Genomic DNA, 57,671 nt, shown 5'->3' on the forward strand with positions numbered 1-57,671 from the left:
CTTATCTTCCGAGGACCCTTTATCCGATTTATCCTTCGATCGATCAGAATTGGAGTTTGTCCTGTCCTTCTTGTCATCTTTCGAGGACGGCTTATCCGGCTTCTCTTTTGATTGACCCGGATTGGATTTAGGTTTGTCCTTTTTCTTATCTTCCGAGGATCCTTTATCCGATTGATCATCCGACTCACCAGAATTGGAGTTTGGTTTGTCCTTCGATTGAGCAGAGTTGGAATTCGGCTCTTCTTTTTTCTTTTCTTCTGAAGAATTACCTTTTGAGTTATCTTTCTGATCCAACTTCTCAACTTTATCCTTTGTTAGGTTTGAAGAAGGAGGAGTATTGGTATCCCTACTCTTCTGATCCGTTGTCCCGCGTTGATCTCCAGAAGATTTCTGTTGAGAATCAGAAGAATGATCAACATTCTTCTTCTCTTTGGAGTTAACCGATTTGTTATCGGCAGTTGGAGATGGTCCTTCTCCATGAGATTCAATGTTTTTTAGGCTTGAAGAACTGTTATTCGCACTGGAATCACGTTTAGATTTTTCTTCAAAAAAAGATCGAATCATTTCTTTTTCTTCGGACATTAAATCTATGGAAGCAGCACCTTTTGTATCGGATTGTTCATTACTCAATTGCTTTGCTACCCACTCATTGACTGATTGGTTCGCTTCGAGCGCTTGTTCACGAAGGGAAGACGGGATATTATAAGCTGCCACTGATAAATCCTTTGCCCGAGCCGACAGTACCTGTTCCATGCTTTTGGCCAAGCTCGCTGTGGGATTACTTTTTAAGTAACTAATACCAATCAGCACTTGATTCCGTTGATTCATCCAACCATTTTCCCTGCTGATGGTAATCATCTCAAACGCTACTTCTGAAACATCTTTTTTCTTCCAACCTGTGAACATCTCCATTAATTTTTCAGCCTCCTCATTACGAGGAGTTATCTCTATGACTTGCAATCGATCGTTCAATTTTAACTCAAGACTCGGATTTATATCTATATTTACATATGCATAAGCCTGACTGCTGCCATAATTTATATAAAATGGCAGACTGGCAAGAACCAGCACCAAAGCTATGATGCCTATTTTCCATGGAACTATACTGGATAACCATCCTAACGGGCGAAGGTGTTTGTTGTTTGGGATCGCCTGAAAATGGACTTCCATACCAACTTCGGCTTCATGGAGCCGGAGCGCACGGTGAAAGCTTCCATCATGTGTCATCACGATGGTATATCCTTTTTTATGCTCCATGACAATGCCTTTTCTCACACCCCCACCCCTTTCAGGTAGTCGTTGAGATATATATAATCTCCGTCAAAGATGAGAACTAAGGCAATAATGAATTTTCGGTTTCGTTCAAGCGTTTTCTTACTAACATCCACTTCACGTACTAGTTCTTTCATAGGAAGGCGTCCTTTATAAAGAACTTGCTCCCTAAGCTCCTTATGGTGATAAACGATGCGTGCCGTTTGCACAGCTGAATCTCGTGCATCCTTATGCTTGGGCGAAGCATCCACTAAATCATCGAGAGACAAGTTATACTTCCTTAACTGCTCTTTGAATTCGTGAATTTCTTCACGTCTATACCAAGCCTCTTTCTCCATTTGATGACGTTCTCTAGCCGCTGCCACCTCAGAAGGATTCTCCATTTGCTCTTCCTCATGATTGAGTTCATCGAGAGAAACAGCCATTGGATATTTTCTTTCATTACGGATGTGATCAATTACTTTCCGTTTTATTACGAGACGGGCAAAAGAAAGAAAAGAACTGCCTTTATCACAGGAATACGCTTGGATGGCTTCGTTAAACGCCGATAAACCAATACTGAATTCATCGTCTTTGCCGGGATCTATATATCTTTTACATACTTCAGAAACACTTTTGGCAATAAAAGGTTGATACTGTTTGAGGATTTCGTTTCTAGCTTCCTCATCCCCCTGTTTAACCGATTCAATCTGTACATCAAGGGAGGTGTCTTTTTTGCGCAATAGACGTTTGATCAACCTTCACCACCTCCAGCCATTAATAGTTTCGAATTCAAAACAGAGTTTTTGGGTGTTTTTTAAAAAAATATTTCAATTGTGTTACAAAATAGGGTCAACCTATATTACCAAAAGTCGTTTATTCGTTTGCCATCCAAACATGTATTTTAAAGATATGTTATTAACCATGACTATTGTACTGAATATAGGGGCATGGGTCTACCACATCAGGTTTACAATTTATTAAATCTACATTTCAAAAAATATAACGAATGTACTATACACACTCCGACTTTCATTAAAATATGAATTGAAATGTATACCATTGTGTCTAAATTCCTATGATAAAAAACACAATTCGTCAGGTTTACATATAGCTGCAGTAGGTTAAACCTGTTGTGTAGAGCGCAAATAAAAAGGAGGGTTCAACAAATGAAAGCCGTATTATTAAATTGCAGTTTAGAAAAAGGCACAAAAGAAACCGATACAGAAAAACTCCTCCATGAATCCGCTCAAATATTTCAACGAGAAGAAATTGATGTGGAACGCATCCACTTAAGGGATTTCCATATTAACTTTGGAATTACAGACCAGTTAGATAACGAGGATGATTGGCCTTTTGTATTCGAGAAGATACTGGGAGCTGATATTCTACTTTTGGCTACACCGATCGCTATGGGTGACAAGAGCAGTCTTGCCTCCCTAATTCTGGAGAGACTTCAGGGATACCATCAACTTAAAAATCGAAAGGGACAAGGCATTTTCTACAATAAAGTTGGAGGAGCTATCGTCGCAGATGGCGGTGACGGAGGAGCTCGATTGGCAGCTCAATCCATCCACTACCGTCTGTCTATGCTTGGTTACACTTTACCGCCTCATGCAAGTGCCATCTGTAACGAAAAGCTGGAAGACCCTGCCCAAAGTGATTGGGACTGCATTGAGGAAGAAGTCGTAAGAATGACATATAACGTTATCCATTTTGCTGAACTGCTTCATTTCAATCCAATCCCTGTTATCGGAAATAAAGTAGATGACAAAAAAGTGCCGCCAAAGGGTTAATCTTTGGCAGCACTTTTTTCATAATAATAATCAATTGGTACAGCAAGCCCTACTCTTCCTTCTACGTCATCATGCAATGTCGCAAATACTACCGCAATGACTTCTCCTGCTTCATTAATGACTGGACTTCCCGAATTTCCTTTGTAAATCGGGGCATCCAGCATGAGTACAGGTCGATTCCAATCACTCAGATTCTTGTATCCAATTACAGAGCCCTGGTTTGCAATTCCCGTAAATCGCAGAGGATTTCCAATGAAGTAAACATGATCATTTTCTTCAAAGACCATTTCATCTGCCAGATTCAAATGAGGAAAGTCTTGACCATCTGCCTTAAGCACAGCTAAATCTACTTCTGGATATTGCTCCACAACTTCTGCCTCATACAGTCCTTTTTCAGGAAAAGCTACTGAGATTCGTTTTTCATCCTCAATGACATGATGGTTTGTAAGGATGGTCCCATCTTCCTTAATTGCAAAACCTGTTCCTTTGCTTTGTCCTGCTTCCACTACCACAACCGATTGCTTATATTCCTTAACCTGCTCATCAGTTGAAAGCTTGGCAGAGGTCATTAGAAAATCTACGGCCGGGATGGAAAACGTATTGGGCAGGACAGCTACAATATTTGTGATCATCATAATAGCAATTAACCAGAAGATCCATTTTGGAAAAGGACGACGGCTTTTTAATTCTTCTTTTCTTAAACGTTCTCTTTCGTACGCCTTTTGTCTTTCTTCCTGAACCAGTTCATATAACTCTTCATCGTCTATTTCTTCGTACAAATCTTCATCTATAATATCACGTTTATCGTCTTCTCGATCATTCACGAGCGGTCCCCCTTAGCCAGGAGAATTGAAACTACATGGCACTGACTTTTGATGACCCTTGCTGCATACGGTACATCTGGAAGTACTGTCCTCCAAGAGCGACCAGTTCTTCATGCGTTCCCTGCTCCACCATTGTACCATGATTTAATACAAATATTTGATCTGCCTGCTGAATTGTCGATAGACGATGCGCGATAACCAGTGTGGTTCGCCCTTTCTTCAAAACTTCTAATGCTTTCTGTATCATTTGCTCCGTTTCTGTATCAATATTCGCCGTAGCCTCATCCAGAATTAGAATCGCGGGGTCAAAAGCAAGGGCTCTGGCAAAAGAAATCAGTTGTCTTTCTCCCATAGAAAGGGAGCCACCTTTTTCCTTTACAGGCGCATCATATTGCTCGGGGAGTTTCTCAATAAAACGGTCCGCTCCAACCGCTTTTAATGATTCTATAGCCATTTCCCGGGAAATACGGTCATCGTTCATCGTTACATTCGACAAAATCGTTCCTGTAAAGATGAAAGGATCCTGCAGGACTATTCCCATATGGCTTCGGACTTGTTGACGTGACCATTCTGTGGTTGGGTGCCCATCAATGGTTACTTGACCGATTTGAGGATCATAGAACCGAAACAGTAAGTTCATGATGGAGCTTTTACCAGACCCTGTGTGGCCTACGAAAGCAGCCGTCTGACCAGGTTCAACTTGGAAATGGATATCCTTTAATACGAAATTATCATCTTCATAGGCAAACGAAACGTGATCAAAAGTGATCTGACCACGATACCGCGCTGTTTCGCTACTGCTTCTTTCTTCCCCATCCTCTTCCAGCAACTCAAATACACGACCGGCTGCTACACGGGCTTCTTCTAATTGAGGAAGCTGGTTCACCAGGTCCGTCACAGGCTGGAAAAGCCTGTTTAAATAGTCGACAAAGGCGTATAACACTCCTACAGTAACAATCCCTTCGGCTCCAAAAGACTGGGATCCAAAATACCATAGAAAACCTACGAAAGCGATATTACGCAGAACATTAACAAGATTAAAAGAAGTAAGCGCACTTAACCGAACCAGTTTCCTTTGATAACTGAAGTGACGCTCATTTAAACTCTCGAACTCTGCAGAAGTCTGCTTTTCCTGTCTGAATGCTTGAATAATGGACATTCCTTGAATCGCTTCATTAATATTGCCATTCATATCGCTTACCGTAGATCGCACGACGGTATTGTATTTACCGCCAAAATGCTTATACATCTTCATCCAGCCATAAATAATCGGAATGAGCAGCAAACACATAAGGGCCAACTTAACATCTAATAAAAAAAGTGCTACATAAATCCCTATCATATAGAAAAAACTGGTAACAAAGGTAGCCAGTACTTTTACGTACAGCTCCCGGATCGATTCGGTATCATTTGTCACTCGGGCCACAATTTTGCCAGCCGGCTGATTGATAAAATACCGTACGGGAAGCTTCTGAATATGCGTGAATAAATCATCCCTCATCCTGCGAATAATCCTGTTTGACGATCGTTGCAGGAGAAAGGTATGAGTGAACTGGAAAAAGGCTGCAATAAATAGCAATCCGACATATATCCCAAGCAGCCAGTAAATAGATGGAATTTCCGGCTTAAAGAATCGGTAAAGCTGCTGCAGCGATAATGATTCTGCATCAGCCGTGTATGTTTCATCCGCAGTCTCTATTCGTATCCTGTTATTCTGAATGGAACGATTGCCGTTAGCCGGGACTTCCTCTGGAATAAAGTAGTACGAGCGGCCCACTTGTAAAATCGTCGCCGTTCCACTAATTGCCTCACCCTCTTTTAGTCGGTCATCCCGCTTGTAAAGAAGCTCTTCGTAACGAACCGTATAATCATCAGCTGACTCCACCTGATGCCACTGATTTTCTATCCCTACGATGTGTTCGTCAATTAAGCGTTTGGCTATGAACGGGCCTGTGAGTTCCAGAGCAACAGCTATAACCAGACATATCAGACCAATGAAAATGTTCTTTTTGAAATATAACGCATATCGGAACAATTTGCGTTCGGTTGTGGAATTATTTCTTTTCATTCTTCCACCTCCCCTTCTAACTGCTGGCGCTCATATTGAGTTTGGTACCAGCCGCCTTGTCTAATCAGCTGGTCATGTGTTCCTTCTTCTGCAATGCGCCCTTCCTCAAGCACAATAATATGGTCTGCATGGGTTACGGCAGATAAACGGTGAGCAGCAATAAGAGTAGTTTTACCTTGCCTTTCCTTCCGTAAATGTTCAATAATATTAGCCTCGGTCTTTCCATCTACCGCAGACATCGCATCATCAAGAATTAATATCTCGGGGTTCATAATGAATGCCCGGGCAATTGAAACTCTCTGCTTCTGTCCGCCGGAAAGAGTGATGCCGCTTTCCCCGACTTTTGTATCCAGGCCAGCGGGCAGGTTTTTTATATCCTCCAGGAAATATGCCAGTCTTAATACCCGGTAGATCTCCTCATCCGTTGCTCCAGCCTTACCGAATTGAATGTTTTCTCGAACCGTTTTTGAAAAAAGGACCTGATCCTGAGGCACGTAACCAATCCAGGATCGTGTAGTGTCTAGAGCAAGTCGGTGAATATCAATTCCATTGATCAAAAGCTCTCCTTCAAGCCCTGGATATTCTCTAAGCAGCTGACGGAAGAAGGTGGTCTTCCCTGCCCCCGTTTTACCTACAATACCGATCGTCTGCCCGCGCTCGATTGCTACATTTACTTTCTTTAGTCCTTTGGTTTCCGATTGAGGGTATTGAAAGCTTACCTCTTTAAATACAATCTGGTCCGGTCGTTTCACAGTAGGTGGGTTGGAAGGATCCACAATATCCACTTGATAATCAAGCGTCTCATTAACCCGGTCCAGGGAAGCGTTTCCTCTCTGCAGAACATTAATCAATTCCCCGACCGCAAACATGGGCCAGATTAACATCCCCAGATAGACGTTGAAGGAAACCAACTCTCCAAGTGTCATAGCATTTTGAAACACAAGGGCAGCTCCATACCCAAGTCCTATCGTATAGGACAGTCCGACAAGAATTTGAATAGTAGGTTCAAATAAGGCCTCAATTTTTGCCACTTCCACATTTTTGTCATAGACATCTTCTGTCATCTGCTGAAAACGGTGGTCTTCATTTCGTTCTTGGACAAAAGCCCGGATCACCCGGACGCCCCGCACCGATTCCAGTACATTGTTATTCATCTCTCCAAAAGCCGTCTGAGCTTCCGTAAAACGCTCATGAATAACTTTTCCATATTTGTTCATCGCGACAGCCATAATTGGCAGCGGAAGAAGCGCAGCCAGTGTAAGCTTCCAGCTAATTGTAAATCCCATCATGGCAATGATCATGAACATAAAGACGGTGGAATCAATTAGGGTTAATATTCCGAACCCAGCGGTCATGGTGAGCGCCTTTAAATCGTTTGTGGCTCTTGCCATCAAGTCTCCGGTACGGTTTTTACCAAAAAAAGCAGGAGTCATCCTCAAAAAGTGATTCATTAGTCTTGAGCGCATGGTTCTTTCCATAATCATCGCCCCACTGAAAAGCGTATAGTCCCATAAATAGGACAATAAATAACTGGCAAAAATGATCCCGCCATAGAACAGGATAATTTCTCCTAACCGCTCCGGAGTAAGTGTGTTAAATTGGATTCCATCAATCGCCATACCTACCAGTTTCGGAGGAATTAAATCAATCGCACTAACGACGATCAGCGCTAAAATAGCAAACAAATATCGTTTCCAATAGGTTCTAAAAAACCATCGCAATTTTACGAGTACACCAAACATACTTGACACGTCCTTTCATTCTTTCCTCGCTAGCCGCTTTCTTTCCAATCTTCGTTCCATTCTTTTCTGATCACTGTGGTTTCCATTTCATAAGTACCTCCTTGAATTCTTTTATTTATGTTAAACAGGCTGTTCACCTGTATAACAGCAAAAAAGCATACGCCGGCTACGACGTATGCTTCACATATACATACTAAATAGGGGCACGTATTTACGCAGCCCATGTAATCCACTCATGATAAGGTCGTTTATTAAACGTCCCTGTTGGCCACGACAAGTATGAAATTTTTGATTTTCTGTGCATTAACGTTTTTCATTGTCGTGACCTCCTTTAGTGTAAATGATTATTAATTATATAATTTTCAAAAAATTAATTCAATGGTCTATTTGAAAAGTTTTGTAAAAACTTTTTTTATCGTGCTTTCAAGGAACGTTAACATCCTTTCCTAACAGCAGAACAAGTGCAAGAGCTGCCACAATAACAAAGACAAAAACGATGGACAAAGGGCGTGAAACATTTGCCCTTTTTACTGCTTCCCAGCGCACTGGGCGTATGCCGCTGATCGAAAATATGGTAACTGCCGCAAGCAGAATCGACATAATATTGACGACCACAAGTAAAAACGCTCCATACGCACTCATATAAGATCCATTGCCAAAAGACATGCCAAGAGCCACACTCGGCGGCAGCAAAGCAACAGCTACCATCACCCCGACAAGATTACCAGAGAGGCGGTTCAGGAAGGCCAGCGCCCCTGCAGCCCCGGAGGCCACACCAAGAAAAATATCCACTATTGTAACTTTCGTACGGTCCAAGTACTGATCCGTTCCCATTCCCATATCGGTAAAATACCCAAAAAGCACCGAGACGATTAGTACAATCGCTACCCCGTAGATAGAGGTGACCACTGATTTCCAAAGCAGCTTATAATCTCCCAAAATAGATGAAAACGCAATGGCGATGACTGGACCGATCATCGGAGCGATCACCATCGCCCCGATCACTACAGCCTCGCTGTCCTTCAAAAATCCAACCGTCGCTACAATAGCGGACAATATGATCATAAGCGAGTAATTCAAATTGATCTGACTGTTTTTTTCAACATAATTCAACAGTTCATGACGACTGGCTCTTAACAGAAGTGCCTGTTCTTTCTCAGACTCCTCATCTTCTTTTGCTTTTTTCGATTCTTTATGGAGGGTTTCTTTCGATAAATAAGTTTGAACAGGGATGAGCATCGTCTCAAAACCTTCTACTACGTTCGATACTTCTTCCAGATAGTCAAGAATCTCCTCTACGCCGCTCGTTTTCACAAGAATGCGGACTAAAGTCCGCTCTTCAGACTCACTGGATACCCAAAACGATTGATGGTCATGTTCCTTGAGCTTCTCATGAATGGAATCAAAATGATGATCCGGAATATAAACTTCTATTAATTGGAGATTCATATGCTGCCTCCTTCCATCCCGCAAACTGCTGCATTTTTTTAATAATGTGCCCTTTTTTCCGCATACTAATTACACGTTAGAAAAGGAGGGAAGACAATGGAGCATTCGACACTTCCGTTACAGCTGGATAACTATCTAAATACTTTAAAACAACAATTTAATGAGAGCCCGGATCTCGTTCAAAAAGTTTTCCATATAAAAGGTCAGGAAGTTGTTATTCATTTCATTTCCTATCAAATTAAAAAAGACCGGCTGGAAAGAGAATTGCTCGAATCCTTGACAAAGTCTGATAAACCTTGGTCCGTTCATGATCTTCAAAATAAAATCCCCCTCGCTTCTTCCCAGACCGTTTCTTCTATGGACCAGATTGCAGAGCATATTATTCACGGAAATGTTGTTGTCTATCTTCCGGGTGAAAAGGAAGCCGTAGCTTTTCTGCTTCCTCAGCAGCAAACCCGTGCGCTTGACCGTGCGGAAACGGAATCTCTAGTATTCGGCCCGCAGCTTGCGTTTACAGAGTCTCTTGTTACCAACTTAAATGTCATTCGCTGGCGTCTCGACACGGATGATTTAGTCGTTGAAAAGCTTATTGTGGGTGATCGAATAAAAAGTGAAGTAAGAGTTGTCTATCTTAAATCACTCGCCAATGAAGAAAATGTAGATACTATGCGCCAAAGAATTTCAGACTTAAAGGTATCTGAAGTAGAAGATACGAGTGTACTTGGGCAGTTAATTGAAGATTCCTCAAGCTCCATCTTTCCGCAGCTTATTAATACCGAGCTTCCCGACCGTTTCTGCAACTCGATCTCCAAAGGGAGGATAGGAGTGCTTGTAGATAAAAGTCCAACAGCTCTCATTGGTCCAATGACACTGTTTAGTTTTTTTGAATCTACTGAAGATTTATATATGCGCTGGAATATGGGAACCTTCATCAGACTCTTACGTTTTATCGCTATGGCTCTTTCCATTATTCTGACACCTATGTATGTAGCTGCCCTCACCTACCATTATGAAATCATTCCCACTTCTCTGCTTGTTTCACTAGGGCAGTCGCGCGCCATGGTGCCTTTTCCACCTGTTCTTGAGGCGCTGCTGCTTGAGATGCTGATTGAACTGTTACGTGAAGCCGGAGCCCGTCTTCCGACAAAAGTCGGTCAGACCATGGGTATTGTGGGGGGTATTGTATTAGGACAGGCAGCAGTTAAAGCCGGATTTACCAGTAACATTCTGATCATTATCATTGCGCTCAGCGCCCTTGCCTCCTTTACAGCTCCAAGTTATTTAATGGGAACAGCGATACGGATCATACGATTTCCCATGATTATCCTTGCGGGTGCCTGGGGATTAATAGGCATTACCTTTGCTCTCAGCTTCATCCTTATTCATTTATTAAAACAAAAGTCGCTTGGGAGACCTTATCTTGCTCCTATATATCCATTTCAATGGAAAGACATCAATGATTCTCTTATAAGGCTTCCTTTTCAAAAAAATGATACTCGACCATTGAATGTCATGCCTGAAGATACGTCACGCTATGACCAGCTTAAGGCGGCTGAGAAAAAAGATGTGGATCCTTCATGAATACCAATTTAATCATTAAACCGGATAAAGCCGTAGAAGCTTTTTATCTGTTTTTTATCGTGCATACGTTACAGATTGGCGCAGGACTTATGGGAGTCCCGCGTATCATATTTACAGAATCGGAAGCAGATTCGTGGATTGCTATCCTATTAGCTGGGATTTACCTCCATTTTGTAGCCTGGATTATGATCTTAATTTTAAGAAAGTATGATAATGCGGACATTATTGGGATTCAGTGCGATGTATTTGGCAGGTGGTTGGGGGCAGTCTTAGGGATGGTGTATGTTCTCTACCTTTTTTCCATTCTTTTAAGCGTCATAAAGAATTATATAGAGGTCGTTCAAGTGTTTATTTTTCCCGAAATCCCTTTATGGCTGATGAGTTCATTTTTACTTTCTCTTATGATTTATGCTGTTCTTGGCGGATTCCGAGTAGTCGTTGGGACGAGTTTTATTTTCTTCCTGTTAACCATATGGATGGTTTTTACGCTTGCGCAGCCGATTAGTTATATGGACTGGGATCATTTTACACCTGTATTTCATACTGGTTTTCTTGACCTTATGAAAGGGGCATACAAAACTGCCTATTCTGTATTGGGTCTCGAAATTTTGTTTTTTGTTTACCCCTATATTAAAAATAAACAAAAGATTTCTTTGCCGGTTCATGCTGGTTTAGCTTTAACAACCTTTTTAATCTTGCTTGTAACCGTTGTGTCCATCGGTTACTTCAGCCCTGAACAACTTAAAGAAACCGTTTGGGCCACCCTTTCATTATTTAAGATTATCAGCTACCCGGTGGTTGAGCGATTCGATTTTATCGCCATTGCTTTATGGATGATGGTGATTATTCCAAATATAGTATTGTTCTGCTGGGCATTGATCCAATCGTTAAATCGCCTGTTTCAATTGCCTGAGAAACCAAGTTTATATGGCGTGGCTCTTTTATTGTTTTTGGCTTCCATTCTGATCGAATACCGCGTACACATTGATAAGTTAACCGACTGGACTTCTACTCTTGGTTTCTGGCTGGTGTTTATTTACCCGGTCATTCTCTATCCACTCGTGCTCATTAGAAAAAGATTCAGGAAGGAAAATTCAATATGAAGCGGAAGAGAATCATCCTGATCGTATTGCTTGTTTTGATATGCAGCGGCTGTATCCCCAAAAGTTACATTGAACAATTAGGTATCATTACCGCCGTAGGTTACGACATGGCAGGAGAAAAATCCATAAGAGGAACAATGGTTATGTATCAATTCGATCCATCAACTACGAGTGCTTCACAAGTCGTCACTAGCGAAGCGGCTACATCGAAAGGTCTTCGATTTGAGGCGAACAGAATGACGAGCCATCGTTTAGTATCTGGTCAAGTAAGGCTGGAACTTTTTCAGGATCAGCTGGCAGCAAAAGGCATGACCAGATATATGGATACATTGGAAAGAGACGCCAAAGTATCCGATATGGGGCTGTTAGGAGTCAGCGAGGTACCTACAGCTGATTTGTTGAAGATAAATAATTCTAAGGAAAGTTCAAATTCAGGGGAATCTATTAAGAAAATGATTGAAAAAAGCGTAGATAATGATGTATTACCGGATGCAACGATCCGAACCTTTATGCATGACTATCGCGATGCAGGGATTGATCCCACACTCCCGATGCTGTCTAGTAAAGAGGACACAGTCATGATCAGCGGCCTGGCTCTCTTTAAAGATGATCGATACACAGCCAAGATTTCACCACAGGAGACTTTCTATTTGCTGCTATTAAAAGAAGAATATAAGGATGGACAATTTCAATTGCAGCTTCCTGACGAAGCATTAAAGGAGTTCCATAAAGATACGCCCGGCCCCTCTGAGGAAGGTCCGCTTCACGTTTCTCTCCATGAGATTGACAGTGGATTGAACATTCAGCCCAAACAAGGAGATCCTACAGAGCAGGATGTAAAAGTTACCATGGAAGCACGGTTATTGGAGATTACAAAAGATGTGGATTTAAAAAATAAAAAGGCAATCCATAAATTAGAGGAGGAAATTGAGAAAAAAGTGAAATCTGATCTTGAACAATTTATGAATGTGTTAAAAGAGAATCAAGTTGATCCTGTTGGATTTGGCAAAGCTTACAATGCAAAAAATCGCGAAAATCGTGTAACAAATGAAAACTGGCGCCAGCAAATTCCTAATCTTAATGTTTCATTTGATGTAAACTTGAAACTTCTTCGCCACGGTACAGTGGAATAAAAAAACCTGGACAAAATGTCCAGGTCTAACCGAAATAATCAAATTCATCCGGATGTTTTCCAATTCGTTCGCCCGTGTGAAGAGCACTGATTTTTTCCATCTCCTCATTCGTTAAAGAAAAGTCGAACAAATCAGCATTTTGTTTCTGACGATCTTTGTTGGAAGACTTAGGGATAATAATGATTCCAAGCTGCCAATGCCAGCGCAGAATGATCTGGGCTGCCGTTTTATCGTAACGTGCAGCAAGCTCCTGAAGCACGTGTTCATCAAAATAATTTCCCCGTGCCAGCGGAGACCACGCTTCTAAAAAGATGTCTCGATCCTGGCAGTATCTCAGCAGATTTTCCCGATAGAGACGAGGATGGAATTCGACTTGGTCCACTACAGGTTTCACTTGAGCTTCGTGCATAAGCTCTTCTAAGTGATGCTCCATGAAGTTACAAACACCGATCGCCTTAACGCGTCCTTCATGATACAGCTTCTCCATTGCTTTCCATGTCTCTGTAAATTTCCCTGGAACCGGCCAATGAATCAAGTAGAGATCTAAATACTCAAGGCCAAGCCGCTCTAAACTGCGTTCAAAAGCATTCAGCGTCTCCTCGTAGCCTTGTTCATCATTCCACACTTTTGTGGTGATGAATAATTCTTCTCTTGGGACATCGCTCTCGCGGATTCCTCTTCCCAAGCCGGATTCATTCCCATAAAAAGAAGCGGTGTCCAGATGTCTGTACCCTAAATCCAGGGCTGATTGAACTGCCTGCACCACTTCCTGCTCTTCTTCCATCTTATATACGCCCAGGCCAAGCTTCGGCATGGGCACCCCATTATTCAATGTTACCGTTTCCATTAAACTCACTGGATTCTTCACTCCTTTACATTACTTTACCTTGATAAATTACCCGTGATGGCAATCCGTTCAAACATAACCAAAGGAAGAAGGATGAGCATGATTCAGCAAAAATTCTTCCGGATGGTCTCCTATTAAATATAGATGGTGCAGAGGTCTGGTCATGGCCACATATAGAAGCTTTACATCAAGCGTTGTTTCTTGATAAGCATGACCTTCACTATAAAGAAAGACGACATCAAACTCTAATCCTTTTGCTAAATAAACCGGTAATACCATTCGATCAGCCATTTGACTTTGGGTCTCGTCAAACATCGTAAATCCTGCGTCTATATCATCCAATTGCTTAGCGACGAGTGCGGCTTCTTTCTGTGTTTTCGTTACTATGGCAAAACTTTTCATTCCACTTATCTTAAGCTCGCTAAGCTTTTCTTGAAAAATATTCTGCCACCCTTGTTTGCGATGGATAAACTGCGGTTTTTCTCCATGTCTGACCACGGGTTCTGCTTTTGGAAGGTTCTCAGGCATCAGTTCCAGTAATTCGTTAGCCAGATTCATAATCTCAATCGTGGTCCGGTACGTTTTCTGCAATTTAAGATAGTTAACGTTTTGAAATACACTGCCCATCAAGCTTTCCCACTCTTTTATCCCTCTATAGCGGTAAATACCTTGCGCTAAATCGCCTACAATTGTAAACAAATCTGTTTGAAACGCGTTTCTCAAACTGTACAATTCAAAAAAGCTATAATCCTGTGCTTCATCAATAACTACCTTTTTCGCCTGATCCTCTTTTGCTATACCGGTAATCCAGGATTTCAGATAAAGGAGAGCAGCTAAATCTTCTGACTGAAGCTTCTGTTTTCGCAAATAGTTCCGTGTCCACGCCCTCATTTGTTTAAGCTCTTCTGTATCCTGGTCAATGAATGAACGAAAAACTCGTTCCTCATATAAATGAACATATGCATCGAGCAGCTTCCATTTAGGGTAGTTTCTCATAAAGGTCTGGAGAACCGTTTTAGCTTCCTTTTTAATTTCATCCAGTGCCTCTTCTTTCCTTGTGATTAAGAAACTGACACGCTTCTTCCTTTTTTCAGGATCTTTCATCCCAAAAAGCGCCTTGTCCAATTGATCATCATATTTCTTCGCCAGAGTAGAGAGAATCTGCTTCTTTTTCCTGTTCAGTTCACTACGAAGAACGGCTTTAATCTTTTCTACTCTTATTTCATAAGGAAAATAATGATAGTGTTTAAAAAATAATTGATTAATGGCTTTCGCACTCTTTAATTTGAACCCGGCCAACCGGAAGTCTTCATGAACTTTATAACTTAATCCAATGTACTTACAATACTTTTCCATTACTTCCTTAAAAGATTCGGAACCTTTATAGCCTGCTGACCAAAGCTCGGTCGAATGTCCGGAATTCCCGGCTTCTACTATATTCATTAAGTTCATATGCTGAGTGGTAATCGGCCAGCTTATCTCCGTCACCGCCTGAACAAAGTCGATAAAGGTGGTTTGTCGGGCTTTGTGAACCCCAAGCTCGGGCAGTACTTCAGATATGTACTGAATAAAAAGTTGGTTAGGTGCTAGAATGAGCATTTCTTCTGGCTTGAAGATATCTCTCATCGAGTAGAGAAAGTATGAAATCCGGTGCAGGGCAATTGTCGTCTTACCGCTCCCCGCTGCTCCCTGGACAATAATTGGCTTACGCAAGTCGGCCCGAATGACCTCATTTTGCTCTTCCTGAATCGTTGCAACGATTTCAGTCAGCCGGTTTTCTGCATTTTGAGAAAGGGAGTCCTGGAGGAGGTCGTCTTTCGTCGTGATGTCAATATCACGAAAATTCTCCAGTTCTCCTTCTTCGATCTGATACTGCCGCTTGAGGGAAACACGACCTTCATAGCGTTCTCCTTCCGCTTCGTAACTGACTTCCCCTATCCGACCTTCATAATAAACATTCGCTAGAGGAGAACGCCAGTCCAGTATAATTGGAAGCTGGGTTTCGCGATCAAACAAAGACATCTTTCCGATATAAAATACTTCTCTCTCGGGTTTTTCTTTTCGGTGAAAATCAATGCGGGCAAAGTATGGTTTCTTACGCAGACGATGAAGGCTTTCCAATTGATCGGCAGACATTTTCATAAAATTTGCGTGAGACAGCATCTCCTGGTATCTCAGACTACTGTCTTTGAAGTCAAGCCGGGCTAATGTATCCTCCTGACGTCTTTTCAACGCTTCCTGATCTGTTTCCTGAGCGGCGATCAGCTGATCCATATATGCTTTTGTAAAAGATAAACGTTCTAATTCATGAGGATAATCGGGGTGTTGAGCGGACATTGTTTCATTCTCCTTCCCTTATATAGGACTGGCTTAGAGAAGTCTGGATCGTCATGATTCTATTTATTTAGGTTCTGCTAAACCTCCGTATTAATTCTTATAGATAAGCTCCCGTTACATGAAGACTTGATTTCGAGATAAATGGGTCCGTTACTTAATATTGAGAAGGGATGGCTACGGAAACAACTCGCTTTCCTGCGGGGGAACTGGCAAGCCTCCTCGCTCGTTTCACTCCCTGTGGGGTCTCGCCTAGCTCCTTCTCCCGCGGGAGTCTCGTCGTTTCCTCCGCCACCCCAACGATATCTAGTGAACGAACCCGGATATAGCAGACAGGAGCTGTACTTCATTTGTCTCAAATACGGTTTCTTCGCATTAACAACCATTAAAACTCAGGGTAAATGATAGATGATCCTTGTTCATTGGGAGGAAATTGTGCAGAGACTTTTGAGCTCTCCATGAAAGCAAAGGGGCGGAAGGGAACGGTGAAGACCCCTGGGGGATGAACATGATCGGTGAGATCCCGCTGGGCTGTTAAGCCCGAGGAAGCTCAGCACATGCCCGTGGAAAGCGAAATCGTCCCCCGAAGGATCTTCCTCATAACCAATATCTCTAAACTGAGTCTTCAACTAATCGGCCCTTTAGTGTAATAAGAAGTTTTAAAACTATCGACGTTTAGCCTATCGATTAATTAAGAGGATTATTACATTATCATATAATATATGGAAGCGCAATCACGAACTCACAAAAAAGCTGCCCCACTAAAGTCGGGCAGCTCTATCTAGATTATTACTGACGTTTTTTATTTTCTACGTACTTTGGCAGACGGCTCTCAAACACTGCGAAGGAAAATACGCGCAGGAAAATAGGATATAAAGCCACAAGTCCTAAAATATCTCCAATAAATCCAAGAATATTGGTAGTAAACATAAGGACAGACAAGATAATCATTAAAATCGTAGTAACCATCCCTGTCAGCCCATTAACCGGAGTCCACGCACCGGCAATAGTCTTCGTATCCTGCTCGAGCAATTCAAAGCAGCGATAATGATAAGGGCGTACCCTGAACCAGTTCGAAGCCGTGATAAGTTCATCTCGATCCCTGATCTCTTTGTAACAGTAACGACAGATGTTCGTGTTCATTGATCTACTCCTGAAAAAGGTATTTTTTCATTAACACACATTCATTTCCCTTTTCATTATACCGTAATTTATCCATAACTCTAAGCATTAATGTAATTCCGCGCCCATTTTCATCCAAATCTTCAACTTCCGGAAACCAGTGCTTAACATCACTCGAAACCTGGTAAGGTCTCCAATCAAAACCATCCCCGAGATCCTGGACTCTGACAAGCATCGTCCTATTCAAAAATAATATCTTAAGTTTGATAGGTTTTTCACTACTCTCCTTGTGCCCATGCTTCCAGGCATTTGTGACAGCTTCTGAAATCGAAGCGTCCACTAATAGTTGATCCTTGCCAAAGACAGACGTTAAGTGTGGGTAAACTTCGTTCCTTATTTCACACAACTCTTTGGGGTGGTTGATGTTGACTTCATAAGATGTTTTCATCTTCCAACCTCTCCTCTGCAAAGTTGATCCCCGCTTAGCTTTTTCATAAACCCTGCTTTCTCTTTATAACGGATATGCGCCATGCTGAATGGAAAAAACTTAGTGTCTTATGAACCGTATTCCCCAAAAACAAGAAGTTGAAAAGGTCTTTAGCCTATAAAATAAAATAAAAATGACAAGGCAGCCTGATTACTGCCTTGTCATTTTTATTTATTTTCAAAATTTTGGATGATTTCAATAACTTTTTCTTTAGTCTGGCCACTTTGATAATGCTCCATTTTATCGATTAACGTCTGCTTGTTGTCCATTAAACGATGGATTTCTTCTAATAACCGATCATCAGTCAGTTCCTCTTCCTCTAGTTTGTGTGCAAAACCCTGTTTCACAAATGAGTCAGCATTTAGAATCTGATCGCCTCGGCTCACTTTTCTCGATAAAGGAATTAAAAGCATCGGTTTATGAAGTGCCAGGAATTCGAATATAGCATTTGAGCCCGCTCTAGAGACGATGTAATCAGAAGCCGCAAACAGGTCCTTCAGTTCTTCGTTTACATACTCGAACTGAGCATAACCGGCACGATTAATTGAAGCATCCTTGTGATCTTTCCCGCAAATATGAATGATCTGCACATTTTTTAATAAAGCATCCAAATTATTGCGAATTGCCTCGTTCAACCGTTTCGACCCTGTACTTCCTCCCATAACCATAACTACGGGTTTCTGTTTATGGAAATTACAGTAGGACAACCCTTTAGAGCGCCTGCCTTGAAACAATTCTTCCCTTACGACTGCACCAATAAATTCCGCTTTTTCTTTTGGAAGATAGTCCATGGTTTCTGGAAAAGTGGCGAGCACCTTTTTAGCAAAAGGAAAAGACAATTTATTCGCAAGTCCCGGTGTATAATCTGATTCATGAATAATGGTAGGAACCCTCTTCAGTTTTGCAGCAGCAACGACTGGTACGGACACAAAACCACCTTTAGAAAAGATCACTCCAGGCTTCCGCTTGCCGATAATTGAAAAAGCCTGGAGCAGCCCTTTCATTACTTTAAACGGATCTTTAATATTTTCTTTAGATACATAACGTCTAAGTTTCCCGGTGGAAATGCCGTGATACGTGACCCCATCAATTACTTCGATAAGCTGTCGTTCAATTCCTTCATAAGAGCCAATATAATCGACAGTGTATCCTCGCTTCTGAAACTCAGGAATCAATGCCAGGTTTACGATGACGTGCCCGGCGGTGCCTCCACCTGTAAATAAAATTCGTTTTTCACTCATACTCCTTCAACGCCCTTTCTATTCTGTTCATGCTAGGTATGCCTTCCTTATCTATGCTATAATCCTCGTATTCCTTTTAGCCGTATCACCTCTGGTCACGCCCTTTTCTCAGGGGCTTTTACGATGCAGAGGAGGGAAATGTACTGCCTGCGCAGTATAAAAAGCTTCATTACTTACTCTGCCATTCCTCTAAAGGAATTGTAACAGAAAAGGACGGTCACGATGTATCAAACCTATACCCTTAAAGAAAAAATAAAATTATTCTCCACCATACTGCTCCCTATTCTCATCACCCAGATTGGCATGTATGCGATGAACTTCTTTGATACCGTCATGGCCGGTCAGGCAGGCCCGGACGAATTGGCCGGTGTAGCAATTGGATCGAGCATATGGATGCCTGTCTTTACAGGACTAAACGGCATACTCATGGCTATTTCCCCAATCGTAGCTCAATTAAAAGGAGCACGTAGAGAAAAGGAAATCCCTTTTTCCGTTAAACAAGGTATTTATCTCGCAGTACTCTTAGCTGTGTTCATTGGTTCCATTGGATTCTTTCTATTGGATCCCATCCTATCACTCATGAATATTGAACCTTCTGTCCGATATGTAGCCAAATATTACTTAATCACTTTAGGAGTCGGAATCATTCCTTTATTCATTTTCAATCTTCTGCGTTCTTTTGTAGATGCACTTGGGCTGACCCGGATTTCAATGGGCATCATCCTGCTTACACTTCCAACGAATATTTTATTCAATTACGTATTTATTTTTGGTAAGTGGGGGGCGCCTGAGCTTGGAGGGGTTGGGGCAGGAGTTGCCTCTGCTCTTACCTATCTTGTATCTTTTATTTTAATTGTCCTTACCATACACAAACTCTATCCATTAAGAAATTATCGTATCTTCAGAGATTGGATGGTTCCTTCACTGAGAGAATGGTGGGCTCAGCTGAAGATTGGTGTTCCAATTGGGTTTGCCATCTTTTTTGAAACCAGTATATTTGCGGCTGTTACTTTTTTCATGACCGCGTACGATACCAATACCATCGCCGCTCACCAGGCCGCGATTAATTTCGCTTCCTTTCTGTACATGATGCCATTAAGTATTGCGTTTACCCTTACCATTGCAGTCGGATTTGAAGCAGGAGCCGGGCGATTTACAGATGCAAGAACCTATTCTTATCTAGGAATTAGTACTGCTGTCGCCATGTCAGTACTGGCCGGACTTGTCCTCTACCTCATGGATGATTCAGTAGCCAGGCTTTACAGCTCAAATGAAACAGTGATCGAATTAACGAAAAACTTCATTTTCTTTGCGATCTTCTTTCAACTTTCTGATGCTTTTGGAGCCCCGATTCAGGGAGTTCTCCGCGGATATAAAGATGTAAACATTACCCTTGTCATGGCCTTTATATCATACTGGGTGATCGGGCTGCCAAGCGGGTATCTGTTAGCGAATTATACCAGCCTTGGTCCGTACGGATATTGGATGAGCTTAATTATAGGCCTGACGGTCGGAGCCCTTGCTCTCTTGTTTCGCATGCTCTCCCTGCAACGTAAGAACATCGCCAAAAAACAGCCAGCATAAAAAGAGTCCCTCCACTATTTGGAAGGACTCTTTTCCTTTTAACTTGGCTTTGACAAAATTTCATATTCAATTAAAGTAAAACTCCCGATACTTGAAAACTCAGTTTCGAGATATTTGTTGAGCAGAAGGTCCGGTGGGGGACGATTTCGCTTTCCGGCCCTGCACGACGCAGGGTCGTTCGACGTTGCCACAGGACGTGGCGGTCTTAGTCGAACTTCTTATATGTGCTGAGCCTCCTCAAGCTAAAGCTTTCCGGGGTCTCACCGATCATGTTTATCCCCTGCTTACCCTTTAGGACGTTGCAAATGTCAATCATGCCCTAAACGACATGTAGTGCTATCCAGCTCCAGCACCTAGCGGCTAGTGAGACTTCCCTCACTTCTGTACGATAAGGCAACATCGAATCGCTACGCTCTTCGTGTTTTCTTTATCTCCGCCAGCTCAGTCCAGTCCATACGCCGCTGACCAAGGTGCTTCCGCTTTTAACCTAGGAGTCTACATCGTCCCCCTCCGGACCTGGCCGAATCATAAACTCGAAACCACTTATTAATCCACTATTTGCTTGGTGAAAATAAGCATGGGATAAGGAGAGTATTTTTCATGCTAGAACGATGTAAAAAAGCTTGTCATAGAAGCAAATAGGTCCTGTTTAGATGGATAGCATTCATTTTTCTGGAAGGGTCCGTTTCTCTCACTCAGCTGGGTTGGGGGGGAAATGGCGAGACTCCCATGGGAGGAGGAATCAGGTGAGATCCCGCAGGGAGTGAAACGAGCGAGGAAGCTCAACGTTCCCCCATAGGAAAGCGAGTCATTTCCCCACCAATCCTATACCTTTTAAGTAACGGACCCCCATTTATCTCGAAATCGAGTCTTCCACTGACCGGACCTATTGTTTAATAATGGGCTTATGAAAATCACTGACTCGGTTTTACAGAGCCCTTACTTTTGAGCTAGGTTCATGACGACTAATCGTTCTTCTGTCATTTCATCGATGCTGTACTTCGGACCTTCTTTGCCCCATCCGCTTGATTTCACACCGCCATAAGGCATGAGGTCAACACGGTATTGCGAAGAATCATTAATCATAAGTCCGCCTACTTCCACATTCTTAGCAGCATAGAAAGCTGTATCAAGGTTTTGAGTGAATATACCGCCCTGCAGTCCATACTGAGACTGATTCACTTCGTTAATGCACTCTTCCATATTGGAAAAAGGAATCATGGATACGACCGGTGCAAATATCTCCTCACACACAACCTTCATATCATTCTTCACGTTGGTCATTACCGTTGGTTTTAGTAAGGCGCCTTCTCGTTCACCGCCATAGAAGACTTCAGCGCCAGCATCTTTTGCTTCTTCGATCCAGCTTTCTGCCCTTTTGGCTTCTTCCTCACTAATCATTGGTCCAACGTCTGTGTCCGGATCGTTTGGATCTCCCACATTAAGATCTTTAATCGCATCTACTAATTTATTTTGGAACTCTTCTTTGACTTCTTCATGGACGTAGATACGCTGTACAGAAATACAAACCTGTCCAGCAAAAGCAAAGCTCTTAGCAGCAATATTAGCAGCTGCTGCATCTACATCCGCTTCTTTATCCACGATCACAGGTGAGTTGTTTCCAAGTTCTAAAATCAATTTATTCAAACCAGTATTCTGCTTCAGCTTCAGTCCAACTTTGGCGCTTCCGGTAAAAGTGTACATATTGATTCGTGAGTCTTCCATCATTTGATTTCCTACAGTAGAGCCGGAACCGACCACTACATTCAAGAAACCTTTTGGAAGTCCTGCTTCTTCAAATAACTCCGCCAATTTCAGAGCGGAAATTGGTGTCTTACTCGTTGGTTTTAAGACGACCGCATTTCCGGCGGCAATAGCTGGTGCTATTTTATGAGCAACCAGATTAATCGGAAAGTTGAACGGGCTAATTGCTCCAACTACACCGACAGGCACTTTAATGGTAAACGCCATTCGATTTTCTGAACCCGGCGCTGCTTCCACGGGAACACCTTCACCATGAACCCGTTTAGCTTCTTCCGCCGATAACTCGACCGTTTGAGAAGCACGGTCAATTTCGGTGCGGGTCTGTTTCAAGGGCTTCCCGGCTTCCATCGTCATATTCTGAGCTAGTTCTTCTTTATTTTCGAGAAGCAGTTCACTAACCCGCTTTAAGATTTCGTAACGTTTATAAGGGCTCATCTGATTGTTTTTAAATGCCTTCTGAGCTGCTTCAATTGCCTGGTTCACTTCTTTTTCAGAAGCTTTGGCCACTTCAGCATACGTTTCCTGAGTATATTTATTAATTACTTTTAACTTATCTTCCGTATCGATCCATTCTCCATTAATATAAAGTTTATAGCTTTTAACCATTAATGATCTCTCCTTCATATGGAATCTATTACTATATTTCCTTTATATGTGAACGATAAACGTCTCCCCGCACGTCGCATGGTCATCGAGAATCCTGAAAAGCGGGCCCTATCCAATCCCCACAATCTTTCTGCAATTAACAAAACCATGTCTCCGCAATCCAGGATTGATAAGAGTGAGTTGCAAGCTTATTCCAAACATAAAAAAGCCTGTGCGGTGAAACCGCACAGGCTTTTCAACTTATAAGAAGATACCGGCAATTGTTGCAGAAAGCATAGAACCAAGGGTAGCACCGATTAGGAGCTTCAGACCGAAACCGGATACTCGGCCACCTTTTTCAGCGTCAATTCCCTGAACAGTACCTGCGATAATTCCAATACTTGAGAAGTTCGCGAAACTGGTTAGGAATACAGTTACGATTCCGACTGTTTTTTCAGATACATTTTCAAGCATTCCCTGGAATTCAAGCATCGCTACAAATTCATTCGTTACAATCTTCGTACCCATAATGGCACCCGCATCGACAACTTCTGCGGCTGGAATACCCATAAGCAGGCCGATTGGCGCAATAATATAACCAAGCAGCTGCTGAAGCGTAAAGCCACCAAAGACGGCCCCGAAGATAGCATTAGCTAGTTCAAGAGAAGCAATGAACGCAATAAGCATGGAAGCAACAATTAGAGCAATTTTTCCGCCATCAAGCGCTCCATTCCCCATCGCTTCAAAGAAGCTTTTCGCATTGGAAACGTCCTGGATATCTACTTCATCTTCTTCTTTAGGAACATTAACTGGAGCAATAATAGAAGCAACAATCAATGCACTAAACATGTTTAACGGAAGAGCAACCAGGATATACTGGTCTGGGAGTATTCCCAGATAAGCTCCAACAATCGAAGCAGAAACGGACCCCATGGCTGATGCACTAACAATGTAAAGACGGTTATCATTCAAGTTATGGAACTGTGATTTAATCGCAATAAGCGCTTCAGACTGACCAAAGAAAATACTGTTTACAGCGTTGAAAGACTCTACTTTTGGAAGTCCTGTAATTTTTGATAAGCCCCAGCCCAAATATTTAATGATAAAAGGCAGAATCTTCAAGTACGTTAATACGGAAAGAATGGTTGCGAAGAATATAATTAACAATAGTACATTAAAGAAGAAGACCCCGTTATCTCCTACTTCTACACCACCAAGAACAAAGTTAACTCCTTCTGTTCCATATTCAATTAAACGGTTGAACACCCATGATATTCCTTTAATAATTTGCTGTCCGACCGTAGTATTAAACATAAATGCTGTAAGAACTAGCTGAACGGCCAGCATGATTCCTACACCTTTATAATTGATGTTCTTACGGTCATTGGACATAAGAAACGCAATGCCTAAGATAACGGCAACAGCTGCAATACCTAATAATACCCCTATAACATTATTCACTGTTGGTTCCTCCCCTAATATAATGAAAATAAAAACGAAAAATGAAAATGCTTTCATAAACATATTCTACCTTGGATTTTAACAGGTTGTCAGACGTCATGCAAGCTGTCATCCATATACGAAATTTTCACTTAATTCATCTTTATTTTTCTCACAAACCCTAGTGTACGCGACAGAGTATGCTTGAAAAAGAGATAACCTCCGGTGTTTTTTTCCACCAGAGGTTAAAACTGTTCTTCTATTTAGTAATAAACATTTGGGTCCAGTAATGGCCATAGCTTCCACCGCTGGCATATCCTACACCGATCTGCTTCAGATTCGGATCGAGAATATTTTTTCTGTGCCCGGGGCTGTTCATCCAGCCGTTTACTACTTGTTCTGGCGTACTCTGACCGGCAGCAATGTTTTCCGCTGCTCTGCGATACGATACATTGAAGTCTCTCATCATGTTAAAAGGAGAACCATAGGTAGGGGAGTTGTGTGAGAAGTACCCCTTTTGTGCCATATCTCTAGACTTGTAGCGAGCTACACGAGAAAGCTGCCAGTTCGCTTTTAATGCGGGCAGTCCTTGTTGAGCGCGCTCCTGATTCGTTAAATCAATAACCTGCTGTTCTGTGGACTTTACTTGTCTTTTTAATGGAATCGTCACCCGGTCTCCAGGGTAGATTAAATCCGGATTATTAAACTGAGAGTTCGCGTTTATAATCTCTGAGAGGCCAATTTGGTAACGCTTTGATATTTTCCATAAGGTATCACCACTCTTAACCACATAAGTGTCTGTAGCAGCCTGAGTAGTCTGAGGGCTTTGCATAAACATGACGGCTGATAATATAAGAACACCTATCCATAACCATTTTTTCACGTATTTTCGCTCCTTTGTATTCTAGTCAGGAGTAGTTTGGCTCAAATCTCTCATAATATGTACTCTAATGAGAGAAACACCTGCTGAAGGCATAGTCAGCAGGTGTTTGTGAGTTACTTTAGTGAACGTAAAATTACATAAATCAAACTTCCAAATAGTTTATCCCTATAAAATCCAAAGAATCGTTTACAGCTTCAGTTAACTAATTACGCCATATTGAACAATATCCACTTCCACTTTTGGAGTAATCGTGATATTAGGAAACTCTTCATCCCACTTAACCTTCTTCCAATAATCGGGGTGATACGAATGCACGTGTCGGCCGATTTGGAAAACATCACTATTAGCCTCTTGTATGGTTGCTATTATCTCCTCAGCCTGTTCGGTCAGCAGCTCGGATAATTTCTTATTCAATTTCTTAATTTTCTTTTTAGAGGTCAAGTGATTGCTCGGATATTCAACGACTCTTATTTTTAATTTCATACTAATATCAGCGGTGACTTGATCGTTTTCCACCTTGACTTTCATGTCTTGCTTGTTCCTCATCACCCGAAAGGTGAGGTAGTTCCTAATTGCATTTTCCTCTTCATCCGTTACCTTTAATGTGAAGCTCGCCAATTTCCCTCTTATCCCCTCCAATAACATCAGTAGAGTGGTTTGGTGGTTGGGTATAAATTCCCCCGTATAAGCATCTTTATGGAACAAGGCCAGCCCCTCAAAGTTCAACATATCCTGTTCTTCTTCTATACTTAACAGAGGAACCGCAAAATCGATTCCCGGCTCGAGCAATTCCCCATGCAGCACTTCAATATTCTCTCCAGTAGAATGAGTCGCATTGATTTGTCCTTCCAGGAGTTCACTGATATATTTACTCACTCCAGACTCATTGGAAGGGGTCATTCGAATTGCGTCTTCTGCTTTTCCATCTACAACAGCTATATACGCATTTAAATTATTGTTCGGGTTACGATAAAATTGGTCAAAAATCGGCTGAATTGAATTCTTGGCCAATTCTTCTCCCATTAATATTACTTTGGCTTTGGAAGGATCAAACGTGTTAGCGATCATCTGATCCGTATGGTCCCTGGCCTCCCGGGGAGTTTTACCTTCCGTTGTAAGGACTTGAACCGTTTCGCTAGTTGGTCCATCCGTACTTCTTTTGACGGTGGGAATAGAAACGGTTTCTGTCAGGGTGCCATCATCATTTTGATCGAATCCGATCGAGAGTACCAATTTTACATCTTTAAATTGTCGCGTATCCCAACACCCGGTTAATAACAAAAGACATGTTAAGATGCAAATCGACTTCCTCTTCATGATGATCCTCCTTTCTGTAAACTCCCTCTGATTAGGCTGACAAAATAGATAATAAATAGGAAAGCTACGGAAAAGATATAGCCAAGCCACACGACAAAGTTATTAAATTCGTCTACCCTTTCCATGTTGTATCCAATAAACAAAGGCGGAATCAAAATAAGGAGTGCAGCAATCATGTAAGAGGGTGCAGTCTTTTTAGTGTTGAACACATCCATGAGTCCCAAACCAGTCATGTACACATAGGTGGTCAAAGTAGTCGCTACATTCACGATCCAAATGGATAAGAAGAACAGATCTAATCTTGCGACAATCACAAATTCAAATGACTTGAGCATGTAGAGCAGAGGTTCCTGTATGAAGCTCATTTCAACCGGGCTAAAGAATGTAAAACTTACAAGGACTGTGAATAGATAAAACAAAACGACGAACCAGTGGGCATAAAAAATGGTTCGCAGTCTCTGTGCTGGGCTGCCTTCTACCTTCGAATAAATAACCAGGCTGATGATAAATCCGAAAAAAGATAGAACCGCTTCATTTGCTCCTTTAATTACAGGCATCCAGCCAGAATTCAGGATTGGAAAAAGAAACGTAAGCTGGGTGTCTTTCAAAGCATAAAGGACAAAAGCTACAAGCACCACAAGGAATATCGAGACGAATGTATAAAATCTTGCCATCGTGTTGAGACCCCCGGATGCTAGATATAAACACACGAGGATCATTAAGAGTGCCAGGATCCAGAACGGAGTCTGCGGAAGAACCCAGAGACTAATAAGGCGCACAAATAGAAGCAGAATAACCATCGCCACCATGGAAAAGTACGCAACATACAACAAAGAAACCCCTTTTCCAATCCACTTGGAAAATACGGCCTCCTGGATCTGAAAGAAGTCTTTATCCGGGTAACGCTTGGCAATCAGCCAAATAACCAACAGCACGATTTGGAGGAGAACACCACCGATTAAGAGAGAAATCCAGCCATCCTGCTTAGCTGCAGAATGGAGATCATAGGGCAGGGACAGGATCCCAACGCCAATTTCTGTTTGAACGATAATAAAGAAATATTGGCGGCGGGACAATTTAGTTTTTATTGTTGTCTGGCTCATGCTGCACCCACTCTCTAGACTCCCCCATAGCTTTTTCTTGCAACGGATGGGCATCTTTTGGCCGCTTCTTCATCATAAACAAAGGAAGCCGGACAAACGTGTCTTTCAAATCACTGATACTTAGAGGCGCTACTGGTGCAAAGTAAGGAACTCCAAAAGATTCCAGTCGGGTTAAATGAATGGTTAAAAACAGAAAGCCAAACACAATTCCTACAAAACCAAACGTACCAGCCAGGAAAATTAATGGAAAAGTCATCAACCTCAGAGTGGTACTTAATTCATTCGAAGGAACGACAAATGAGGCAATCGCTGTCAAAGCAACAACGATGACCATTAAATTGGACACAAGACCTGCCCGTACAACCGCGTCCCCAATGACAAGACCTCCCACGATTCCTATCGTCTGTCCTACCGGTGAGGGTAGCCGGATCCCCGATTCTCGTATTAATTCTATAATGACGACCATTATTAATGCTTCCAGTATCGGAGGATAAGCTATTTCATTAATGGAACTTTTCACAGGCAGCAGCAGCTCATCTGGAAGCACTTCATAGTGAAAGCTGATAACAGCAATATAAAAAGCAGGCATTCCGATGGCTATAATAAAACTAGCTAACCTCACTAACCGTACAAATGTACCCGTGTACCATCTGGCATTATAATCATCTGACGCCTGATAAAACATAAAAAAAGTTGAAGGCGCGATTAATGTAGTCGGGCTGCCTTCTGCCATCAGAGCAATGCGTCCTTCCATAATATTGGCGGTTACCCGATCAGGACGTTCTGTGTTCAGCATCTGCGGAAATGGGGAATAAGGGTTATCCTCAATGAATTCTTCAATATACCCAGGACTTTGAATCATGTCTACACTAATCGCTTTGATTCGTTCTTCCATTTTTTTAACGATCTCAGGGTCAGCAATTCCATCCATATAAACTATGGCAATATTGGTATTTGTCTTCTTTCCAACTTTGAAATATTTGACTACCAGATCACGATGTTCAATTTTCTTCCGAACGAGGTTAAGATTAATCATTAAATTCTCGATAAACCCATCATGCGAGCCACGGACGATCTTTTCATTTTGAGGCTCTTCGACATTTCGGTTGAATACTGAAGTTACGTTGAAACGAGTGATAGTCTTGGAGCCATCTTCCATATAAACCGCATGGCCGCGCAGCAGGGTAGGAATCATCTCTTCCAGATTTTCAGAACTTCTGGCGTTCGGGATTTCCGATATATGTTCAACATGGCCCATTTCTAGAGGGGTGAAAATATTTTGCTGTATTTTCTCTTGATCAACAAGAGGCTCAAAGTACATAAGAACCGCCTGGCCATTATTCATGGCTCTTATTTTTAAATCATCTGTTCTCTTAAATTCATTTAAAAGGTATTCCACATTTTCGGATAATTTTTTAGAGCTCGGCTGGTTCGGTTGTTGGTCTTGACCTTTATGGCTCGAATCCTCAATTTTATCTCTAGTTCCTAATAAATTTCTTAGAAATCCCATTTAGCATCACCTGCTTCTAGGCTTCCACATAAAGGCAGTCCTTATACAAATTTTCCATTACACATAAAAAAACCAGATGAACGGATAACCGTCCACCTGGTTTTTTTATAATTGCTTATTACAGAGTAGGGCCGTTTACTGTAAGACTCAGTTTCGAGATATTGTGTAGAGAAAGGGGGGCTCCAGGGAACGGCTCGCTTTCCGGCCCTGCACGATGCAGGGTCGTTCGACGTTGCCACACGACGTGGAGGTCTTAGTCGAACTTCTTATATGCGTTGAGTCTCCTCAGGCTGGCGCCTTCCGGGGCCTCACCTGTCATGTTCATCCCGCAGGAGTCTTCGCCGTTCTCTTCCGCCCCTTTGCGATTATTGAGAGCACGAAATCTCTGCATTAACGTCTTACAATGAACAAGGTCATCTATGCTGATTTTTACGTTTGTTAAAGCGTAGCAACCCTGTTATATAAGCATTTAAGGCAGACTCAGCTAGAGTCTTTTCTTCTATAGCAGGGTCCGTTCACTAGATATCGTTTGGGTGGCGAAGGAAACGACGAGACTCCCACGGGAGAAGGAGCTAGGCGAGACCCCACAAAGAGCGATAGCGACTGAGGAGGCTTACCAGTTCCCCGTAGGAAAGCGAGTTGTTTCCGTAGCCGCCCTCATTTTTTTTGCAACAGACCGGAGTTATCTCGAAATTGAGTCTTCAAGTAATGGGAGCTATACTTTAACTTCAACCAGGAGAGGCAACTTTCCTTAGTGTCCTGGGAAGAAGGCCATTTGCAGGACGAAGATTACTGCGAATACATAGAGAATCCAATGTACTTGTTTTCCTTTCCCCATTACCAGTTTCAAAACAGGATACGTAATGAATCCAAGTGCAATTCCAGTAGCTATACTGGACGTAAGCGGCATAGTAAGGATGATTATGAAAGCAGGGAAGGCATCATCAAAGGTGGTCCAATTCACTTTAGCCAGACCTTCCATCATAAAACAACCAACAATAATCAGTACAGGCGCTGTAATAGCAGGCAGTCCTGAAACGGCTCCCACCAACGGAGCAAAGAACATAGACAGAAGAAATAATCCAGCAACTACTACAGTCGTCAGTCCAGTTCTTCCACCCGCGGCTACTCCGGATGAAGATTCAATATAAGCAGAAGATGGACTAGTACCGAACATGGCTCCCACCGTAGTGGCAGAAGCGTCAGCCATTAGAGCAGCTCTCGCTCGCGGCAGACTTCCATCCTTACGTATAAACCCTGCCTGCTCAGCTACCCCAACCATCGTACCGGTGGTATCAAAAATCGTTACGAGCAGGAACGCAAAAATAACGGTGTATAAACTATTCGTAAATACTCCTGCAATATCCATATCCCAGAAAACAGGGCTTGGCGGCACGGACATAACCCCGCCAATCTCCAGTTGACCAGTAAAATAGCCAATTACGGCTGTAATTACCATACCGATGAACAAGCCGCCCGTCACGTTCCTCGCAATGAGGATTAACGTAATGAACAATCCACCAATGGTCAATAGTGTACCTGGTGCGGTCAAATCCCCAAGCGTTACGAGCGTCTCTTCACTCGCTACGATGATCCCTGACATGCGCAGGCCTAAAAAAGCTATAAATAAACCGATACCTGAAGTAATTCCATATTTTAAGGAAGCAGGTATAGCAGTAATTAACGTTTCTCTAAGTTTAGTCAGACTTAGAATAACAAAAAGAACACCGGCTAAAAATACAGTTCCAAGAATGACGGAGTAGCTGACATCCTGCTGAATAACCTCAGTGACGAAATAAGCATTCATACCCATTCCGGGTGCGATGGCAATCGGATAATTGGCGGCAAAGGCCATAATTAATGTTCCAACCACAGCCGCTATAATAGTCGCCATGAATACTTGTTCAAATGGCACACCAGCCGCTTCAAGGATGCCCGGGTTCACTACCACGATATACACCATCGTTAGGAACGTAGTGACTCCGGCTAATAATTCAGTTTTTACATTCGTATGGTTTTCTTCTAATTTAAATAATTTCTTCATTTTTAAATCCCCTGTCTCGCATGTAAAATCACAACGTTTCTAATCATAAGACGAAAACGAACAAAAATCAATCCTTTTAACTTTAACGTTCGTGTTTTAATGATTATTTTACATAAAAAAGGCCTGGACCTAGAGGTCAGACCTTTTTTCCACTTTGTCATTCGGACGATACCAGTCCATCATCTGGCGGGTGTCCTGCTTATCTAAATAAAGACAGCGTGCGACGGCGCCCCCTACACCCGATTTCAAAGTTACACGAATACTTTCCAGATCCACCCGCTTCTGAAGGATGGTCTGTGTAACGGCAGCCGACTGGATCCGTTTCCTTTTCATAACAAACGTCTGCTTATTAATAAACCGGCTCTTCAGCGTCAATTGCTGATCAGACAGGTTCCAACCCGCATCTTTATAAGCCAGGAAACCGATCCCTGTAAACGCAAGAGCAGCGAGTATCGCAAGCAGTCCATATGGGAATAGGAAAATACTCAGAGGAATGACGGCCAGCCAAGCGAACCATGAATGACGCAGAATATAGCGGCGCTTTGATCTGGACGGCGGCCGGTTCCACTCTACATCCAGCTCATAATCACTGATCATCTGATGCAATACTTGTTCGATCTCTTTCTTTTTAATCAATGGAAGAAGCCGAAGCTGATGCTCGGCACCTTGCTGCACAGCTCCACCAGCACTAACCAGCGTAACCGAAGCATATCCAAGTGGCTGCCGGATTAAATTTTCATCAATTCTGAGGCCTTGAATCCGGTTTAATGGAATCGTCATTTGTTTTTTCTCTAGCCAGCCCCGCGTAATCACGAGGTCATCCGCATCAAGAAAAACGCTGAAGTTTGCATAACGGAAAATGGTAAGCAGAATCGAAATGCCATAGGCTATCAACAAAATAACAAATGCAGCGAATGCGACTACCAGAACTCCGATGCGAAGCCAGGCAAGGAATTCACTGTAAATCGTGCCCAATGGCAGAACTTCGGTAAGCTGGGAGGCAAATACTCCTACTCCTGATAAAACGACTCCAGCCCCCCCTGAAGTAATAGCCATTACAACAATGTCTTTCATTTTCATCTCATAAACCTTTTCCCTGGAGGAAATTACACGGTCTTCTTCTATACCATCTTCCTCTATCGTACGCTTGTTTTTTTCTCTTGAAATAATGGTTTCTAATTCATCAGCATCTTCTCGCTTGATCGCTGTAAGTTCTGCCTCCGCTTTCTGAAGATCACTTGATCCGGCTGTTTCAATGGATACCTTCACCAGATTAAAAGGACGGTGAAAGATCCCTTCAGAGAAATCCAGGCTTTGAATGCGGTGAAAAGGAATATATCGCTTTTTTCGCAGAATTAACCCATGTTCAATTCTCAGTTCTCCCTGTTCTACTCTATAAGTGAAACGGAGCCAGCGAATCACCCCTCCGCCTAGTACTAATAGCAGAAAACCAACCGTTATTAACAGAGGCATCCACTCTACTTCTCCACTAAATATATTACCATTCAGGAAAATAAGCGCGATAATAGGAAGAGCAGAGTCTTTTAATCCTTTAACGAAATTAATAACAGCAGATACTGGATGAAGTCGCTTGGGTTCATACATCATCCTCAGCCACCCTTGCTAAAGAAGATATTGAACGTCTAAGTTCCTCCGCTTCCTGTTCATCAAGTGCAGGAATTTTATGTACCGTAGCTGCTGTTGAAATACTGATCGTGGACAAACGATATTTTCTAAGTAAAGGGCCCTGTTCTGTATCCACATGCTGAACTCGGACCATTGGCACGAGTGTTCTCTGAATAATAAAAATCCCGTGCTGAAGCTCAATATCCTGTTCCGTCACTTCATAACGCCAACGTTTCCATCTCAGTTCAGGGATTAACCATACCGAGAGGATCAACTCCAATAAAATAATTCCAGCTGCAATTGCAAGCAGCCATTCAGGCCAGCCCCAGAAAAAGACGGCTGCTCCAACTGCTATACTAACAAGAAGAGTAACGCCTGCCTGAATAGCTCCGTAGACCCGCCATAAGGACAAGGCGCGCTCGGAAATCCGCTGTGCCGGTTCTCTCCACATAAACCATACCTCCTCCATCATCTACCATAGATACGAAAGAATGTCTCTAAAAGTTTCGTATCCTTAAAAAAAGCCAGACACGACAAGCATGTCATATCTGGCTTCTGAGAAGTCTATTCACCTTTTGACAATTCTTTCGACTTCTTCGTACAAGCTTCCATAGCCTGAATAATGGAACTGCGCATACCGGAATGCTCGAGTTCTGTCACTCCTGCAATTGTAACGCCTCCAGGTGTGCACACGGCATCTTTCAGCTCACCTGGATGTCTGCCTGTTTCCTTAACCATCTTCGCCGCCCCCTGAACAGCCTGGGAGGCAATTTTATAGGCTTTATCTCTGGGAAAGCCCTGCTGAACAGCTGTATCAGCCATTGCTTCAATAAACATGTAAACAAAGGCTGGAGAAGAACCGCTAATCGCAGGAACCGCATCCATTAGTTTTTCTTCAATAATTTCTGCTTCCCCGAAGCTTTTGAAAACTTCCATTACATCCGCCAATTCCTCTTCTGTAATGAAATCATTTGGGCATAATACGCTCATACCTGCTCCGACAAGAGAAGGCGTATTAGGCATTGAACGAATAACCTTAACATTGCGGCCGAATGCTTCTTTGATTGCATCTAGTGTAATTCCCGCTGCAATCGTAACAATAACGGTGTCCGGAGGAACTTCATCCTTTATTTCCTGAATAACTCCATGATAAATGTAAGGTTTAATAGCTAGAAATAGTAAATCGCTTTCACGTGCAAGCTGCTTGTTGTCATTTGAAATGTGAATTCCATATTCATCTGAGACAAAGTCGATGGTTTCATCCGAGAGAGCGGTTGCTGCTATATTTTCCGCTTTCATAAGTTTCGCATCAATCATTCCCTGGATCATTGCTTGTCCCATCTGTCCGCAGCCAATAAATCCTATTTTTTTATCCACCGGGCATTCCTCCTTATTCTCTCCATTGTATAGGATTATTTCTTACATAACAATTGTCGATCTGATTCGATTGAATTTATGTAAATAACTAGTAAATATTTCATGTTTTATGGGGAAAAGGTTTACAAATGCGTACAAGTTACCTATAATTAGAATTGTATTCTTCATATCATAGCGAACGACCAAAAATATCATAGCTGCTACGAAAAAAGCCGAGCTGCCTTAAGCTCGGTTTTTTTCGTGGTTCACAGCACTCTCTCCAGGCTTAACGGCTTGCAACAATTTCTTCACTTCCTTCTTACTGCTCCGTGACACCATAATATAAAGGGTATCCCCTGCTTTAATCTCTGTTTGTCCATAGGGAGTGATGACATCGCCTTCTCTTATGATCGCATTAATTAAAGCACGATCAGGAAGTTCAATATGTTCAAGCGTCTGCCCTACTACCTGATTATTTTCCACCACATCAAATTCCATTAATTCCACATTCGCTTTCCCGATTGAAATCAATTCCAGGGAATGGATCGGATTGGTAAGCTTATCCGAAACCAGCTTAAAGCGCTCCGCTACCCATGTAATCGATGAGCCTTGAAAGAGAGTGGACGTCAGTACAGTAAAAAAGACAACATTAAAAATCAGCTGACTATTCTCTATGCCCGCAAGCATCGGTAATATCGCCAATACAATGGGAACGGCTCCCCTCAGTCCTGCCCAGGATAGAAACAATTTCTCCTTTATACTAAAGGAAAAGAAAGCTAGACTGATAAATGTTGCCAACGGACGGGCAATTAAAATCAGAGCCAGTGCAATTAGCAGTCCATCCATCATAACCGATAGTGTAAAAACCTCGGTCGGAAACACAAACAGCCCGAGAATAATAAACATCACAATTTGGGCCATCCACCCAAAACCTTCGTGAAAACGCAATATCGAGTAACGATAAGCTAACTCTGCATTTCCGATAAATACAGCCGCTACATATACAGCTAATAATCCGCTCGCCTGCGCGAGTGAACTCGCACTATAGGCTAAAAAAGCAAATCCAAGTGCAAATAAAGGATAGAGTCCACTGGAATCCAGGTTAATACGATTTAAGCTGAAGCTTCCGGCGTAACCAACGAGAGCACCAATGAGAAGTCCTGCTCCCATCTGCCAGAAGAAGGATCCAATCAATGGAAGAATCTCCGCTTCTCCCGTGGTTAAAATTTGAATGAACGTAATGGTTAAAAACACAGCCATGGGGTCATTAGTACCCGATTCGGCTTCTAGCGTAGCCTCCAGTCTGTCTCTTACGTTTTTCCCTTTTAACACCGCAAATACAGCCGCCGCATCCGTGGAACCAATAATCGCCCCAAGCAGCATAGCTTCCACCCAATCCAGACCTAATATGTACCTTGCCGCTACACCAACCAGTCCCGTTGTCAGCAGTACCCCAATAGTTGCAAGCGTAACCGACGGGCCAATCACTGGCTGTATATTATTCCATTTCGTCTGCATACCGCCTTCAAATAAAATGATAATTAAGGCGAATACACCGACAAGCTGTGCCACTTCAGCACTATCAAAATATATTAACCCCAGTCCATCGCTCCCGACCAGCATTCCTACGGCAATAAATAAGACAAGAGAAGGGACCCCGAGTCTTGTTGAAAATTTTGTTACGAGAATACTTGTAATTAATAGTAAAGCTACTAGCATAATAAACTTGTCCGACTGAAGAAGTTCCTGTATCATTGTTAATCTCCTTTATTCCTACATCTATCGTTTATTATAGCAATACAACGCCTCCGTCCCCTACTAATTCACCTTATCGAAACAAACAGCCTCTGCAACGCAGAAGCTGTTGTTCATTTTCTCTCATACAAATCCTCTGATACCAGTTGGAGCAATGGACTCAGCACTCCTGTATAAAATAAATCCAATTCGTGCATGGCTCTTGTCGCTGCTGTATATAATAGTTTCCGTTCTTCCTCTTTGTTATAAGTCGAACTGGACACTTCTGGTAAAATCACGGCATCAAATTCAATTCCCTTGGCTAAATACCCAGGAAGAATAAGAACACCTTTTTCAAAGGATTGTGATTCTTTATAAATCAAACGGGCGGAGAAACCCTCGCCTATACGCGCATGTAAATCTTTCGCTTCCTGTTTCGTTCGGGTCAGAAGAGCAATGGTTTCGTGACCTTCTTTCTGCCTGCGTAGTATGGTTTCCTGCATAGATTTAATAAGCTCATCCTCGTTTTCTTTCTGATGAACACGAGGCTTCTGTCCCTCGCGATTAAATGCTTCAATCTTTTCCCCATCCGAAAGCAGATGTTTTGTAAATTCAACAATCGGTTTAGTGGAACGGTAACTCCGCATTAAATACAAATGTTCCACCTTCGGATCTTCTTCTAATTCTTCCCCTTCTTCCAATAGACTTGAGGATTTTGTGTAAAGGTTATGAATTGCCTGGTTATAATCGCCGAGCAGGTTGAATCGTGCATTCGGAAATAATTGCTTGATAAACTCAATTTGAAACGGAGAATAATCCTGTGCTTCATCAATAAACAGGTGTCGAATAACTGTATTAACGTTTCTGCCCTCAATTTGATCCTGTAAGTACAGATAAGGTGTAACATCCTCAGCATAAAGGTACTTCTTGTTTAGCGCTTTTTTTGTTTCGAGTCCAATATCTTTCCACTCTTCTTCACTCAACTCTGCAGGAACAGACATTGTATCAAACATCTGTTCATAAAGCTTTCTCAGCTTAATAAACTTCAATTGTTCAATCTTTCTCTTTAAAGGACGCATTTTTCTTTCCACGATGATTTTGACAAGCATCTTCTGCTCCCTGTCAAAATCATCGAAAGTATCTTCGTTAAATTCTTTATGCTCCTCAAGTTCATGAAACGCTTCAACGTATTCATGCTTGGCTAAAAAAGCAGCTTCTTCGACCGGCCAGTCTTTATCCTGTTCTTTTAATTGGAAAGCATCCAATTGATCAAGAAGCCACACTTTGACGGTTTCTATCCGATTAGGAATACGTCCTGTCAGTTTATAAAAGTAATCGTGAATCTCTTCAGCACTTACAATGGTTTGTCCTCGAAAGGTGATGTTCCTAAACTTCATTCCTTTCTCAGTTAATCCTTTTACGTAAGCATTCAGCAGATTCTTATAATCCAATGCTGATTTGAAGCGAATACCTGCCACTCTTCTCTCAAGCCTCTGACTGTCTCGATCAGACAACAGGTATTCCAGCTGCTCAAATGGGCTTTCCAGTTCAAAATCCTGATCCAGTCGTCCAGCTGCATACTCCTGGAATGTAACTTGCCGCATGTTATCTTCTCCAAGTTCAGGTAGAACGGAAGCCACATAGCTAATAAACATGTGGTTGGGTGAAAATAATAAAATTTGATCGGCGCTTATAGACCTCCGGTACCGATAGAGCAGATATGCAATGCGCTGCATAGCTGCTGAAGTCTTGCCGCTTCCAGCTGCTCCCTGTACAATCAGCATTTTATTCTTATCATAGCGTATGATTTGATTTTGCTCTTTTTGAATCGTGGCTACTATACTTTTCATCTGGGAGGATGCATTTCCACCTAGTACGTGCTGGAGCAGTTCGTCACCGATCGTCAGCCCTGTATCGAACATCCCTTGAAGAGTTCCCTGCCGTATAATAAATTGTCTCTTCAGCTTCATCTCCCCTGTCACTTCTCCCACAGGGGTTTCATATTGAACGGGGCCCGGAGCGTAATCGTAATACATGCTTGATACAGGTGCCCGCCAATCATAAATCAGGAAATCTTCTTTGTTCTTATCCATCAATGAACCAATGCCTATATATATAGATTCTACCTCCCCGTCTTCTTCCTGGAAATCGATCCTTCCGAAGTAAGGAGAATCCTCCTGGCGCTCGTAAAGCTTCACCAGTTTATGAAACTGTCCGTAGCTTCTCTCCCTCTCTGACAAGAGCTCTGCTTGCTGTTTAATACTTGCGTATGTTTCAATCGCTTCGTCGGGTTCATCCATATTGACGGTAACATCGTCCCAAAACCCTTGGCGAAGCTCGAGTATATCTCCCATCAATTCTTTGTTATTTTCCATTAACTCATTCTTTTTCTCTGCTAATATCCGTTGAATATCCTTTATTCTTTTTTCTTCTTGCTGCCATTCACTGTGTTTCTCATCCATCCTATCCGCTCCTCTCACGCGCACAAAACAAATCATTATCAGCAGCCCAAAATCCTCTGCTCTATTTTCTTATTTATAATTTCAGAATAGCTCCCATTACTTTAAGACTTGATTTCGAGATAAATAGGGCCCGTCGCCAAAAAAGGATTAGGACGGCTACGGAAACAACTCGCTTTCCTACGGGGGAACGGTGAGCTTCCTCGCTCGTTTCACTCTCTGCGGGATCTCACCTAGTCCCTTCTCCCGTGGGAGTCTCGTCGTTTCCTTCGCCGCCCAAAAGATAGCAGATGAGCGGACCCTGCTAATAGGAGAAACGGGGAAGCTAAAATTGTTTAAAATGCTTCTATAACGGGGTTTACCCTTTGGACAGACTCGGAATTTAACGTAGGCCGTTCTTCCTCAGATGGAGTATATACGTAAAGGATTTCGAGCGCTCCATGATCGCAAAGGGGCGGAAGGGAAAGGCGAAGACTCCTGCGGGGTGAACATGACATGTGAGGCCCCGGAAGGCGCCAGCCTGAGGAGACTCAGCGCATGCCCGCGGAAAGCGAGCCGTTCCCTGGAGCCCCTTTCTCCACACGATATCTCGAAACCGAGTCTTACAGTAACCGGCCCTTTAGCGTAAATAAGCCCCTTATGTGGGTCTAACACAGTGGGGGTTCATGTGGTTTTTTTGTATGACTGAAGAAGCTGTTCAGTTATTCGTGCAGATCAACTTATATATAAAAATAATTCTACTACGCCTCTCCCCCTAGTACAATCTAAAGTTGTACAGAGGCACAATCAAAAAAGCCAGGTAAGGATTAGCCTTTACCTGACTCTTTATTTAATTCACGACTTCTTCTGGACTGACCTCGCTGAAGAATTGTTTCATCGCATGAAATACATCTGCTTTTCTTCTCAAAATGTAATAACGGAATTTAGGGTGATCAATCGCTTTGTATGCCTGCATCAAACTAGATGACCGGTTATACTGGTTGACTTCTCCATACCCGAACATCTGAGAAACTTCAAGAAGTTCTTCAATTAAAGCTAAACAACGCTTGTTATCAGATGTTAAATTGTCCCCATCTGAAAAGTGGAACGGGTAGATATTATAACGGTCCGGTGAGTACTTAGTTTCAATTAACTCCAGCGCTTTCCGGTAGGCTGACGAACAAATGGTTCCTCCGCTTTCCCCTTTAGAAAAGAAATCTTCTTCACTAACCACTTTTGCCTGCGTATGGTGAGCTACGAATTCTACATCCACCGTCTCATAATTTTTTCCTAAGAAACGGTTCATCCAGAAAAAGAAGCTTCTGGCCATGTACTTTTCCCACTGACCCATGGAACCACTTGTATCCATCATCGCAATAACAACCGCTTTTGATTCAGGTTTCGTCTTATCATTCCAGGTCTTATAGCGTATATCTTCCGGGAAGATGGGGTTAAACGAAGCTTCCCCTCCAAGAGCGTTCCGCTTATAGGCTTCAAGCATCGTTCTTTTCTTATCAATATTACCTGTTAAACCTGTCTTACGAATATCACTAAATTCAATGTCTGTCTGAATAATGTTATCTTTCTCTTTTTCATCCAGGTTCGGCAGCGTCAGTTCTTTGAAAAATGCCTCCTCGAGCTCTGCCAGTGAAATTTCAGCTTCATAGAAATCTTCGCCAGCTTGGTCGCCGGCACCTTCTCCTTGACCAGGCTTACCCTTGGATTGCGGCGCCTGAGCCACCACATCACCGATTTCACTATCCCCATCGCCTTGTCCTGCATGCTTGTTCTTCTCATGATTGTAACGAATTTTATATTCATCAAGCGAACGTATTGGTATCTTGACGACACGTCTTCCATTCGACATTACAATATTTTCTTCGGTAATCAAATCTGGTAATTGTTTATTCATCGCATCCTTAACTTTTTCCTGATGTCGCCTCTGATCGTCGTAGCCTTTCCGATGGAGGGACCAGTCGTCTTCGGCGATTACGAAACTCTTCTCTTCATCCATGTTTTTTCTCCCTCCTAACCGAGTATTACTCTATCGTATGCAGGTCCACGTAAATGGATGAAACATAATAAAATATGTGTGAATTTTTTGATTATTTAGCCTGGTTTTAGAGTAATCGGCAAGACAAAAAAGCCCTGCACAGAAACTGTACAGGACTCTATTTGACCTCATCAGGTTGTATAAAGTTTTTTGGAAATCAGGGTTTGAATGACAAGAAAAGCTCCTCCTGCCGCCCAATAGAGTGGCAGAGCTGAGGGCGAGGAAATGGATATAAACAGTATCATAACGGGGGATAACAGCCCCATCCATTTCATCTGCTTCCGTTGTTGTTCCGGCATTCCAATAAGAGACACTCTGTATTGGATGAAATAAAGAATACCTGCAATAACAGCCATGGTTAGATCTGTCTGCCCCAAATCAAACCACAGGAATGAATGGGTAGCGATTTCTTCCGAACTTCGAATCGCATAATAGATTCCAGCAAAGATCGGAATCTGTAAAACAATCGGCAGACATCCCATGTTTAACGGGTTAATCTCATTAGTCCGATACAAGTCCATCATTTCGCTCTGAATCTTTTTCTTATCCTCCTGGCTGGATGCTTGCTTTAAGCGACTTTGAAGATCATTCAGCTCAGGTTTCACCGCATCCATTTTCCCACGCATGTCCTGACTATTTTTAAACGTTTTTAACATGAACGGCATAATAACCACTCTAAGCGCGAGGGTAATCAAAATAATCGCTATGCCATAATTTTCTCCGAACAACTCTGCAATGAAGGTGATTGCCTCAACGAAAGGCTCCACAAAGTATTGGCTGAAGAATCCTCCACCGCTTTCCTTTGGTGCACATCCTGTTAATAAAATGGTGCTGAACAAGAATAAACTTATCCACTTTTTCAAATTTAGTCCTCCTCTTTATTCGTATCTTCAGGCACGAACAAAGAGGTAGTGATCATCGTCTCCATCGTCTTCTTTTCTTCCAACAGTGCGTTGTATCCAATGAATTAATCCATGAGTAATGGAAACAGATGTTTCTTGCAGCGAGAATGCTTTTGTATCCTCCTGCAGGAAAACGTGTCGCGATTGCAGCCATAAAGAACTTCCTGAAACCATATGAGTCCACATGGATTCAAAAGCTATTCCAGCAAGCAATGTGATATATAAAGACAGGAACAGTAAATCGAATGATCCGTCAAATAATTCTATTATAATGGCCATAGTTCCAACCCTTTTTATTAATAATTAATACGTAATCATACGTTTATCCTAACGTAAAAGTTTCACTTTGTCACAAAAAAACCCGCCAGGAATTCTTCCCAGCGGGTGATCCATTTATCCTTCTAATAATAAATCATAAGGATCTTCAATCATTTCTTTAATTCTCTTAAGGAACTGTACAGCTTCTTTGCCGTCCACGATCCGGTGATCGTATGAAAGAGCAATGTACATCATAGGGCGAGCTTGAATAGTATCATCCGGCATAACTTTCGGACGCTTTTCAATATTGTGCAGACCCAGGATACCAACTTGCGGAGAATTCAGGATCGGCGTTGAAAGCATGGAACCGAAAATACCGCCATTTGTAATTGTAAAGGAACCACCCTGGAGATCTTCCAGCTGAAGTTCTTTATTACGGGCTTTCGTTGCTACGTCAGCAATTCCTTTTTCAATGCCTGCGAAATCCAGACGATCGGCATCGCGGACAACTGGAACAACGAGACCTTCTTCCGTAGATACAGCCATACCAATATCATAGAATTTCTTCATAACAATTTCATTGCCCTGGATTTCCGCGTTGATGAGAGGGAACTCTTTCAATGCGCCTACCACAGCTTTCGTAAAGAAAGACATGAATCCAAGTTTAATATCATGTTTCTTCTGGAAGGATTCTTTACGCTGACTTCTAAGGTTCATCACGTTCGTCATATCGACTTCATTGAACGTAGTGAGCATTGCGGAAGTTTGTTGTACCTCTACGAGACGCTTCGCAATGGTTTGACGGCGACGGGACATTTTAACTCGTTCCACCGGCTTTTCAAACTCTGTTTTTTCACTATTCTGTTCAGATTTTTTCTCTTTTTTAGGAGCTTCTTTTTTCTCTTCCTGCTTAGGCTCCTGCTTCTGTTCCTTCTTGCTATCACCTTGAGCCGCTTCTTCTACATCTTCAGGACGGATGCGGCCAAGTGGATCTCTAGCAGAAATTTCACTCAGGTTGATTCCAAGCTCACGCGCTCGCTTACGAGCCGCTGGTGTAGCAATGACTTCTTTTTTGTCGTCATCACTTGAACCTTGATCCTGATCGGATTTAGATTCCTCTTTTTGTTTAGAATCCTCTGTTTCTTGCTGTTGTTCTTCTTTATCTTCCTGGGCCTGTTTGTTCTCCTCAGAAGACTCTTTCTCCTCTTCTTCATTAGAGGATTCTTCTTCCGAACTCCCGCCGGCTTCTCCGTTTTCATCAACTTTAGCGATAACGTCCCCTACTTCTACGTCATCTCCAGCTTCTTTTAGAAGTTCCGAAATAACACCGCTTGCGTCAGCGTTTACTTCGACGTTTACTTTATCTGTCTCGAGTTCAAGGATAGGATCACCTTTCTCAACCTGATCTCCTTTTTGAACAAGCCATTCGGCAATCGTACCTTCTGTAATGGATTCAGCTAATTCAGGAACTTTAATTTCCTTCATTTGATTTTCCTCCTTTAGACATCTGTAGCGCTTCATGAATTATACGATTTTGCTCGGTCTTATGAATATTTGGTTCACCCACAGAAGGCGACGCACGAGGTGGTCTTCCTACGTAACGGTGAATCTGACTGCCTGTAAGCAGTTTGTGCAAGATTCCTTCTACAAAGTACCAGCTGCCCATGTTCTGAGGTTCTTCCTGAACCCAAACGAGTTCCTCTAAATTCGGATACGTTTCAAGAATTTCTTTAAGCCTTTGTTTTGGAAATGGATAAATTTGCTCAATACGGACGGCATCGATTGTTTCAAAAGAATAATCTTCTGCTTTTTCCACCGTATCTTCTATATCCACCATAATTTTCCCACTTCCAAGAAGTAAGGTTTTCACTTTTTCTTTAGCTTTATCATCTTCTTTAGTCAGTCCCGGCTGTCTCATGATTGGTTGGAACTTACCTTCACTAAAGTAGTTACCTTCAACCGCCACTCTTTGATTACGAAGAAGACTCTTAGGTGTCATTAATACAAGCGGACGTTCTTCCTCTTCCGTGCTGATGGCAGCTTGTCTTCTCAATAAATGAAAATATTGTGCAGAGGAGGTCACGTTGCCTACCGTCCAGTTGTTCTCTGCAGCTAATTGAAGAAAACGTTCAAGCCTGGCACTGGAGTGTTCCGGTCCTTGTCCTTCATACCCATGAGGCAGGAGAAATACCATATTGGATTGTTCTCCCCATTTCGCTCGGCCGGCCGCTACGAATTGATCAAATATAACCTGTCCTGCATTGGCGAAGTCTCCAAATTGAGCTTCCCAAAGGACCAGAGTTTCCGGCGCTTGAACGCTGTAACCATATTCAAAACCAAGTACCCCAGCCTCGGAAAGCGGACTGTTATGAATATCGAACGACGCATTTGCCTGCTCTAAGCCGTGAAGCGGACAGTAGGTTTCTCCCGTTTCTACATCATGAAGGACCATATGGCGGTGTGCAAACGTTCCGCGCTCTGTATCCTGACCGGTAATACGAATCGGTCTTCCATCTTCCAGTATGGATGCAAAAGCCAGGGCTTCTGCAGTAGCCCAGTCTACTTTCTGTCCATCTTCAAGCATTTTACTGCGGCGCTGAAGAATTTTTTCCAGCTTCTTAAATCCATTGAAACCTTCTGGACGTTTAAGCATTCCTTCATTCAATGAGCGCAGACGATCAATATCAACCGCAGTCTCAATTTCGTCCAGTGTTCGTTCAACACCGCTTGGGCGATCTTTCACGTCAGGAGTGGTTGTTTCATGTTCGCTCATGTTGTTGTACACGTTACGTAATTCATTTTCAATTTCATTTTTCATATCATTAAGCGTGCCTTCTTCAACGACGGATTCTTTAAGAAGCTGCTCTTCATAAATCGAAGCCACCGTAGGATGCTCATCAATTTCACTATAAAGGCGAGGCTGAGTAGCGCGCGGTTCATCCATTTCATTATGGCCGAAACGGCGATAACCCACCAAGTCAATTAAGATGTCTTTATGGAAAGTCTGACGATATTCATAAGCAAGCGCCATGGCTGACATACACGCAAGAGGATCATCAGCATTTACGTGTACGACCGGGATTTCAAATCCTTTAGCGAGATCACTTGCGTAACGGGTGGAGCGCCCTTTTTCCCGATTAGTTGTGAAGCCGACCAGGTTATTAGCAATAATATGAAGCGTGCCGCCTGTCCGGTATCCGGGCAGATCGCTCATATTCAAGGTTTCGGCCACGACTCCTTCTCCGATAAACGCAGCATCTCCATGAATGAGCACACCAAACGCTTCGTCTTCATCCATCTCTGCATATCCAGGATTAGAGCGGTCATCTTGAGCTGCTCTCGTAAAGCCTTCCACTACAGGATTTACGTATTCAAGGTGGGAAGGATTGTGACTCAATGTCACTCGGGTTGCTGACTGCTCGCCATTCCCGATTTCTCTCCTCGCTCCGAAGTGATACTTCACATCTCCCGTCCAGCCATAGTTGATCCCTGTAGAGCCTTCAGAAGGGATCAGCTCCTTATCAGGAGAATGATGGAATTCAGAGAAAATTCGATCGTAAGGCTTTCCTAGCGTGTGAGCAAGCACATTCAAGCGCCCTCTGTGTGCCATACCCATCATAATATTTTTGATCTTATCGTTAGAAGCCGACTGAATCATGTGATCAAGCATCGGAACCATAACGTCCAGACCCTCGATAGAGAAACGTTTCTGTGCAACGAATGTCTTAGCCAGGAAGTTTTCGAAACCTTCCACTTGGGCTAAACGTCGCAGAAGCTGCTTCTTTTCTTCATTGGAAAAAGAGACATGGAAGGAACCAGTATCGACCTTGTCGAGGAGCCATTTCCGCTCTTCTTCATTATTCACATGCCCAAATTCAAAAGAAATGGTACCTGCGTATTTTTCTTTTAAAGTCTTGACGACCTGCAGGGCATTATCAAGACGAAGTGGTGAATCTGACCACACCCATTTAGCCGGAATGTTCTCTAAGTCCTTTTCAGTAAGACCATAGGTTTCAATATCCAGTAGATTGGTACTAGGACGCTCGTCACTTCCTACGGCATAAATATTAGCCCGCAGATGACCATGACGACGAATAGCCTCAACAAGTTTCAGTGCTGAGGTAACCTTTGTGATATCTACTTCTGATGTATGAGAAGCACTGGTGCTTTGTTTGTCCCCCTCTTTCATCCATTGTGGTGCCCCGTGCTCATCGAATACCTCTTTTAAAGAAGGGTCGACAGCTTCAGGGTCTTCTTCGTATAATTCATACTGTTCTTCGACATAACCCATATTGGGGCCATGGAAATTTTCCCAGAATCTTTCATTGGAGCCTAAATTAGACACGTGTAATACCCCCAAGTAGTTGTTGGATGTAATTAATTTCTTCGTAAACGTTTCCAAGTCCAAATACCATTATAGAATTGAAACGCATAAGTATTCAACAAATTTCGGTTATTTTTTCAATTACCAACATTTATATTATAACAAGAAAGACGCACCCTTTGGTACGCCTTTTTCACTTTTTACCAGTAAAGTGATATGAATTTGTCACTCTTCGTCTTCGAGAACGCGGTACGCCATGTCATAAAGCTTCATTTGACTATTGATTCGTTCGGCACCTTTAGGAGCTTCAACATAACGATATGTTCCATCATTCTGCTGTTCCCTTGCCTTCACATTGTCACTTAACATGACAGACAAAATCCTTTGTAAACGGCTTTTCACTCCAGGCTCGTGAATCGGGAATAAAAGCTCCACACGTTTTACCATGTTTCTCGTCATCATATCGGCGGAGGACAAAAACACTCGATCATCACCATTATGGTGGAAGTAATAAATGCGGCTGTGCTCTAAGAAACGTCCGACAATACTTATTACGCGGATATTCTCGCTAATCCCTTTAATACCGGGACGCAGACAGCAGATTCCGCGCACAATTAAATCAATCTGAACACCGGCCTGTGAGGCCTCATAGAGCTTCATTATTAAATTCTTATCCGTTAATGAATTCATCTTAGCAATAATTCTTCCGTTTCCGTGCTGTTTCTGAAAACGGATTTCGTTATTAATATAACGGATAAAGTCATTACGGATATCAAACGGGGCCATGGAAATATGATGGTATTTCGGCTTTTCTGTAAAGCCGCTTAAATAGTTAAAGAAATCTGTAGCATCAATTCCAAATTTACGTTTAGACGTAATAATCCCCATGTCCGTGTATAGAGACGCTGTCTGATCATTATAGTTCCCTGTTCCCAGATGAACGAAACGCTCTATTTTATCTTTCTTCTTTCTCACCACAAGAGTGATCTTGCTGTGGGTTTTTAAATAGGTCATGCCATAAATCACATGGCACCCTGCTTTTTCAAGTTCTTTCGCCCATTGCACATTATTTTCCTCATCAAACCGGGCTTTCAATTCTACCAGCACGGTTACTTGCTTCCCTTGCTCTGCAGCCCGCTTTAAAGCGTCGATAATCGGCGAATCTCCACTGACCCGGTAAAGCGTTTGTTTAATGGCAAGTACGTAAGGATCATCTGCTGCTTCTGAGACGAAATCAACCACAGGTTCGAACGATTCGTAAGGATGGTGCAGAAAGAGGTCACGGTGTGAAGCCGCTTCAAAGATATCCTCTTCCTCTTCTAAATCCCGAGGCGGCTGAGGCATTAAGGTTTCATACATTAAATGATCCTTAATCTCAGAGAATGTTTTATGGAATTTAAATAAGAATGTAAGATCAAGCGGACCATTTGTAATATACAGATCATCTTTGTGAATTTCAAGTACGCTTAATAAGAAACGGATAACCTTATCGTCATACTTCTCGCTTCTGACTTCAAGTCTGACGGCCGCTCCCCATTTTCTTTTTCTCAATTCTTTTTCGATTTCCTTCAGAAGGTCCCGTGCTCCTTCCTCGTGAATCGTCATATCCGCATTCCTTGTAATTCGAAACTCTGTAATCGATTTAACCTGGTATCCTTTGAACAGCTTGTTGATAAAATGGCTGATAATCTCTTCAAGCAGAATATACTGATACTTTTTATCATGCTCCACCTGCACAAATCGATCCAGTACAGCAGGTACCTGCACGATGGCTGTTTTGGTTTCGTTATCGTGAGGATCAAGCGCATCCTGAATCACTACCGCCAGGTTAATAGACTTATTTAAAAGCATTGGAAATGGCCTATAGGCATCTACAGCCATGGGAGTTAATACAGGAAAGATCTCTTCATTGAAATATGTTTCCAGATTATCAATCTCATCTTTCGTTAAATCCTCTATGGATAGAATAGATATATCTTCTTTCTCCAATTCCGGTTTCATAGCTTGATATGTCGCGTACTGCTTTTCCACGATGTCGTGGTTAATATCCGCGATTTTAGCAAGCTGTTGTTTAGGTGTAAGACCTGCTTTATTTTCAGGCTTGTTAAATCCGGCTTTCACCTGGTCTTTCAAACCGGCTACCCTGACCATGAAAAACTCATCCAGATTGGAAGAGCATATAGCTAAAAACTTCAACCGCTCCAGCAAAGGGTTGTCGGTATCGATGGCTTCTTCTAACACGCGTTCGTTAAAAGCGAGCCAGCTGAGTTCTCTGTTGTTATAAAAAAGAGGATTATCAAGCTCTATTATTTCGTTGCTCTTCGACATGTTCCACACCCTTTACATTGTAGTCTCACGTCCACATTAGTATGTCATTTTATAGGGCATATTAATACCATGTTAAGATTTCGTAAACAGAAAATTAATAACAAGCATTATATTCCATTCAGATGTTATTTTTCCACAAATGTAAGATTAATACTCTTCTTAAGGGATTTTTCTAAATGTTTTTTCTGTTTTTCAGCCTGATATTCCTCCGGCATCCATTCCCCTTTACAATAAAGGGTTATATTCAGGTCATCGCCATCAACCGCTAATTCAAGATCCTCTACGGTCTGGCGTCTTGTACTGTCCAGACAGTAACAGAATTTAAGCAGCGCTCCTAACAGGCGGAGCTTTTTACGCTCGTCCTTAAGAAACCACTTTTTATAGGGATGAAGAAATTGTTTGAAGAGCGTCTTATTCTTGAATGAAGCCAGCAGAGCAAGGCGAAGGCGTTCCATATGCATCAGGCCGTCAATCGTACGGTTGGCTAACAGGTAAAAGGTGTGCTGTGAGCTTGCTTCACTATCAATATAATCACCCAGATTAAAAACATAGCTTGCCCGTTTTACTTCCTGCCAGTCTTTCTTCCTCAAGCCGCCGAGGCCTTTCTCATGGAGCTGATGGAACAACTCATTCGAAAGGTGCTGCACATGATTAATCTGCTTCACACTTAAATCATAATCAGTGACCAGTTCCTGGATACTCTCTTCCAACACGTTCGGAAACAGATTCGTGCCCATGTCTCTTGTTAACTGCTCATAAAAAACACCGTCACGTAACCCTTTGCGGCTTAGAATAAATCCACTGGATTGAGACACATCGTATAAAGAATGGAAAACCTCTGTAGCCGGCAGAATAATGTCCGCACGATCTTTGGACAATCCCTCCACCTTTTGCAGTTTTTTCATTGGGAGTGTAAAAAGATAGTTTTTGACAAACGATAAATCGCTGTCTTTCATTTTATATTGATGCAGACCAGCAAGCGGATACTCTTTAAGGTTCTGATCAATTTGCACAAGGTTACGTGCACCCCCGCCGATTCCAACTAGAGGTACTTTTCTTTTCTGAAGCCATGGCAGCGTATTGAATTGTTCAATTAAGTATTGACGCAGATTGGACATTTCATCATCCGTCGGCAGTTCTTTCTTAAAAAAGTCCTGCTGCAGCGTGAGAGCTCCGAAAGGAAAACTGTGGGCTTCCACCAGCTCCCGGTCTTTGAAGTATGTAACCTCCGTACTTCCTCCACCGATATCTACGGTGATCCCCTCAGTCAGAGGCGTTGAGTTAACAACGGCTAAATATCCGTAATAGGCTTCTTCATGTTCAGAAAGAATTCTCATATCAAACCCTGTCTGCTCGGATACTTTTTCGGTGATTTCCTCCTGATTGGAAGCCTGACGAATCGTTGCCGTAGCTACACAGACCATTTCTTCCAGTTGATAGCTTTGAGCAACTTCTTTAAAGCTTGTCAGTGTGCTTAAGAGGGTTCGAATTCCTTCATCAGAAAGACGGTTGTCCTTTTTCAAATGATTACGCAGCCGGGCTACTGCCTTTACGTTTTCAATTTCACGAAGCCGTCCGCCTTTTTCCCTTAAATAAATAACGAGACGCATCGTATTGGAACCTACATCGATAATGGCGTAATAACTTTTTGACATCCTCTCACCTGCATTTCTTTTTGAGCCCATTATAACATAAACAATCCACCCTCCTGAACGAAAAAGCGGAGGGTGGATTTTATCATTTTTTTATTATCGGTTTAATAGACTGCCCACATATTTTAATAGTTCATTGGCAGAACTTGAATTATAGCCATGTTCATCAACAAGCGTAGCGACAACTTCATTGATCTTCTTCAACTGGCGTTCATCCGGAGTTTTGGTCGATGTTGTAATCTTGACCACATCTTTCAGATCAGCAAACAGTTTCTTCTGAATAGCTTCTCTCAAACGCTCGTGAGACTGGTAATCGAACTTTTTGCCTTTACGGGCGTAAGCTGAAATGCGGATCAGGATTTCTTCGCGGAACGCTTTCTTAGCATTCTCTGATACTCCGATCTGCTCTTCAATCGAACGCATCAGACGTTCATCCGGATTTAATTCTTCACCGGTCAGCGGATCTCTGAGCTTCGCCTTGTTACAGTACGCTTCTACATTATCAAGATAGTTATCCATGAGAGTGATGGCAGACTCTTCATAGGAATAGACAAATGCTTTCTGTACTTCTTTTTTCGCGATCTCATCGTACTCTTTTCTAGCCAATGAGATAAAATCGAGATAACGATCTTTATCGTCACTTGAAATCGATGCATGGCTGCTCAGTCCATCTTTCAAAGATCTCAGCACATCCAGTGCATTAATCGACGTTAGTTCTTTCTTAATAATCGTTGAAGAAATACGGTTGATGACATAACGCGGGTCAATTCCGCTCATGCCTTCATCCGAGAACTCTTTTTTCAGTTCTTCTACATCTACATCACTGAAGCCTTCCAGAATTTCACCGTCATACAATCTCATTTTCTTCAATACATCAACAGATGCTTTCTTAGAATCTTTCAATCTCGTTAAGATGGTAAACATGGCTGCTACACGCAGCGTATGAGGAGCAATATGCACATCGCGTATATCACTTTCGCGAATCATCTTTTCATAGATACGCTCTTCCTGACTGACTTTTAAATTATACGGAACAGGCATAACGATCATACGTGAATGCAGGGCTTCGTTCTTTTTGTTGGCAATAAAGGAACGATATTCTGCTTCGTTGGTATGGGCAATGATTAGTTCATCGGCAGAAATTAAGGCAAAACGGCCAGCTTTAAAGTTTCCTTCCTGCGTTAAGCTAAGCAGGTGCCACAAGAATTTCTCATCACATTTAAGCATTTCCTGGAACTCCATAATTCCGCGGTTCGCTTTGTTCAGCTCTCCATCAAAACGGTAGGCGCGAGGATCGGATTCAGAACCGTACTTCGCGATGGTAGAAAAGTCGATAGAACCCGTCAAATCAGCAATATCCTGAGATTTCGGATCGGAAGGACTGAAGGTACCAATGCCTGTACGCTTATCCTCTGAGAAAAAGATCCTTTCTACAAGAACATCCTCAATTCGACCGCTGTATTCCTTCTCTACTCTCATCGTATTTAATGGAGATAAGCTTCCTTCAATCCGTATCCCGTAGTGTTCCATGAATTCTTCTCTCATATGGTTCGGAATCAAATGAAGCGGGTCTTCATGCATCGGACACCCTTTAATTGCAAAAACGGCTCCCCTATCCGTGTAGGAATACTTTTCTAGTCCTCGTTTTAACAAGTTGACCAATGTGGATTTCCCGCCGCTGACAGGACCCATTAATAATAGAATACGTTTTCGAACGTCGAGACGCCTGGCTGCCGGGTGAAAGTATTCTTCCACGAGCTTCTCCATAGCTTCGTCCAATCCGTAAATGTCATCATCAAAGAATTTGAACTTCTTATGATCATGTTCTTCCACGACACCCGCATCTTTCACCATATTATAAACGCGGGAATGAGCGGATTGTGCTAAATACGGTTTTTCTTTTAATAGCTCTAAGTATTCTGCGAATGAACCTTCCCACTTTAACTCTTCAGCTTGTTCCCTGTGGTCTTGTATCTTCTTCAATATATCCACTTAGCGAGACCTCCTCCGTCATCATAGACGAAATTTAATACATCCTATGCTTAGATAAGAGAAAACATGTGTCTTAAAGACAAGCAGCACTACGCTCACAGTTCCTGCTTCCACTGATAAAAAAGTACTTTCTCACAGGATTCCTTAAGAACTTTCTTCTCCTGCTGTAATCACTTCTGAAAGGACCTGTATGGTTATCTTTATTAGATTTACACAAAAAAAAGAACCGATCTGTACGATCAGTCCTCCTCATAATCTCTCTCTTTAAGATATCTTTGGCGATGTGAAAGTCCTATTACTAAAAATAAAATAAATAATCCAATATTCAACCACCGGAATTCATCATAAAAAATGGCAAGAACCGCCCAAATAGCTGCACTTATTAAAAAGAGTATACTAGATAGCAAAGATTGACTCATGATGAACCCCTCCTATCCCTATTGTAAAGCATATCCGTTCTGTACAGTGGATATTTTTTATATTTTGGCTATGTTAAATGTTTCTTCCTGTAGGTTTGATCTGCTATCAGGGAGGATTGTGTAAGACTCCGCCGGGAAAAGGATCCAGGCTGGAGATTCCTAAAGGAGTGAAAGCGAATGAGGACGCTCCTGGTAAAAAGATGATCCACTTATCTCGAAACCGAGTCTTCTAATATCCGGAGATTATTTTAAGTAAATATATGTAGACTGTTTCTAACTTTCAAAAAAGTTTCATAGAAAAATAGTTTAGCAAATTTTGACACCATACACCACCCTTGTTAAAATGATTCATGAACATTTTACTCGAATAAAGTACTACATATAGAAAGAAGGACTGCAAAATGGAAACATGGTACTTTGTCGATTCCGGTCATTGTACACCAGCCATGAATATGGCTCTGGATGAAGCATTGATGAATTGGCATCGCCAAGGAGAAATCCCTCCGGTACTGCGATTTTACGGATGGGCACCAGCAGGCCTTTCAGTGGGATACTTCCAAAAGGTAAAAGGTAAAATTGACCTGGAAGGTGTCGAACGTCATGGCTTTGAACTCGTTCGCCGTCAGACTGGAGGCCGCGCTGTCCTTCATGACAAGGAATTAACGTACAGTGTTATTGTCTCCGAGGATCACCCGGACATGCCAGCTTCCGTGAAAGATGCTTATCTAGTTCTTTCAAAAGGACTTCTGGAAGGTTTTCATAATCTCGGGATTGAAGCTGAATTCGCCGTTCCCGAAGGTAAATTAGATACAACCGGTTCAGCCGTGTGCTTTGAAGAGCCTTCCTGGTATGAATTGATTGTGGAAGGTAGAAAAGCTGCCGGAAGCGCCCAGACAAGGAAAAAGGGTATTATACTTCAACATGGATCTATTCCAATTGATGTAGATGATGTGAAACTTTTTGATATGTTTATTTATAAGAATGAACGCATAAAAGAACGTGCCCGCCGAGCATTTGGGGATAAAGCAGCAGCGATCAATCAATTATTGGATAATAACGTTACCTTTGATCAGACGAAAGAAGCTTTTAAGGAAGGTTTCGAAAAAGGGCTTGATATTCATTTAGAACCTTTTGAACTTTCCGATGAGCAGTGGAAAGAAGTAGAAAGAATTGCAGAAGAACGCTATCGCACAGAGAAATGGAATTTTTCCAGATAAAAAAGGAGTGGAATTCTTATGGCAAAGAACCAAGAACACGTAAGAAAGCCCGATTGGCTGAAAATCAAAATTAACACTAACAAATCCTATACAGGACTTAAGAAACTAATGCGCGATAAGAAATTAAACACCGTTTGCGAAGAAGCCCGCTGCCCGAACATTCACGAATGCTGGAGTGAACGTAAAACAGCGACCTTCATGATCCTCGGTGATACGTGTACGCGCGGCTGCCGCTTCTGTGCCGTTAAAACCGGACTTCCAAATGAACTGGACTGGGGCGAGCCGGAACGTGTAGCAGAATCTGTAGAGATCATGGGACTGAAACACGTGGTCGTAACAGCCGTAGCCCGTGATGACTTAAATGACGGCGGTGCTGCTGTCTTTGGTGAAACGGTTAAAGCCATCCGCCGCCGTGTTCCTGGATGTACCGTGGAAATTCTTCCATCTGATATGAAAGGCGATTATGAGAGCTTACATACTCTGATGGGCGGAGAGCCTGACATCTTCAACCACAATATAGAAACGGTTCGCCGATTGACGAAAAAAGTTCGTGCCCGCGCGATGTATGACCGTTCTTTAGAGCTTTTGCAGCGTGTAAAGGACATCCGTCCGGATACTCCGACAAAGTCAAGCTTGATGGTAGGTCTGGGAGAAACCAAAGAAGAAATTGTAGAAGCTATGGACGACCTTCTTGCGCATAATGTCGACATTATGACCATCGGCCAGTATTTGCAGCCAACGAAAAAACATTTAAACGTAGAGCGCTATTACCATCCTGATGAGTTTGAAGAGCTAAAACAGATCGCTCTTGAAAAAGGATTTAAGCACTGCGAAGCCGGTCCAATGGTACGTTCTTCTTACCACGCTGATGAGCAGGTAAATAATACTTCCGCCCAGCGCCGCATTAAATATATGCAGGGCTATGAATCTCAAGGTGAAACTCTTGACACAACAAACTTTTAATTAAAAATGGGAGGCCTCCTGATGTGGAAGGTCTCCCTTTTATTTATTTTATATTTATTGATTTAATTTTACCAGAAGCCACCATAAGGGGGACGTCCGTAATAACCTCCTCCATAATAAGGAGGACGATAAGGACCTGGTCCGGGACCATAGCCATAGCCGCCGCCTCCAAAACCTCCGTATAATCCTGGAGCAATCGCTCCGCCTAAAAATCCCCCAAGTAAACCGCCAGCAAATGGGCCTAAGAAGAAAAATCTTTCATCCTCATCACGAAAATCATGTTGGACAGGATAGGGATACTGATACGGATATTGATTCATGTTCATTCCTCCACTTCTATCCTTAGTTATTCACCTACTCTTCAACCTATGTAATGAACCCATAGCATGTATAGGCATCAGCCTCATCTCAGGGAGAAATTTACTTCCCACAATTCACATCCTTTATTAAATAAGGTATAATACAGAATAGAATAGCTTGTCTCGACAGATTAAAGGAGGACTATACATGAAAATAACCTTAATTATTCTTGTTTGTATCACATACCTTACATCCATCTTCGCTGCTGGATATGACGTTAAAGCAGGCAGACCTAAAAAATAAGCACCTTAAAATCGCACCCCTGAGCGGGTGCGATTTTTCTTTGCCTATTTTAAACGTGGTGCCTCTATTTAAGCAGTAAGTTTTTATACAGTAGGGCCGGTTACTGTAAGACTTAGTTTCGAGATAACGTGTGAAGAAAGGGGCTCCAGGGAACGGCTCGCTTTCCGCGGGCATGCGCTGAGTCTTCCACAAACGGGAGCTTATTTGAAATAGTTAACATTAGGATGTATATAACAGCGGTTAACAAAAAAGACGACGCTTAGCGCCGTCTTTGGTTATTTAATCAAGTTGGGGAAGCCCTGCTGTCTAAGTGTTTCAAATAGAATGATGGACACGGTGTTCGCAAGGTTCAGAGAACGAACCTTCCCCGTCATGGGAACACGAAGGCAACGATCTTCCAAGCCTTCAAGAAGTTCATTCGGTATTCCATCACTTTCACGTCCAAAAACAAAAAACAACTCTTTTTCAGAGGACGCAAAATCAAAGTCTACGTAGGATTTCGTACCAAAATTCTCTATATAATAATAGTCCCCTTCAGGATAAGCTTCATATAAATCTTCAATTGAATCATGATAATGAATCGTTACGTCATGCCAGTAATCCAGCCCTGCCCGCTTCAGCATCCGGTCCTCTGTAGAAAAGCCAAGTGGTCGGATCAAATGAAGTACGGAATTCGTAGCCAGACACGTACGAGCAATGTTCCCTGTGTTTGCAGGAATTTCTGGTTGAAACAAAACAATATGGTTCGGCATTCCATTCACCTCAGTCTAATCTTAGTCAACTAGACTATTATACCACATCCATCAGTCACCAATTCGAAAAAATTTATACTGAATAGAGGGGGTATAAGCGGTAGAATCTTCATAAGCCCAGTACCGATGACGACTGTTTGATGTATGGGCATTAACAAGCGGCATACCATCCTTGTTTTTTTTCACAACAATTGTATTATGGTCAAAACGACCGTCCCCTTCGAAATCATAGCAGATCACATCTCCAGGTGAAAGTTCATGTGCGGAAGACACTTCTGTAGCGGTCAACCCCTGCCTTGCTCCGCTTAAATACCATCTAAATGCGTGAGCGACTGCCCAGCTGTAGCTCCAATTGCTTCCGCTGTACCACCAGCCCCGGCTGCGATTCGGGGTCCCCCATACAGGGGCTCCTCCAGCTCTTAGGCATTGCGAAATATAATTCGTACAGTCTACGTCAAAATGACGATAAGCCGGGTTATAGGAATCCCACCACCTTTCAGCATAGCGAACCGCATCCCTGCGATTGTATGTAAAAGGGGCGCGCTGTCTCGATTCTTTATCGCTAAACTCGGGTAAACAAGCATTTGTCTCAGAAGAAATCGTTTCAGTTTGTATTCTATGATGCTTGATCTTACCACTCTCAAACCATACTAATCCTTCATGAATCCCTTCCTCTAAATAAAAGTGCCGGTGGTCTTTTAGAAGAAGAGAAAGGCTGAGCATATAACGCAGGGTACTTTGCTTTTCATAGGCACACCTATGGTAAGGTTTAATTCTGAAAGTTGCACGCTCAATCTGAATGCCCTCACTCTCTAAATTTTTCACTTTTTTATGAAGCCATAGTTCATCTTCCTGCTCCAATAACCGGCTCATGATTCTTTCCCAATACTTCTGTATTTGATTGGTTTCCTGCATAACCCTTCCCCCTTCCTTTCATCCTATGAAAAAAGGGGACGGTCCATACAAAAAAAGCCGTCTCCCGCGGGAGACGACTAGTTAGTGAACGGTACGACCGTGTGTTGTTTTTCAAAATCAAGTAAGTGGCGCTTCTTCTCAAGACCGCCTGCGTAACCAACCAGCTTACCGTTACTTCCGATCACCCGGTGACAGGGTACAACGATAGCAAAAGGGTTTTGGTTCACAGCTCCTCCGACCGCTCGAATGGCCTTCGGAGAAAGCATCGTGGAAGCAATTTCTTTATAGGAACGTGTTTCTCCATAAGGTATTTGGTTGACTAATGTTCTCCAGACACCGCGTTGAAAATCTGTTCCATAACATATCAAAGGAATCGAGAATTGCGTTCTTTTTCCATCAAAGTATTCGTTTAATTCTTCTTTTGCCTGGCTAACATACTTCTGCTCAGGATCATAAACGAATTCACCTCTTAGTAAATGCTTCTTTTTCCAGGATTGATAGGCGGAATGACGTTCTTCAAATTCGCCGAAATCAATACGACAAACTCCCTCATCATTCGCTAAAACCGTAATAGGTCCGAGAGGAGTTATAAAAGAATCATAATATAGAAAAGACCTATGGTTCATAGATTAAATCCCTTCTTTTACAGTTTTTTCTATTATACAAAAGCCTAGTTCATAAGAAAAGTAGATTTGTTTATATTTTTTCGAATTGAAGTCCTTTTTCCATTTCGTAAATAACCTGTTCATCTTCCTCATTTATCATAGCATCCTTAATGGCCGTAAAACAATCCGTAGTTCCGATTTTTCCGAGTCCCCAGGCCGCCGTTCCTCTTATGACAGGCCTTGGGTCTTCGTTCATTAATCGAATTAACTCGCTGATGGATGTCTCATCCCGGTAATGAGCAAGGGCCAATATCGCATTTCGCTGA

The 57,671-nt window shown here is 42.4% G+C and carries 45 protein-coding genes (1 of these 45 running past the window's edge); 7 read left to right on the forward strand and 38 right to left on the reverse strand.

The genetic code is table 11. The annotated features are described in order from the left end of the window. On the reverse strand, nt 1–1,275 hold a 1,275-nt coding region (locus LCM11_RS15690), incomplete at its 3' end, for an anti-sigma factor domain-containing protein (RefSeq protein ID WP_224895246.1). Beyond that, nucleotides 1,272–2,009: an RNA polymerase sigma-I factor gene (gene sigI / locus LCM11_RS15695; RefSeq protein ID WP_224895247.1), complete on the reverse strand. Its 738-nt coding sequence runs from the start codon at nt 2,007–2,009 to the stop codon at nt 1,272–1,274. The genes LCM11_RS15690 and sigI, both read right to left, overlap by 4 nt. A 411-nt stretch (nt 2,010–2,420) precedes the next feature. On the opposite strand from sigI, the gene LCM11_RS15700 reads away from it, so the two are divergent. Next, the gene (locus LCM11_RS15700) at nt 2,421–3,047 is read left to right on the forward strand and encodes a flavodoxin family protein (RefSeq protein WP_224895248.1); all 627 of its coding nucleotides are present in this window, start codon (nt 2,421–2,423) and stop codon (nt 3,045–3,047) included. On the opposite strand, the gene LCM11_RS15705 is transcribed toward LCM11_RS15700, so the two are convergent. From LCM11_RS15705 to LCM11_RS15725, 5 genes are all read right to left on the reverse strand, one after another. Continuing rightward, nucleotides 3,044–3,871, reverse strand: coding sequence for a S1C family serine protease (locus LCM11_RS15705; protein ID WP_224895249.1), 828 nt, complete (start codon nt 3,869–3,871; stop codon nt 3,044–3,046). The genes LCM11_RS15700 and LCM11_RS15705 overlap by 4 nt on opposite strands. A gap of 31 nt (nt 3,872–3,902) precedes the next feature. Beyond that, nucleotides 3,903–5,939 carry an ABC transporter ATP-binding protein gene (locus LCM11_RS15710; RefSeq protein ID WP_224895250.1) on the reverse strand — a complete coding sequence of 679 codons (2,037 nt, stop codon included), beginning with the start codon at nt 5,937–5,939 and terminating at the stop codon, nt 3,903–3,905. Continuing rightward, nucleotides 5,936–7,681: an ABC transporter ATP-binding protein gene (locus LCM11_RS15715; protein WP_224895251.1), complete on the reverse strand. Its 1,746-nt coding sequence runs from the start codon at nt 7,679–7,681 to the stop codon at nt 5,936–5,938. Before LCM11_RS15715 ends, LCM11_RS15710 begins: the two co-directional genes overlap by 4 nt. Nucleotides 7,682–7,710: 29 nt before the next feature. Then, nucleotides 7,711–7,905: a hypothetical protein gene (locus tag LCM11_RS15720; RefSeq protein ID WP_224895252.1), complete on the reverse strand. Its 195-nt coding sequence runs from the start codon at nt 7,903–7,905 to the stop codon at nt 7,711–7,713. A 199-nt stretch (nt 7,906–8,104) separates the two neighbouring features. Then, nucleotides 8,105–9,130: a TIGR00341 family protein gene (locus LCM11_RS15725; protein WP_224895253.1), complete on the reverse strand. Its 1,026-nt coding sequence runs from the start codon at nt 9,128–9,130 to the stop codon at nt 8,105–8,107. 96 nt (nt 9,131–9,226) lie between these two features. Between LCM11_RS15725 and LCM11_RS15730 the strand changes: the two genes are divergently transcribed. From LCM11_RS15730 to LCM11_RS15740, 3 genes are read left to right on the forward strand one after another with little or no spacing between them, the layout of a single operon-like run. Further along, nucleotides 9,227–10,711 carry a spore germination protein gene (locus LCM11_RS15730; protein ID WP_224895254.1) on the forward strand — a complete coding sequence of 495 codons (1,485 nt, stop codon included), beginning with the start codon at nt 9,227–9,229 and terminating at the stop codon, nt 10,709–10,711. Next, nucleotides 10,708–11,814, forward strand: a complete 1,107-nt coding sequence (locus tag LCM11_RS15735; protein ID WP_224895255.1) for a GerAB/ArcD/ProY family transporter — start codon at nt 10,708–10,710, stop codon at nt 11,812–11,814. Before LCM11_RS15730 ends, LCM11_RS15735 begins: the two co-directional genes overlap by 4 nt. Then, nucleotides 11,811–12,947, forward strand: coding sequence for a Ger(x)C family spore germination protein (locus tag LCM11_RS15740; protein ID WP_224895256.1), 1,137 nt, complete (start codon nt 11,811–11,813; stop codon nt 12,945–12,947). The genes LCM11_RS15735 and LCM11_RS15740 overlap by 4 nt, the downstream gene beginning before the upstream one ends. Before the next feature lie 25 nt (nt 12,948–12,972). Here the strand turns inward: LCM11_RS15740 and LCM11_RS15745 are convergent, their stop codons facing one another. From LCM11_RS15745 to LCM11_RS15765, 5 genes are all read right to left on the reverse strand, one after another. Further along, on the reverse strand, nt 12,973–13,794 hold the full coding sequence (locus LCM11_RS15745) for an aldo/keto reductase (protein ID WP_224895295.1): 822 nt from the start codon (nt 13,792–13,794) through the stop codon (nt 12,973–12,975). 69 nt (nt 13,795–13,863) lie between these two features. Next, complete coding sequence (helD, locus tag LCM11_RS15750) at nt 13,864–16,131, reverse strand: RNA polymerase recycling motor HelD (RefSeq protein ID WP_224895257.1); 2,268 nt, start codon at nt 16,129–16,131, stop codon at nt 13,864–13,866. Nucleotides 16,132–16,917: 786 nt separating this feature from the next. Further along, complete coding sequence (locus LCM11_RS15755; protein WP_224895258.1) at nt 16,918–17,271, reverse strand: hypothetical protein; 354 nt, start codon at nt 17,269–17,271, stop codon at nt 16,918–16,920. A 4-nt stretch (nt 17,272–17,275) separates the two neighbouring features. Further along, the gene (locus LCM11_RS15760) at nt 17,276–17,698 is read right to left on the reverse strand and encodes an ATP-binding protein (RefSeq protein WP_224895259.1); all 423 of its coding nucleotides are present in this window, start codon (nt 17,696–17,698) and stop codon (nt 17,276–17,278) included. 206 nt (nt 17,699–17,904) lie between these two features. After that, the gene (locus LCM11_RS15765; RefSeq protein WP_224895260.1) at nt 17,905–18,978 is read right to left on the reverse strand and encodes an undecaprenyldiphospho-muramoylpentapeptide beta-N-acetylglucosaminyltransferase; all 1,074 of its coding nucleotides are present in this window, start codon (nt 18,976–18,978) and stop codon (nt 17,905–17,907) included. Nucleotides 18,979–19,200: 222 nt separating this feature from the next. Here LCM11_RS15765 and LCM11_RS15770 point away from each other — a divergent pair, with 222 nt between their 5' ends. After that, nucleotides 19,201–20,562, forward strand: a complete 1,362-nt coding sequence (locus LCM11_RS15770) for an MATE family efflux transporter (protein ID WP_224895261.1) — start codon at nt 19,201–19,203, stop codon at nt 20,560–20,562. 939 nt (nt 20,563–21,501) lie between these two features. Here LCM11_RS15770 and LCM11_RS15775 read toward each other — a convergent pair. The 21 genes from LCM11_RS15775 to LCM11_RS15875 all read right to left on the reverse strand — a co-directional run bounded on the left by LCM11_RS15775 (nt 21,502) and on the right by LCM11_RS15875 (nt 52,290). Continuing rightward, nucleotides 21,502–22,932, reverse strand: coding sequence for an aldehyde dehydrogenase family protein (locus LCM11_RS15775; RefSeq protein ID WP_224895262.1), 1,431 nt, complete (start codon nt 22,930–22,932; stop codon nt 21,502–21,504). Between the two features lie 240 nt (nt 22,933–23,172). Beyond that, nucleotides 23,173–24,360, reverse strand: coding sequence for a NupC/NupG family nucleoside CNT transporter (locus LCM11_RS15780; protein WP_224895296.1), 1,188 nt, complete (start codon nt 24,358–24,360; stop codon nt 23,173–23,175). A 250-nt stretch (nt 24,361–24,610) separates the two neighbouring features. Next, complete coding sequence (safA, locus tag LCM11_RS15785) at nt 24,611–25,234, reverse strand: SafA/ExsA family spore coat assembly protein (RefSeq protein ID WP_412098155.1); 624 nt, start codon at nt 25,232–25,234, stop codon at nt 24,611–24,613. A 198-nt stretch (nt 25,235–25,432) separates the two neighbouring features. Next, entirely contained in the window at nt 25,433–26,551 is a 1,119-nt protein-coding gene (locus LCM11_RS15790) for a Ger(x)C family spore germination protein (RefSeq protein WP_224895263.1), read from the reverse strand. Next, complete coding sequence (locus LCM11_RS15795; protein WP_224895264.1) at nt 26,548–27,654, reverse strand: GerAB/ArcD/ProY family transporter; 1,107 nt, start codon at nt 27,652–27,654, stop codon at nt 26,548–26,550. The genes LCM11_RS15790 and LCM11_RS15795 overlap by 4 nt, the downstream gene beginning before the upstream one ends. After that, nucleotides 27,629–29,164 (reverse strand): spore germination protein, encoded by a 1,536-nt coding sequence (locus tag LCM11_RS15800; protein WP_224895265.1) that lies wholly within the window; start codon nt 29,162–29,164, stop codon nt 27,629–27,631. The genes LCM11_RS15795 and LCM11_RS15800 overlap by 26 nt, the downstream gene beginning before the upstream one ends. 751 nt (nt 29,165–29,915) lie before the next feature. Continuing rightward, entirely contained in the window at nt 29,916–31,208 is a 1,293-nt protein-coding gene (locus tag LCM11_RS15805) for an NCS2 family permease (protein WP_224895266.1), read from the reverse strand. A gap of 129 nt (nt 31,209–31,337) precedes the next feature. Then, nucleotides 31,338–32,816, reverse strand: coding sequence for a PH domain-containing protein (locus LCM11_RS15810; protein WP_224895267.1), 1,479 nt, complete (start codon nt 32,814–32,816; stop codon nt 31,338–31,340). Next, complete coding sequence (locus LCM11_RS15815) at nt 32,806–33,285, reverse strand: PH domain-containing protein (RefSeq protein WP_224895268.1); 480 nt, start codon at nt 33,283–33,285, stop codon at nt 32,806–32,808. The genes LCM11_RS15810 and LCM11_RS15815 overlap by 11 nt, the downstream gene beginning before the upstream one ends. A 113-nt stretch (nt 33,286–33,398) precedes the next feature. Further along, a complete protein-coding gene (gene proC / locus LCM11_RS15820) occupies nt 33,399–34,211 on the reverse strand; it encodes a pyrroline-5-carboxylate reductase (RefSeq protein ID WP_224895269.1) in 813 nt (270 codons plus the stop codon). A gap of 222 nt (nt 34,212–34,433) precedes the next feature. Next, the gene (locus LCM11_RS15825; RefSeq protein WP_224895270.1) at nt 34,434–35,945 is read right to left on the reverse strand and encodes a potassium/proton antiporter; all 1,512 of its coding nucleotides are present in this window, start codon (nt 35,943–35,945) and stop codon (nt 34,434–34,436) included. 113 nt (nt 35,946–36,058) lie between these two features. Beyond that, nucleotides 36,059–38,386: an RNA polymerase recycling motor HelD gene (gene helD / locus LCM11_RS15830; RefSeq protein ID WP_224895271.1), complete on the reverse strand. Its 2,328-nt coding sequence runs from the start codon at nt 38,384–38,386 to the stop codon at nt 36,059–36,061. 826 nt (nt 38,387–39,212) lie between these two features. Continuing rightward, the gene (gene yhbH, locus LCM11_RS15835) at nt 39,213–40,376 is read right to left on the reverse strand and encodes a sporulation protein YhbH (RefSeq protein WP_224895272.1); all 1,164 of its coding nucleotides are present in this window, start codon (nt 40,374–40,376) and stop codon (nt 39,213–39,215) included. Between the two features lie 170 nt (nt 40,377–40,546). Beyond that, entirely contained in the window at nt 40,547–41,278 is a 732-nt protein-coding gene (yidC, locus tag LCM11_RS15840; protein ID WP_224895273.1) for a membrane protein insertase YidC, read from the reverse strand. Between the two features lie 27 nt (nt 41,279–41,305). After that, entirely contained in the window at nt 41,306–41,596 is a 291-nt protein-coding gene (locus LCM11_RS15845; protein ID WP_224895274.1) for a hypothetical protein, read from the reverse strand. A gap of 114 nt (nt 41,597–41,710) precedes the next feature. Beyond that, entirely contained in the window at nt 41,711–43,060 is a 1,350-nt protein-coding gene (gene odhB / locus LCM11_RS15850) for a 2-oxoglutarate dehydrogenase complex dihydrolipoyllysine-residue succinyltransferase (RefSeq protein ID WP_224895275.1), read from the reverse strand. Continuing rightward, nucleotides 43,047–45,866, reverse strand: a complete 2,820-nt coding sequence (locus LCM11_RS15855) for a 2-oxoglutarate dehydrogenase E1 component (RefSeq protein WP_412098156.1) — start codon at nt 45,864–45,866, stop codon at nt 43,047–43,049. The genes odhB and LCM11_RS15855 overlap by 14 nt, the downstream gene beginning before the upstream one ends. A gap of 258 nt (nt 45,867–46,124) precedes the next feature. Next, complete coding sequence (locus tag LCM11_RS15860; RefSeq protein WP_224895277.1) at nt 46,125–48,227, reverse strand: RNA degradosome polyphosphate kinase; 2,103 nt, start codon at nt 48,225–48,227, stop codon at nt 46,125–46,127. 125 nt (nt 48,228–48,352) lie between these two features. Then, entirely contained in the window at nt 48,353–49,882 is a 1,530-nt protein-coding gene (gene ppx / locus LCM11_RS15865) for an exopolyphosphatase (protein ID WP_224895278.1), read from the reverse strand. A 93-nt stretch (nt 49,883–49,975) separates the two neighbouring features. Next, nucleotides 49,976–51,871 carry a PrkA family serine protein kinase gene (locus LCM11_RS15870; RefSeq protein ID WP_224895279.1) on the reverse strand — a complete coding sequence of 632 codons (1,896 nt, stop codon included), beginning with the start codon at nt 51,869–51,871 and terminating at the stop codon, nt 49,976–49,978. Nucleotides 51,872–52,110: 239 nt separating this feature from the next. Beyond that, complete coding sequence (locus tag LCM11_RS15875; protein ID WP_041601214.1) at nt 52,111–52,290, reverse strand: hypothetical protein; 180 nt, start codon at nt 52,288–52,290, stop codon at nt 52,111–52,113. A 401-nt stretch (nt 52,291–52,691) separates the two neighbouring features. Between LCM11_RS15875 and LCM11_RS15880 the strand changes: the two genes are divergently transcribed. After that, nucleotides 52,692–53,507, forward strand: a complete 816-nt coding sequence (locus LCM11_RS15880; RefSeq protein WP_224895280.1) for a biotin/lipoate A/B protein ligase family protein — start codon at nt 52,692–52,694, stop codon at nt 53,505–53,507. A gap of 18 nt (nt 53,508–53,525) precedes the next feature. Further along, on the forward strand, nt 53,526–54,470 hold the full coding sequence (gene lipA, locus LCM11_RS15885) for a lipoyl synthase (protein ID WP_089753072.1): 945 nt from the start codon (nt 53,526–53,528) through the stop codon (nt 54,468–54,470). A gap of 68 nt (nt 54,471–54,538) precedes the next feature. Here the strand turns inward: lipA and LCM11_RS15890 are convergent, their stop codons facing one another. From LCM11_RS15890 to queG, 5 genes are all read right to left on the reverse strand, one after another. Continuing rightward, nucleotides 54,539–54,790: a hypothetical protein gene (locus LCM11_RS15890; protein ID WP_224895281.1), complete on the reverse strand. Its 252-nt coding sequence runs from the start codon at nt 54,788–54,790 to the stop codon at nt 54,539–54,541. 558 nt (nt 54,791–55,348) lie between these two features. Then, the gene (gene trmL / locus LCM11_RS15895) at nt 55,349–55,825 is read right to left on the reverse strand and encodes a tRNA (uridine(34)/cytosine(34)/5-carboxymethylaminomethyluridine(34)-2'-O)-methyltransferase TrmL (RefSeq protein WP_224895282.1); all 477 of its coding nucleotides are present in this window, start codon (nt 55,823–55,825) and stop codon (nt 55,349–55,351) included. Nucleotides 55,826–55,876: 51 nt separating this feature from the next. Continuing rightward, on the reverse strand, nt 55,877–56,740 hold the full coding sequence (locus LCM11_RS15900) for an amidase domain-containing protein (protein WP_224895283.1): 864 nt from the start codon (nt 56,738–56,740) through the stop codon (nt 55,877–55,879). A gap of 77 nt (nt 56,741–56,817) precedes the next feature. Continuing rightward, nucleotides 56,818–57,366 carry a methylated-DNA--[protein]-cysteine S-methyltransferase gene (locus tag LCM11_RS15905; protein ID WP_224895284.1) on the reverse strand — a complete coding sequence of 183 codons (549 nt, stop codon included), beginning with the start codon at nt 57,364–57,366 and terminating at the stop codon, nt 56,818–56,820. Nucleotides 57,367–57,436: 70 nt separating this feature from the next. Next, nucleotides 57,437–57,671: the 3' portion of a tRNA epoxyqueuosine(34) reductase QueG gene (gene queG / locus LCM11_RS15910; RefSeq protein WP_224895285.1), read on the reverse strand. 899 nt of this gene lie beyond the right edge of the window; 235 of the gene's 1,134 nt are visible here — the last part of the coding sequence; its start codon lies beyond the right edge, outside the window; its stop codon occupies nt 57,437–57,439.

Source organism: Halobacillus halophilus (assembly GCF_020171985.1).
GTDB lineage: Bacteria > Bacillota > Bacilli > Bacillales > Halobacillaceae > Halobacillus > Halobacillus halophilus_A.

Excerpts from the sequence above, each read along its gene's own strand:
- LCM11_RS15735 (WP_224895255.1), top strand. The coding sequence starts at position 10,708 with ATGAATACCAATTTAATCATTAAACCGGATAAAGCCGTAGAAGCTTTT.
- helD (WP_224895271.1), bottom strand. The coding sequence starts at position 38,386 with ATGGATGAGAAACACAGTGAATGGCAGCAAGAAGAAAAAAGAATAAAG.
- LCM11_RS15880 (WP_224895280.1), top strand. The coding sequence starts at position 52,692 with ATGGAAACATGGTACTTTGTCGATTCCGGTCATTGTACACCAGCCATG.
- LCM11_RS15770 (WP_224895261.1), top strand. The coding sequence starts at position 19,201 with ATGTATCAAACCTATACCCTTAAAGAAAAAATAAAATTATTCTCCACC.
- LCM11_RS15775 (WP_224895262.1), bottom strand. The coding sequence starts at position 22,932 with ATGGTTAAAAGCTATAAACTTTATATTAATGGAGAATGGATCGATACG.
- trmL (WP_224895282.1), bottom strand. The coding sequence starts at position 55,825 with ATGCCGAACCATATTGTTTTGTTTCAACCAGAAATTCCTGCAAACACA.
- odhB (WP_224895275.1), bottom strand. The coding sequence starts at position 43,060 with ATGAAGGAAATTAAAGTTCCTGAATTAGCTGAATCCATTACAGAAGGT.
- LCM11_RS15855 (WP_412098156.1), bottom strand. The coding sequence starts at position 45,866 with ATGGGTTATGTCGAAGAACAGTATGAATTATACGAAGAAGACCCTGAA.
- LCM11_RS15715 (WP_224895251.1), bottom strand. The coding sequence starts at position 7,681 with ATGTTTGGTGTACTCGTAAAATTGCGATGGTTTTTTAGAACCTATTGG.
- LCM11_RS15765 (WP_224895260.1), bottom strand. The coding sequence starts at position 18,978 with ATGAGTGAAAAACGAATTTTATTTACAGGTGGAGGCACCGCCGGGCAC.
- helD (WP_224895257.1), bottom strand. The coding sequence starts at position 16,131 with ATGTCCGCTCAACACCCCGATTATCCTCATGAATTAGAACGTTTATCT.
- LCM11_RS15730 (WP_224895254.1), top strand. The coding sequence starts at position 9,227 with ATGGAGCATTCGACACTTCCGTTACAGCTGGATAACTATCTAAATACT.
- LCM11_RS15845 (WP_224895274.1), bottom strand. The coding sequence starts at position 41,596 with ATGGCCATTATAATAGAATTATTTGACGGATCATTCGATTTACTGTTC.
- LCM11_RS15805 (WP_224895266.1), bottom strand. The coding sequence starts at position 31,208 with ATGAAGAAATTATTTAAATTAGAAGAAAACCATACGAATGTAAAAACT.
- yhbH (WP_224895272.1), bottom strand. The coding sequence starts at position 40,376 with ATGGATGAAGAGAAGAGTTTCGTAATCGCCGAAGACGACTGGTCCCTC.
- LCM11_RS15725 (WP_224895253.1), bottom strand. The coding sequence starts at position 9,130 with ATGAATCTCCAATTAATAGAAGTTTATATTCCGGATCATCATTTTGAT.
- LCM11_RS15905 (WP_224895284.1), bottom strand. The coding sequence starts at position 57,366 with ATGAACCATAGGTCTTTTCTATATTATGATTCTTTTATAACTCCTCTC.
- LCM11_RS15760 (WP_224895259.1), bottom strand. The coding sequence starts at position 17,698 with ATGAAAACATCTTATGAAGTCAACATCAACCACCCCAAAGAGTTGTGT.
- ppx (WP_224895278.1), bottom strand. The coding sequence starts at position 49,882 with ATGTCAAAAAGTTATTACGCCATTATCGATGTAGGTTCCAATACGATG.
- LCM11_RS15900 (WP_224895283.1), bottom strand. The coding sequence starts at position 56,740 with ATGCAGGAAACCAATCAAATACAGAAGTATTGGGAAAGAATCATGAGC.
- LCM11_RS15740 (WP_224895256.1), top strand. The coding sequence starts at position 11,811 with ATGAAGCGGAAGAGAATCATCCTGATCGTATTGCTTGTTTTGATATGC.
- LCM11_RS15700 (WP_224895248.1), top strand. The coding sequence starts at position 2,421 with ATGAAAGCCGTATTATTAAATTGCAGTTTAGAAAAAGGCACAAAAGAA.
- LCM11_RS15790 (WP_224895263.1), bottom strand. The coding sequence starts at position 26,551 with ATGAAGAGGAAGTCGATTTGCATCTTAACATGTCTTTTGTTATTAACC.
- LCM11_RS15875 (WP_041601214.1), bottom strand. The coding sequence starts at position 52,290 with ATGAGTCAATCTTTGCTATCTAGTATACTCTTTTTAATAAGTGCAGCT.
- LCM11_RS15890 (WP_224895281.1), bottom strand. The coding sequence starts at position 54,790 with ATGAATCAATATCCGTATCAGTATCCCTATCCTGTCCAACATGATTTT.
- LCM11_RS15810 (WP_224895267.1), bottom strand. The coding sequence starts at position 32,816 with ATGATGTATGAACCCAAGCGACTTCATCCAGTATCTGCTGTTATTAAT.
- LCM11_RS15800 (WP_224895265.1), bottom strand. The coding sequence starts at position 29,164 with ATGGGATTTCTAAGAAATTTATTAGGAACTAGAGATAAAATTGAGGAT.
- LCM11_RS15710 (WP_224895250.1), bottom strand. The coding sequence starts at position 5,939 with ATGAAAAGAAATAATTCCACAACCGAACGCAAATTGTTCCGATATGCG.
- lipA (WP_089753072.1), top strand. The coding sequence starts at position 53,526 with ATGGCAAAGAACCAAGAACACGTAAGAAAGCCCGATTGGCTGAAAATC.
- LCM11_RS15720 (WP_224895252.1), bottom strand. The coding sequence starts at position 7,905 with ATGGGCTGCGTAAATACGTGCCCCTATTTAGTATGTATATGTGAAGCA.
- LCM11_RS15795 (WP_224895264.1), bottom strand. The coding sequence starts at position 27,654 with ATGAGCCAGACAACAATAAAAACTAAATTGTCCCGCCGCCAATATTTC.
- LCM11_RS15755 (WP_224895258.1), bottom strand. The coding sequence starts at position 17,271 with ATGAACACGAACATCTGTCGTTACTGTTACAAAGAGATCAGGGATCGA.
- LCM11_RS15815 (WP_224895268.1), bottom strand. The coding sequence starts at position 33,285 with ATGTGGAGAGAACCGGCACAGCGGATTTCCGAGCGCGCCTTGTCCTTA.
- LCM11_RS15745 (WP_224895295.1), bottom strand. The coding sequence starts at position 13,794 with ATGGAAACGGTAACATTGAATAATGGGGTGCCCATGCCGAAGCTTGGC.
- LCM11_RS15860 (WP_224895277.1), bottom strand. The coding sequence starts at position 48,227 with ATGTCGAAGAGCAACGAAATAATAGAGCTTGATAATCCTCTTTTTTAT.
- LCM11_RS15825 (WP_224895270.1), bottom strand. The coding sequence starts at position 35,945 with ATGATACAGGAACTTCTTCAGTCGGACAAGTTTATTATGCTAGTAGCT.